Source organism: Oceanirhabdus seepicola (genome assembly GCF_023684385.1).
GTDB classification, from domain to species: domain Bacteria; phylum Bacillota; class Clostridia; order Clostridiales; family Clostridiaceae; genus Oceanirhabdus; species Oceanirhabdus seepicola.
The window spans coordinates 346,029-403,699 of record NZ_JAGSOJ010000004.1; the positions used below are offsets into that span (position 1 = coordinate 346,029).

The 57,671-nt window shown below is 29.8% G+C and carries 58 protein-coding genes and 2 pseudogenes (2 of these 60 cut by a window edge); 7 read left to right on the forward strand and 53 right to left on the reverse strand.

From position 1 onward, the window contains the following. Window positions 1-845 carry the 5' portion of an NAD-dependent epimerase/dehydratase family protein gene (locus KDK92_RS18610; protein WP_250860896.1) on the reverse strand. Its footprint begins 655 nt before the window's first position, so 845 of the gene's 1,500 nt are visible here — the first part of the coding sequence; it begins with the start codon at window positions 843-845; the stop codon falls past the left edge of the window. 286 nt (window positions 846-1,131) lie between these two features. Between KDK92_RS18610 and KDK92_RS18615 the strand changes: the two genes are divergently transcribed. Continuing rightward, window positions 1,132-2,043, forward strand: a complete 912-nt coding sequence (locus KDK92_RS18615; RefSeq protein WP_250860897.1) for a DMT family transporter — start codon at window positions 1,132-1,134, stop codon at window positions 2,041-2,043. A 56-nt stretch (window positions 2,044-2,099) separates the two neighbouring features. On the opposite strand, the gene KDK92_RS18620 is transcribed toward KDK92_RS18615, so the two are convergent. From KDK92_RS18620 to KDK92_RS24930, 7 genes are all read right to left on the reverse strand, one after another. Continuing rightward, window positions 2,100-2,987, reverse strand: a complete 888-nt coding sequence (locus KDK92_RS18620; RefSeq protein ID WP_250860898.1) for a trigger factor — start codon at window positions 2,985-2,987, stop codon at window positions 2,100-2,102. A 32-nt stretch (window positions 2,988-3,019) separates the two neighbouring features. Continuing rightward, window positions 3,020-3,211, reverse strand: coding sequence for a twin-arginine translocase TatA/TatE family subunit (gene tatA, locus KDK92_RS18625; protein ID WP_250860899.1), 192 nt, complete (start codon window positions 3,209-3,211; stop codon window positions 3,020-3,022). Between the two features lie 107 nt (window positions 3,212-3,318). Then, entirely contained in the window at window positions 3,319-4,536 is a 1,218-nt protein-coding gene (locus tag KDK92_RS18630; RefSeq protein ID WP_250860900.1) for an FMN-binding protein, read from the reverse strand. 235 nt (window positions 4,537-4,771) lie between these two features. Further along, on the reverse strand, window positions 4,772-5,128 hold the full coding sequence (locus KDK92_RS18635; RefSeq protein WP_250860901.1) for a hypothetical protein: 357 nt from the start codon (window positions 5,126-5,128) through the stop codon (window positions 4,772-4,774). A gap of 12 nt (window positions 5,129-5,140) precedes the next feature. Further along, window positions 5,141-6,697 (reverse strand): reductive dehalogenase, encoded by a 1,557-nt coding sequence (locus tag KDK92_RS18640; protein WP_250860902.1) that lies wholly within the window; start codon window positions 6,695-6,697, stop codon window positions 5,141-5,143. An 18-nt stretch (window positions 6,698-6,715) separates the two neighbouring features. After that, window positions 6,716-6,901: a twin-arginine translocase TatA/TatE family subunit gene (locus tag KDK92_RS18645; RefSeq protein ID WP_250860903.1), complete on the reverse strand. Its 186-nt coding sequence runs from the start codon at window positions 6,899-6,901 to the stop codon at window positions 6,716-6,718. A 12-nt stretch (window positions 6,902-6,913) separates the two neighbouring features. Then, window positions 6,914-7,015 (reverse strand): 4Fe-4S binding protein, encoded by a 102-nt coding sequence (locus KDK92_RS24930; RefSeq protein WP_420852347.1) that lies wholly within the window; start codon window positions 7,013-7,015, stop codon window positions 6,914-6,916. A 349-nt stretch (window positions 7,016-7,364) separates the two neighbouring features. Here KDK92_RS24930 and KDK92_RS18650 point away from each other — a divergent pair, with 349 nt between their 5' ends. Continuing rightward, complete coding sequence (locus tag KDK92_RS18650) at window positions 7,365-8,264, forward strand: helix-turn-helix domain-containing protein (protein ID WP_250860904.1); 900 nt, start codon at window positions 7,365-7,367, stop codon at window positions 8,262-8,264. Window positions 8,265-8,310: 46 nt separating this feature from the next. Here KDK92_RS18650 and KDK92_RS18655 read toward each other — a convergent pair whose 3' ends face one another. Genes KDK92_RS18655 through KDK92_RS18665 form a run of 3 tightly spaced genes read right to left on the reverse strand, consistent with a single transcriptional unit; the run spans window position 8,311 to window position 10,438 of the window. After that, window positions 8,311-8,649, reverse strand: a complete 339-nt coding sequence (locus KDK92_RS18655; protein ID WP_250860905.1) for a hypothetical protein — start codon at window positions 8,647-8,649, stop codon at window positions 8,311-8,313. 15 nt (window positions 8,650-8,664) lie between these two features. Continuing rightward, window positions 8,665-10,233, reverse strand: coding sequence for a reductive dehalogenase (locus KDK92_RS18660; RefSeq protein WP_250860906.1), 1,569 nt, complete (start codon window positions 10,231-10,233; stop codon window positions 8,665-8,667). Between the two features lie 13 nt (window positions 10,234-10,246). Then, window positions 10,247-10,438: a twin-arginine translocase TatA/TatE family subunit gene (locus tag KDK92_RS18665; protein WP_250860907.1), complete on the reverse strand. Its 192-nt coding sequence runs from the start codon at window positions 10,436-10,438 to the stop codon at window positions 10,247-10,249. 421 nt (window positions 10,439-10,859) lie between these two features. On the opposite strand from KDK92_RS18665, the gene KDK92_RS18670 reads away from it, so the two are divergent. Then, window positions 10,860-11,768, forward strand: coding sequence for a helix-turn-helix domain-containing protein (locus KDK92_RS18670; RefSeq protein ID WP_250860908.1), 909 nt, complete (start codon window positions 10,860-10,862; stop codon window positions 11,766-11,768). Window positions 11,769-11,959: 191 nt separating this feature from the next. Here KDK92_RS18670 and tatC read toward each other — a convergent pair whose 3' ends face one another. The 13 genes from tatC to KDK92_RS18735 all read right to left on the reverse strand — a co-directional run bounded on the left by tatC (window position 11,960) and on the right by KDK92_RS18735 (window position 25,553). Next, a complete protein-coding gene (gene tatC, locus KDK92_RS18675) occupies window positions 11,960-12,694 on the reverse strand; it encodes a twin-arginine translocase subunit TatC (protein ID WP_250860909.1) in 735 nt (244 codons plus the stop codon). A 19-nt stretch (window positions 12,695-12,713) separates the two neighbouring features. Next, entirely contained in the window at window positions 12,714-13,430 is a 717-nt protein-coding gene (locus KDK92_RS18680) for a demethylmenaquinone methyltransferase (protein ID WP_250860910.1), read from the reverse strand. Window positions 13,431-13,434: 4 nt separating this feature from the next. Beyond that, on the reverse strand, window positions 13,435-14,334 hold the full coding sequence (locus KDK92_RS18685; RefSeq protein ID WP_250860911.1) for a prenyltransferase: 900 nt from the start codon (window positions 14,332-14,334) through the stop codon (window positions 13,435-13,437). A 1-nt stretch (window position 14,335) separates the two neighbouring features. Beyond that, window positions 14,336-14,710 carry a PaaI family thioesterase gene (locus tag KDK92_RS18690; RefSeq protein WP_250860912.1) on the reverse strand — a complete coding sequence of 125 codons (375 nt, stop codon included), beginning with the start codon at window positions 14,708-14,710 and terminating at the stop codon, window positions 14,336-14,338. A 1-nt stretch (window position 14,711) separates the two neighbouring features. Next, window positions 14,712-15,821: an o-succinylbenzoate synthase gene (gene menC / locus KDK92_RS18695; RefSeq protein ID WP_250860913.1), complete on the reverse strand. Its 1,110-nt coding sequence runs from the start codon at window positions 15,819-15,821 to the stop codon at window positions 14,712-14,714. A 162-nt stretch (window positions 15,822-15,983) separates the two neighbouring features. Beyond that, window positions 15,984-17,321 (reverse strand): o-succinylbenzoate--CoA ligase, encoded by a 1,338-nt coding sequence (menE, locus tag KDK92_RS18700; RefSeq protein ID WP_250860914.1) that lies wholly within the window; start codon window positions 17,319-17,321, stop codon window positions 15,984-15,986. 31 nt (window positions 17,322-17,352) lie between these two features. Continuing rightward, window positions 17,353-18,195 (reverse strand): 1,4-dihydroxy-2-naphthoyl-CoA synthase, encoded by an 843-nt coding sequence (gene menB / locus KDK92_RS18705; RefSeq protein WP_250860915.1) that lies wholly within the window; start codon window positions 18,193-18,195, stop codon window positions 17,353-17,355. Window positions 18,196-18,238: 43 nt separating this feature from the next. After that, window positions 18,239-19,033, reverse strand: coding sequence for a 2-succinyl-6-hydroxy-2,4-cyclohexadiene-1-carboxylate synthase (menH, locus tag KDK92_RS18710; RefSeq protein ID WP_250860916.1), 795 nt, complete (start codon window positions 19,031-19,033; stop codon window positions 18,239-18,241). A 9-nt stretch (window positions 19,034-19,042) separates the two neighbouring features. Beyond that, window positions 19,043-20,692 carry a 2-succinyl-5-enolpyruvyl-6-hydroxy-3-cyclohexene-1-carboxylic-acid synthase gene (gene menD, locus KDK92_RS18715; protein WP_250860917.1) on the reverse strand — a complete coding sequence of 550 codons (1,650 nt, stop codon included), beginning with the start codon at window positions 20,690-20,692 and terminating at the stop codon, window positions 19,043-19,045. 17 nt (window positions 20,693-20,709) lie between these two features. Then, entirely contained in the window at window positions 20,710-21,855 is a 1,146-nt protein-coding gene (locus KDK92_RS18720; protein WP_250860918.1) for an isochorismate synthase, read from the reverse strand. A 56-nt stretch (window positions 21,856-21,911) separates the two neighbouring features. Beyond that, complete coding sequence (locus KDK92_RS18725; protein WP_250860919.1) at window positions 21,912-22,727, reverse strand: polyprenyl synthetase family protein; 816 nt, start codon at window positions 22,725-22,727, stop codon at window positions 21,912-21,914. A 225-nt stretch (window positions 22,728-22,952) separates the two neighbouring features. Next, on the reverse strand, window positions 22,953-24,575 hold the full coding sequence (locus tag KDK92_RS18730; protein ID WP_250860920.1) for an FAD-dependent oxidoreductase: 1,623 nt from the start codon (window positions 24,573-24,575) through the stop codon (window positions 22,953-22,955). A gap of 258 nt (window positions 24,576-24,833) precedes the next feature. Further along, window positions 24,834-25,553 carry an EcsC family protein gene (locus KDK92_RS18735; protein WP_420852350.1) on the reverse strand — a complete coding sequence of 240 codons (720 nt, stop codon included), beginning with the start codon at window positions 25,551-25,553 and terminating at the stop codon, window positions 24,834-24,836. 141 nt (window positions 25,554-25,694) lie between these two features. Here KDK92_RS18735 and KDK92_RS18740 point away from each other — a divergent pair, with 141 nt between their 5' ends. Beyond that, complete coding sequence (locus tag KDK92_RS18740) at window positions 25,695-25,886, forward strand: hypothetical protein (protein ID WP_250860922.1); 192 nt, start codon at window positions 25,695-25,697, stop codon at window positions 25,884-25,886. A 25-nt stretch (window positions 25,887-25,911) separates the two neighbouring features. Here KDK92_RS18740 and KDK92_RS18745 read toward each other — a convergent pair whose 3' ends face one another. The 23 genes and pseudogenes from KDK92_RS18745 to KDK92_RS18855 all read right to left on the reverse strand — a co-directional run. Continuing rightward, a complete protein-coding gene (locus KDK92_RS18745) occupies window positions 25,912-26,406 on the reverse strand; it encodes a PIN domain-containing protein (protein WP_250860923.1) in 495 nt (164 codons plus the stop codon). A 135-nt stretch (window positions 26,407-26,541) separates the two neighbouring features. Then, window positions 26,542-27,540, reverse strand: coding sequence for a phosphotransferase enzyme family protein (locus KDK92_RS18750; RefSeq protein ID WP_250860924.1), 999 nt, complete (start codon window positions 27,538-27,540; stop codon window positions 26,542-26,544). 142 nt (window positions 27,541-27,682) lie between these two features. After that, window positions 27,683-29,740, reverse strand: coding sequence for a sensor histidine kinase (locus KDK92_RS18755; RefSeq protein ID WP_250860925.1), 2,058 nt, complete (start codon window positions 29,738-29,740; stop codon window positions 27,683-27,685). Window positions 29,741-30,059: 319 nt separating this feature from the next. Next, a complete protein-coding gene (locus KDK92_RS18760; RefSeq protein ID WP_250860926.1) occupies window positions 30,060-30,875 on the reverse strand; it encodes a MerR family transcriptional regulator in 816 nt (271 codons plus the stop codon). 134 nt (window positions 30,876-31,009) lie between these two features. Beyond that, on the reverse strand, window positions 31,010-32,752 hold the full coding sequence (locus KDK92_RS18765) for an amidohydrolase (protein ID WP_250860927.1): 1,743 nt from the start codon (window positions 32,750-32,752) through the stop codon (window positions 31,010-31,012). 216 nt (window positions 32,753-32,968) lie between these two features. Then, the gene (locus KDK92_RS18770) at window positions 32,969-34,162 is read right to left on the reverse strand and encodes a MalY/PatB family protein (RefSeq protein WP_250860928.1); all 1,194 of its coding nucleotides are present in this window, start codon (window positions 34,160-34,162) and stop codon (window positions 32,969-32,971) included. A gap of 48 nt (window positions 34,163-34,210) precedes the next feature. Beyond that, window positions 34,211-34,609 (reverse strand): annotated as a pseudogene (locus KDK92_RS18775) (redoxin domain-containing protein); the annotation flags it as partial. A 12-nt stretch (window positions 34,610-34,621) separates the two neighbouring features. Further along, complete coding sequence (locus KDK92_RS18780) at window positions 34,622-34,870, reverse strand: peroxiredoxin family protein (RefSeq protein ID WP_250860929.1); 249 nt, start codon at window positions 34,868-34,870, stop codon at window positions 34,622-34,624. A 290-nt stretch (window positions 34,871-35,160) separates the two neighbouring features. Beyond that, window positions 35,161-35,790: a flavodoxin family protein gene (locus KDK92_RS18785; protein WP_250860930.1), complete on the reverse strand. Its 630-nt coding sequence runs from the start codon at window positions 35,788-35,790 to the stop codon at window positions 35,161-35,163. Window positions 35,791-35,852: 62 nt separating this feature from the next. Then, on the reverse strand, window positions 35,853-36,143 hold the full coding sequence (locus KDK92_RS18790; protein WP_250860931.1) for a putative quinol monooxygenase: 291 nt from the start codon (window positions 36,141-36,143) through the stop codon (window positions 35,853-35,855). 101 nt (window positions 36,144-36,244) lie between these two features. Then, entirely contained in the window at window positions 36,245-38,170 is a 1,926-nt protein-coding gene (locus KDK92_RS18795; protein WP_250860932.1) for an oxidoreductase, read from the reverse strand. A 91-nt stretch (window positions 38,171-38,261) separates the two neighbouring features. After that, entirely contained in the window at window positions 38,262-38,636 is a 375-nt protein-coding gene (locus KDK92_RS18800; protein WP_338115282.1) for a peroxiredoxin-like family protein, read from the reverse strand. A 12-nt stretch (window positions 38,637-38,648) separates the two neighbouring features. After that, window positions 38,649-38,897 (reverse strand): redoxin domain-containing protein, encoded by a 249-nt coding sequence (locus KDK92_RS18805; RefSeq protein WP_250861178.1) that lies wholly within the window; start codon window positions 38,895-38,897, stop codon window positions 38,649-38,651. Between the two features lie 42 nt (window positions 38,898-38,939). Beyond that, window positions 38,940-39,161 carry a NifU family protein gene (locus KDK92_RS18810; protein WP_250860933.1) on the reverse strand — a complete coding sequence of 74 codons (222 nt, stop codon included), beginning with the start codon at window positions 39,159-39,161 and terminating at the stop codon, window positions 38,940-38,942. A gap of 163 nt (window positions 39,162-39,324) precedes the next feature. After that, window positions 39,325-40,332, reverse strand: coding sequence for an NADH:flavin oxidoreductase (locus KDK92_RS18815; RefSeq protein ID WP_250860934.1), 1,008 nt, complete (start codon window positions 40,330-40,332; stop codon window positions 39,325-39,327). A 318-nt stretch (window positions 40,333-40,650) separates the two neighbouring features. Continuing rightward, window positions 40,651-40,971 (reverse strand): putative quinol monooxygenase, encoded by a 321-nt coding sequence (locus tag KDK92_RS18820; protein WP_250860935.1) that lies wholly within the window; start codon window positions 40,969-40,971, stop codon window positions 40,651-40,653. A gap of 154 nt (window positions 40,972-41,125) precedes the next feature. Continuing rightward, window positions 41,126-42,235, reverse strand: coding sequence for an alpha/beta hydrolase (locus KDK92_RS18825; RefSeq protein ID WP_250860936.1), 1,110 nt, complete (start codon window positions 42,233-42,235; stop codon window positions 41,126-41,128). 81 nt (window positions 42,236-42,316) lie between these two features. Then, window positions 42,317-42,874 (reverse strand): nuclear transport factor 2 family protein, encoded by a 558-nt coding sequence (locus KDK92_RS18830; protein ID WP_250860937.1) that lies wholly within the window; start codon window positions 42,872-42,874, stop codon window positions 42,317-42,319. 178 nt (window positions 42,875-43,052) lie between these two features. Next, the gene (locus tag KDK92_RS18835; RefSeq protein WP_250860938.1) at window positions 43,053-43,619 is read right to left on the reverse strand and encodes a TetR/AcrR family transcriptional regulator; all 567 of its coding nucleotides are present in this window, start codon (window positions 43,617-43,619) and stop codon (window positions 43,053-43,055) included. A 262-nt stretch (window positions 43,620-43,881) separates the two neighbouring features. After that, window positions 43,882-45,072 (reverse strand): winged helix-turn-helix domain-containing protein, encoded by a 1,191-nt coding sequence (locus KDK92_RS18840; RefSeq protein WP_250860939.1) that lies wholly within the window; start codon window positions 45,070-45,072, stop codon window positions 43,882-43,884. A gap of 88 nt (window positions 45,073-45,160) precedes the next feature. Next, the gene (locus KDK92_RS18845; RefSeq protein WP_250860940.1) at window positions 45,161-46,204 is read right to left on the reverse strand and encodes an oxidoreductase; all 1,044 of its coding nucleotides are present in this window, start codon (window positions 46,202-46,204) and stop codon (window positions 45,161-45,163) included. A 106-nt stretch (window positions 46,205-46,310) separates the two neighbouring features. Further along, window positions 46,311-47,300: a flavin reductase family protein gene (locus KDK92_RS18850; RefSeq protein WP_250860941.1), complete on the reverse strand. Its 990-nt coding sequence runs from the start codon at window positions 47,298-47,300 to the stop codon at window positions 46,311-46,313. Between the two features lie 37 nt (window positions 47,301-47,337). Continuing rightward, a pseudogene (locus tag KDK92_RS18855) lies at window positions 47,338-47,901 on the reverse strand (DsbA family oxidoreductase); the annotation flags it as partial. Window positions 47,902-48,299: 398 nt separating this feature from the next. On the opposite strand from KDK92_RS18855, the gene KDK92_RS18860 reads away from it, so the two are divergent. Together KDK92_RS18860 and KDK92_RS18865 are read left to right on the forward strand one after the other, a co-directional pair. Beyond that, entirely contained in the window at window positions 48,300-49,001 is a 702-nt protein-coding gene (locus KDK92_RS18860) for a DUF421 domain-containing protein (protein ID WP_250860942.1), read from the forward strand. A 527-nt stretch (window positions 49,002-49,528) separates the two neighbouring features. Continuing rightward, entirely contained in the window at window positions 49,529-50,164 is a 636-nt protein-coding gene (locus tag KDK92_RS18865) for a hypothetical protein (protein WP_250860943.1), read from the forward strand. A 150-nt stretch (window positions 50,165-50,314) separates the two neighbouring features. Here KDK92_RS18865 and gad read toward each other — a convergent pair whose 3' ends face one another. From gad to KDK92_RS18895, 6 genes are all read right to left on the reverse strand, one after another. Beyond that, window positions 50,315-51,748 (reverse strand): glutamate decarboxylase, encoded by a 1,434-nt coding sequence (gene gad / locus KDK92_RS18870; RefSeq protein ID WP_250860944.1) that lies wholly within the window; start codon window positions 51,746-51,748, stop codon window positions 50,315-50,317. 117 nt (window positions 51,749-51,865) lie between these two features. Beyond that, window positions 51,866-52,738: a collagen-like protein gene (locus KDK92_RS18875; protein ID WP_250860945.1), complete on the reverse strand. Its 873-nt coding sequence runs from the start codon at window positions 52,736-52,738 to the stop codon at window positions 51,866-51,868. Between the two features lie 164 nt (window positions 52,739-52,902). After that, window positions 52,903-53,460, reverse strand: a complete 558-nt coding sequence (locus KDK92_RS18880) for a permease (RefSeq protein ID WP_250860946.1) — start codon at window positions 53,458-53,460, stop codon at window positions 52,903-52,905. Then, complete coding sequence (locus KDK92_RS18885) at window positions 53,461-53,937, reverse strand: permease (protein ID WP_250860947.1); 477 nt, start codon at window positions 53,935-53,937, stop codon at window positions 53,461-53,463. It lies immediately after the preceding gene. Window positions 53,938-53,939: 2 nt separating this feature from the next. Continuing rightward, the gene (locus KDK92_RS18890) at window positions 53,940-54,278 is read right to left on the reverse strand and encodes a PadR family transcriptional regulator (protein ID WP_250860948.1); all 339 of its coding nucleotides are present in this window, start codon (window positions 54,276-54,278) and stop codon (window positions 53,940-53,942) included. Between the two features lie 146 nt (window positions 54,279-54,424). After that, on the reverse strand, window positions 54,425-56,113 hold the full coding sequence (locus KDK92_RS18895) for a methyl-accepting chemotaxis protein (protein ID WP_250860949.1): 1,689 nt from the start codon (window positions 56,111-56,113) through the stop codon (window positions 54,425-54,427). A 305-nt stretch (window positions 56,114-56,418) separates the two neighbouring features. Between KDK92_RS18895 and KDK92_RS18900 the strand changes: the two genes are divergently transcribed. Beyond that, window positions 56,419-57,671: the beginning of an insulinase family protein gene (locus KDK92_RS18900; RefSeq protein WP_250860950.1), read on the forward strand. The gene runs 1,669 nt beyond the window's last position; only the first 1,253 of its 2,922 coding nucleotides appear in the window; the start codon lies at window positions 56,419-56,421; its stop codon lies off the right edge, out of view.

Below are 57,671 nucleotides of genomic sequence, written 5' to 3' on the forward strand. Positions count from 1 at the left end.
AAATATAAACAGTGGAAATTTTTCAGCGCATACCATTTAGGCTCAATAATTTTTTTGAAATCCAAACCCAGTGCACTATACATTTTGCTTAAAAACTCATAACTTGTAAGTCTATATTTTTCTCCGCCTCCAATATTGTATATCTGACACCAAAAATCATCAGGCAAATCCTTTTCATTTTCAATTACTTTACTCATCAACCGCCCTGAATCACGAGCTGTAACCCATTCGACGTGAGTCTTAAGGGGTTGGTGATATGATAATCCCCCTTTATTACCCTTAAGAAGTCCCGTATGAAGTATTCCCGTTTGACGAAATGAAACCCAATATTTTAATCCTGATTCAATAACAGCTCTTTCAGCTTTTGCTTTAGTTACTGCATAATAATCATATATACTAGGCATAATTGGATCTCCAACTCTTCCCCAGTGAATAGGTGGTAATCTATCTCCATACTCAGCTACACTACCTACATATATCAATTTTATTTTTTTATGTTTCTCCTGTTCTTTTACAGCTTCTATCACATTAATGGTACCCTCATAATTTACTTTGTATGTTGATTCTGGATTAAAATCAGCTTGTGGTGGTATGATAGCGGCTAAATGAATAACGTAATCTGCTTCATGTATACATCTTAATACGGACTCATAATCAGTTATGTCTCCAAATACTATCTCAATTTCTTTAACCTTAATATATTCCTTAACAACATCTAAAGTTTTTTCAACTTGTCTTATCAATAAGATAATATGAAATCTTTCTAGTATTTTTATTAATTCTTTCAATACTTCCCTTCCCATGACCCCTGTTGAGCCTGTTAAAACTATCTTTTTCTTTTCCATTTTCACAACTCCATTCACTAATAACTTTTAAATTTTAGTTTATAGTTTTCAATTGTAGAAAATTTATCTAAAAGATATTAATATTATTAGCATTAGGTAAATTGTCTATTAGTTATACGTTAAAACTTAAAGTTTTTATTATTATATTAAGCTTGAGTTAGAAAAATCACGAAAACTATTTTCTATTAAACATAATACTTTCTTTAAATGTATTGCCTTCTCAGTTGTTATAATGTAGAATAATTACGAAATTGTAGAAAAATCCACTTAAGGAGAAATGACAGAAATGAAGATACAAAAGAACGCTCAATCATATTTATTAATAATTTTAGGAGCAACGCTATGGGGTATAATAAGTATTTTTGTTAAAGGCCTATATAACCTTGGTTTCGGTACACTTGAAGTTGTGTTTATAAGAGTATTCAGTGCATCATTAATTTTAATTGTGTATATTCTTTTCACAGATAAAAATCTACTTAAAATTAATTTGAAAGATATCTACTACTTTATTGGAACTGGTGTCTTCAGCATAGTTTTTTTCAATTGGTGTTATTTCAGTGCGATGAAATTAATTCCTTTATCTGTTGCTTCAATACTTCTTTATACTGCACCAGCTTTTGTAACAATTCTATCTCGTATAGTTTTTAAAGAAAGTATTACTAGAAGAAAAGTATTTTCATTATTATTAACTTTTATAGGTTGTATATTTGTCACAGGGTATTTCCCTAATACTGGAGGCAAAATAACGTTATTAGGTCTTATGTTTGGTATAGGATCTGGTTTTGGATATGCTTTATACAGCATCTTTGGAAAAGCAGCTATGAAAAAGTATGATTCAATAACCATTACAGTTTATTCTTTTATAGTTGCAAGTATTAGTCTAATTCCTATGATTGATTTAAAAAATATGGTTTCTTTATTTAATAACGGACAAGCTTATGGGTATGCTATTGCTTTAGGTCTCTTCCCTACTGTATTAGCTTTTATTTCATACACTAAGGGATTAGAAAATATTGAGTCAAGTAAAGCTTCTATTATAGCAACCATTGAACCTGTAGTTGCCTCCATTGTTGGTGTGGTTGTTTTCAAACAAGTACTGACCTTATATCAAATAGTGGGAATCTTAATCGTCATTATGGCAATTTTTATTGTTAGTGAGAAAAAAAGAGTCATTATTAAAGATAAGAAAACAACATGAAAACAATATATTAAAAACTAGCTAAATATAGCTAGTTTTTTTAATACACTATTCCTTTATATAGTATTTTCCTTTAAAAGAAAAAGAACAACTTTTTGATACAATTTCTGATTTAACTCTTCCTGATCATAATTTGAGTATCTTTCTTTTTCCTCATTACTAAATGTAATATTCTCTTCTTCAGCTATCTTTTCTATAATAGCTTTTTCTGTTAAATAAGTTTCCGCTTCTAATTTACATTGTTCAAGTAATTCTTCTTCAGTCTTTTTTGTGTAAGATAAATATATTTGTAAATTTGTATTTCTCTTTTCAAGTTGCTTTTTAAAGTCTTCAAATATTTCATCTTTAAGAGAATTTACTTCCTCATCTTTTAACTGGACTTGTGAATTCCCCATTATTTTTCTCATTATTTCATTAATAGTGTTCGCACTTTGATTCATCATTTTTTGATAATATATATTATCTTTAGCATATTCTTTTAATTCCTTTATTGTGTTTATTTCTTCAATTTTAAAGCTTTTAACCACAGCATCTGTTAATGTAGGAATTACACGTTCCATAACTGATAATATTTTTATTTCAAAATGAACTTTCTCACCTCGAAGATACTTTATTGAAGTTTTATCTGGTAATATAACGTCAATTTCAATTAAATCACTTTTTTTCTTACCCAATATACTATCTTCAAATTCTTTTATTAAGAACCCTTCCCCAATTTTGGAATGATGATTTTTTGCACTTACCTCAGGAATCTTTTCCCCATCATGATATGCATTATAATCTATAACAATATAGTCACCCTTTTCAACCGTACCTTCTTTTTCAACATCTATTTTATAGCGTTCTCTAATTTTGAGACAAAAACCATTGATTTCATCATCACTAACAATTACATTAGGGCGCTTAAAATCAAATTTTTTATATTGACCAAGTTTAGTTTTCATTTTACCACCTTTCCCACTCTATATTTTTCTAATTAATTCTCATTAGCATTTTTACTTTCTTCTTTTTTCACAAATTCTTTTACATCATCTTTTGATGATTTTTTAAACTCACGTATTGTATCTCCAAAAGTTTTTCCAATCTCAGGTAACTTTTTAGAACCGAAGATTAAAAATCCAACAACTAATATAATAAATAATTCTGTTCCACCTAATCTACCAAACATGATCTCATCTCCTTAATATTGTAATATCCCTGCATTTTGAAGTATTAAAATAATCTGAAATACCATTACTAATAAGATAATAAAACTTAATACTAACTCTTTAGCTGTTATTTTTTTATCCTTTTCCATAATTTAACCCCTTTATTTCTTAATTTTGTTATTAGTTTAAAAGATAAACCTATTGGACAAAAATACGTACAATAAAAACGACTTTGGAATAAACTTATAAAAATTAGTATTGGTAAGCTCATCCACATAATTGGTAGAGCTGTTAAATTAAAAATTGCTCCAAATGGATCATACGCTAATGTTTGAATTTCATTAGTATAAAATACAATCATTAAAGCCATATATGCTAATGTAGGAGGTATTAATGTAAATATTTTTACTAACTTAGAATTTAATTTAATGGGTTTTAGTCCACCAAATTTAAAAATAGATTCTTGTGCCGCTCCAAATGGACATATCCATGAGCAATATAAATTTTTGCCTGTGATTAAAATAAGAGTAATTGTTCCAATGATTAGCAAATACCAAGATATATTGTTAAATGCTGGCCAGTTCCCACCTAATAGTGAAAAAATCATTCCAAAAGTGACGAACTTATTTAGATAAAACCCAAGTACAATTGCTGAGTATAATAATATCCACTTTCGATATTTGTTAATTGACTTTATATAAACACTTAAAGTTGCAATGATAAAAATTAATATAAGAGCTAATTCATTCAATCCGATTGAGAATTTATAAAATGGGTTTATAACATTTTTATTAAAATAATCATTTGAAATAACTGATGTTGCATCATTTACAGCTTTTGTTATAGCAGCAGATGAAATTGTTGCACCCCCAACAGCATCTACTTTATTATTTGTCTTGATTCCTTCACTACTTCCAGCATATCCTTTGGCATTATCTATATAAACAGGTTCGAAAATAGATATTCCCTTAAATCGGTTTCCGAATTTAACTGATTCTAATTTTTCATAAAAAGCAGGTGTTTCCCCTTGTTTAATTATTTCAACTTGTTCAATATTGCCTTCTTTATTAATCATAGTCATAACTTCAATAGTTGACTGGTATCCAACTGATTCTGTAAAAGCTACAAAATAAAATTCATTGGGATCATTTTCTGCATATGCTTTATAAATAAGAGGTGAATTACTTAATTGTTCAGTTTTAAGAATATTAGAATTCACTTCGTAAATTTTTGATGCATAGTCCTCAGATTCACCACTGAAAAACATAGAATAAGCACCAAATATGAATAATGAAACCGCTAAAAATGCTAAATATAATTCTCGAATAGTCCATTTTCTTTTCATAACTACCTCCACTAAATACAGTAAATATATTTGTTAAAAATTTAATTAATTACACTTTTAATTTTAATTATTAAAAACTTTTTTACAATCATTTTTGACTATTGTCACCCCGTGACTATAGTCATCAAAGGAAAGAACAAAATATATATATATGTTAAATAATAAGTTTATGGATTAACACTTCGTCATATTTACAAGCTCAGATTGAATAAAATAAAAACTAGCTAAAATATAGCTAGTTTTTATCGCCTTTTCTATTTTTTTCAGTTGCAGCCTTACTCACATTCTTTTTAGGCGCTAGACGATGTGCAATTATAGCAAAAACTACTGCTAATCCACCAAAAACTAGTAATCCCATATTAGCTGCTCTAACTTCATTTTCTATATATGAATCATATGTCCATAATGTTGTAAATGCAAATGTTAAAGCTGATAATACAACAAATGTATAACTTCCTTTGCTAAATCTACCAACCTCTTTTAATTTTTTATAAAAATATGTTATTGCAGAGAATGATACTGCCCCAGCAACAAACCATACTAATTGATGTAAACCTAATAACCATTTAAATAAGCTAACTATTATATGCATATATCTGCCCCCCTAAAGTTTATCCCAGAAATCATTAACAGCGTCTTTTAAATATTTTGATTCTAATCTTACTTCTGGTTCTACTGGTCCACCGTATCCGAACCATTCATCAAATGAACGTAACAGTGGTTTAAATGGTGTTAATGTCATTAATTTTGATAGATCATGATGCCATTCATCTATTTTATTGTATGGACATACTGCAACACATGTAGTACAACCACCGTCATTGTAGTTCCAGAATGATAAACATCTCTCGCCATTTACAAACCATTTCTCAACACCTGAAATATTTGATTTACCTACTTTCCCTGTGTCAAACTCCATTCCTTCTTTAACTACTGTTATTGGCTCTTTAGAAATACTCTTACCAGGACACGCATCAGCACATTTCATACAAACATCACAGAATTCTTTAACCCCAAATGTTTTTGGTTTATCTGGATGAATTTCTAAATTTGTATATACTTTAGCTAAACGGACGCTTGGCCCAAATTGTTCTGTTACTACCATTCCCATTCTACTACCTTCACCTAAACCAGCTTCAATTGCTAGTGGGACAGATACAGCTGTGTCATTACCACATTGAGCTGCTTTGTAACCCATTTCTTTTAAAAATTTAGCTACTTTATACGCGGTTTCTGCCATTTGTGAATATGCCATACTAGTGGCACCTCTTGATACTGCTGTTGGTGCTGTTTTCATGGCATCATAGTCTTGTTTAAAAGCCATAACTATTATTGATTTAGGTTCAAAGCCAGCTTCACGCATGAAATCTGATTCTCTTGTTGTTACACCGTAAGTTTCAAATTCACCTTTTTTCAATTTAATTGGGTTTACTGGTGAAAATGTCTTTGACCCATCAGGCATATTAAATTCTTTAACATTTGGATTTGTCCACTCTGTATACGTCCATCTTTTTGTTCTTTCATTATAAGGTGCGATACCAACTAAATCCGCTCCCATAAATTTAGCAGCCTTCTTAACATATTTTGCTGCATCTTTAGCATCTTTAAATTTATATGGTTCTACACCTTGTTTCACTCTCATATCTACTGATGAATTATCCCATGTAAACAAACCTTGAGTTAAAACAGGCATATCCTTCATCGCTTCACCTGTCTTAGGATTAATTGGATATGTTTGAAGAGTTGGATTAGCACAAGTAAATTTACTCATTCCTCCGAAATCCATATTTACAGAGTCTGCAGCAGTTGATAATGCAACATCAACAGGTCTAAATCCTTCTTTATTTGGATCATGGGCTGTTAATGGTACATATCCTTTCATTCCTGCATAAAAGTGTATTCCAGTTTCAATTGGAGTATGGTAATCATATGTGCTATTAATATACTCATCTTTATATCTCTTCTTATCCCAGAACATACGCATAAACATTACATTTTTACTGCTAAATCCTTTAAAATCCTTTGTAACTTCATATGGATAATCATCTTGATGCTTACCTAGTTCCACCGAAGCCATAACCTTCTTAGGATTTACTGCAAGAGCAGCCCCAGTTGCTGCTGTTGTAACTCCAGCAACTTTTAAAAATTCACGACGATTCATATATAATCCTCCTTAGTTTTATTTACTTTCTTCTATTCCCTCAGCTTCTTTTACATCTTCTTTTGAATCTTTTGCTGATTTTTTAAACTCACGTATTGTGTCTCCAAAGGCTTTCCCAATCTCAGGTAACTTTTTAGGACCAAATATTAAAAATCCAACAACTAATATAACTAATATTTCTGTACCACCTAATCTTCCAAACATACTCACACCTCCTTAATATTCTAATATTCCTGAATTTTGTAGTATTAAAATAGCTTCTTGTGCTGCTCCAAATGGACATATCCATGAGCAGTATAAATTTCCCCTGTTATTCAAATACCAGTACTTGCTCTAATTATATAAATTGATTTTTCTACATAATGATTTAAAAATAAGAGTAGAATTGTTTAATTGTTCAGTTTTATAAATATTTAAATTTGTTAAAAAATTAGTAAACTCCCCTTTTAATTTTAGTTTGTAATAATTTTTTTACAATTGACTTTGACTATTGTCACTCCAAGTGACTATAGTCACTAAGATAAACATATACTATAATGTAATTAAGGTATTATTAAAAAATAATTATTAAAGAACCCATTTCTTGAGTTTTATTTGTAAATTCATGCATTTAATTGTAGCTAATTGTAGTAATGATTTTTCTATACTAAGGAATAAGGAGGTTATTATGAAAGAAATAAATTATTATTTTGAAATTGGACCATACCTAAAAAATCTTAGAGAAAAGAAAAATATAACTAGATCTGAACTTGCTGAGGGTATCTGTTCTGTTTCATACATCACACGAATAGAAAATGGAGATCGATGTCCCACTTCAGTTATTTTAAGACAAATAACCCATAAGTTAGGTATCACTTCTGAAGATATGTTTAGAGCAATAGAGTCGCCAAACTCCTTATATGTAAAGGAAATCATAAATAAAATATTTCGTTATGTTGAACGTTATGATTATAGAAGCATGTATGAATTAATTACTAAGGAAGAACAAAATCTTGATGTTCTTTCAATTCATGATAATCAAATAATACAAATAGTAAAACATTGCAGTAAGGCTATCTTAGATAAGAATTATCAATATGGAATTAATGAAACAAAAAAAATATTGAAACTTACTTATATTAAAGAAAGTACTCCTACAGATATAGAATTCATACTGATGAGTCTTCATGGCCTTTTTCTTTTATTAAACAACCAATCAGAAGATGCATATAATCACTTACTTAATATAGAAAAATATATAGATAATATTAGATTTGTTCATTCTTATGTTGCATTCTCAAGATTTTATGTATATTTGATATTAGCATGTCTTGATATGTCTAAATTAAATAAAGCTCATTCGTATATTGATTATGCCATTAATTACTGCAAAAATTATAATACTCATATTATTTTAAGAGAATTTTATTTCCTAAAAGCTGAATTATATTATCGATTAGGAAAAGAAAAAGAGTTTGAAATATGGTACAATAAATCAATTACTCTTCATGAGTTAATTAAAAGTTGTGATGATGACTATTTCATTACATTTATGAATTTCAGATTAAAAAAACTAAAAACTAGCTAAAAATAAATTTAGCTAGCTTTTATATATTGTTTATTTATAACATTATCTATTTATGTTCAGTTGTAACCTTACTCACCTTCTTTTTAGGTGCTAAACGATGTGCAATTATTGCAAAAACTACTGCTAATCCGCCAAAAATCAATATTCCCATGTTGGCTGCTCTAACTTCATTCTCTAAATATGAATCATATGTCCATAATATTGTAAAGGCAACTGTTAAAGATGATAATACAACAAATGTATAACTTCCTTTGTTAAATCTACCAACCTCTTTTAATTTCTTATAAAAATATGTTATAGCAGCGAATGATACTGCTCCAGCAACAAACCATGCTAATTGATGTAAACCTAATACCCATTTAAATAAGCTAACTATTGTATGCATATATGCCCCTCCTCTTTAAATCTTGTTCCAGAAATCATTAACGGCATCTATTAAGTATTTAGATTCTATACGTTCCTCTGGGTCTACAGGACCACCATATCCAAACCATTCATCAAGAGAACGTAATAATGATTTAAATGGAGTTAATGTCATTAATTTTGATAAATCATGATGCCACTCATCAATCTTATTGTATGGACAAACTGCAATACATGTGGAACATCCAGCTTCATTGTAATTCCAGTATGAGAAACATCTTTCACCATTACAGTACCATTTTTCAACCTCAGTAATATTTGATATAGATACTTTACCTGTATCAAATTCCATTCCTTCTTTAAGAACTTTTGATGGTTCACAAGAAATAGCTCTTCCAGGACAAGCATCCGCACATTTCATACAAACATTACAGAACTCTCTTACTCCAAATGTCTTTGGTTTATCTGGATGTATTTCTAAATCTGTATATATTTTAGCTAAACGTACACGAGGTCCATACTTTTCTGTAACTATCATTCCCATTCTACTACCTTCACCAAGACCTGCTTCAATTGCTAATGGAACTGATAAAGCTGTATCATTTCCACATGGAAGAGCTTTATAACCTAACTCTCTTAAGAAAGTAGCCACTTTGTGTGTTACTTCTGCCATCGTGGAATAACTCATTTGTACTGTTGTATTTGCAACATATGATGGTGCAGCTTTAAAGGCATCATAATCCATTTCAAATGCCATAACTATTATGGATTTTGGTTCAAATCCTGCTTTTTTCACGATATCTGACTTCTCTACGTTTGCACCAAATGTTTCGTACTCACCCTTTTGTAATTTTATTGGATCAAAATATAAATATTCTTTTCTACCATCTGGCATAGTAAAAAGTTTGGTTTTTGGAGTTGCCCACTCAGTATATGTCCATCTTTTTGTTCTTTCATTATATGGTACAATCCCTACCAAATCAGCTCCTAAAAATTTAGTAGCTTTCTTAACATACTTAGCAGCATCTTTTGCATCTTTGAATTTATACTGTTGTTTACCCTGCTTTAACATTTTATCAACCTTTGAATTATCCCAAGAATACAAACCTTGAACAAAAACAGGCGTATCACTCATTCTTTCTTTAGTCATAGGATTAATTGAGTATGTTTGCATAGGAGAATCAGTAGCTCCTAACTTACCTCCTCCCCCAAAGTGTTTATCAACACTAGCACATGCTATTGATAAGGCAATCTCCACTTGCCTATACCCAATTTTGTTCGGATCATGTGTTCTTCCCTTTAAGACTCCAGATTGTATTCCAAAATAATTTATAAGCGCAGCAGGAATAGTGTTAAACTCTTTTGCATATGTTTTTTGGATATATTCATCCTCAAAAGGTTCATTATCCCAAAACCCACGTATAAACATACAATTTTGGAAACTAAATCCTTTGAAGTCTTTTGTAACTTCAGCAGGGAAATCATCTTGTTCTTTTGCAATATCCAATGCCATAACTTTCTTAGGGTTTGATGCAATAGCCGCTCCTGCTACTGCAGTTGAAACTCCAGCTACTCCAGTAGCTTTTAAAAATTCACGTCTATTCATATATTAGCCTCCTTTAGTTTTCCTTAATGCTTTCCATTTCAACAGCTTCTTTTATTTCATCTTCTGTTGCTTTTGCTGATTTTTTAAACTCACGTATTGTATCTCCAAAAGATTTTCCAATCTCAGGTAACTTCTTAGGCCCAAATATTAAAAAACCAACAACTAATATAACAATTAATTCTGTTCCACCTAATCTTCCAAACATACTCTCACCTCCCCTAATCTTCTAGTATCCCTATATTTTCAAGTATTTAAATAGCCAATTGCTTATATAAAAATTACGAAATAAAATTGATTATGATTATTTTCTTCATATGCTTAAAAATCAGAAGTGAATTATTTATTTAGCTTAAATATATTTGTTAAAAAATTAGTAAAGTACTCTTTTAATTTTAGTTATTAATTATTTTTTTACAATTGATTGTGACCATAGTCCCTCTAGAGGGACTATTGTCCCACCATGTGACTATAGTCTCTTAGCTGTGGATATACTATAATGTAATAAAGGTCTTACCCCTAAAAATCCTTAAGGAACCTATTTTTGCGTTTACATTTGTGAACTTATATATTGAATTATTGATAATTATAGAAATCTATTTTCTAGACTATGGAATAAGGAGAATATTATGAAAGAAATAAATTATTATTTTGAAATTGGGCCATACCTAAAAACACTTAGAGAAAAGAAAAATATGACTAGATCTCAACTTGCTGAGGGTATATGTTCTGTTTCATACATCGCTCGAATTGAAAATGGAAACCGCTGTCCGAGTTCAGTTATTTTGAGACAAATAACACAAAAGTTAGGCATTACTCCAGAGCATCTGTTTAGAGCAATTGAATCTCCTAAAGCCTTACATGTACAAGAAGTTTTAAATCAAATATTTCTTTATGCTGAACGATATGATTTTTTTAATATTTATAAATTAATAGATGCAGAAGAAAAAAATCTTGATATTCTCTCCATTCATGATTTACAAATAATACAGACGGTGAAATATTCTAGCAAGGCTATCATGAATAATAATTATGACTACGGGATTAATGAAATAAAAAAAATATTGAACCTTACTTATATTGAAGAAAGTAACCCTACTGATATTGAATTCATACTGATGAGTCTTCATGGATTTTTTCTTTTATTAAATAACCAAAAAGAAGAAGCATATAATCATTTAAGTACTATAAAAAAATATATAGACGATATTAAATTTCTTCATACCCCTGTTATGATACCAAGATTTTATGTGTTTTTTATTTCAACATGCATTGACACCTCAAATTTATATGAAGCCCTTTCACATATTGATTATGCAATTGATTTCTGTAAAAAATATAATACTCATATTATTTTAAGAGAATTATATTTTTTAAAGGGTGAATTATACTATCATCTTAATAATGAAGATGAATTCAAAATTTGGTATGATAAATCACTAATAATGCATGAGTTATGTAAAATTTCTGACACCGATTATTTTATTACATTTATGGAAAGTAGATTAAAAAAATTAAAAGGAGCTGCCTCAAAATAGAAGTTCTATTTTGAGACAGCCCCATACTATTTTAAAAAGCCCATTCTCGGCGTCATTAAGGCTCTCTTCGATGCTCGAGCACTACTTGTACACTCTGCTACTCATTCACCTTGTTCCTTGCTCTTGGGCTTTTTCAACGTTTGAAACTCTGAAGATAAAAAACAGAGTAAAACAATATATTGTGAGTGTATTTAATTATTTAACTGTGCTTTTTTCTTCTTTTTTTCATTTACTTTACATAAGAGTATACTGAATTCATAAAGTAGTGCTAAAGGAATTAATGCAATCCCCATAGATACCGGTTCAGGAGGGGTTAAAAATGCACAAACAATTAACAGTGCAAAATAAGCATATTTTCGAATAACAACTAGTAATTGAGAACTTAAAATACCAATATAAGAAAGTATAAAAACTAACATTGGCATCTGGAATATGAGTCCAAAATATAACATCATTTTACTTAAAAAATCAATATAAGTATTAGCCCCCATAACAATTGTCAAATTAGAGTTTCCTGCAAGTTGCTGAGAAAACCTAACATAATATGGAACAAGTACAAAATAAGAAAATGATATTCCTAAAATAAATAGAATAAATATCATTGGAATGTATTTATATACAAATCTTCTTTCTTTTTTTGTTAAAGCTGGTCTCATAAATAGCCATAGTTCTATAATAATATATGGAAACGCTACAATGAAAGCTGCAATTGATGCAACTTTAAGAGATAATAATAGAGGGTCTGTAATATTAAATACATTTAAATCTACATCTACCACTTTAGATGTTAAGGTTATAAAATCAAGAATTTGTGGAACGAACATAAAAGCAGCCGCTAATACAATAATAAAAACTATTAGTACTCTTATAAATCGTTTTCGCAACTCTTTTAAATGATCCATAAATTTTTCATCATGCTGTTTCATATTGTTCACCTACTTTTGATTATTGTGGCTTTACCCCTATGTGTAAAGCTGCAGCGCCTCCTGCATAAGATTTTACTTTCACATGGGCAAACCCTACTTTTTTAAATAAGCTTTTTAATTCTCCTTTACTTAAGAATTTTTCAGTAGAATCATTTAGCCATTGATATTCTTTTTTATGTTTTGAAAATAATTGCCCCATTGTTGGCATAATATATTTGAAATATAACCAGTATAGCTGTTTATAAACTGGTATTGTAGGATGAGATGTATCTAAACATACAACTTTCCCTCCTGGCTTTACAACACGCATCATTTCACTAATAACCTGTTCATAATCTGGAGTATTTCTTAATCCAAATCCTATGGTTACATTGTTAAATGTATTAGCTTCAAAAGGTAACTCCATAGCATTTCCATGTACAAATTCAACATTATCTAACATACGTATTTCCTTTTTATATTCTGCTACAGATAACATATTCTCTGAAAAATCCAACCCAATAACTGATATTCTTGCATTAGGTTCCTTTGATAACATAATGCTAAAATCACCTGTGCCACAACACACATCCAATATCTTAGAGTCATCTCCTATGTTAAGGTATTTTATTGTATTTTTCTTCCATATCTTGTGCATGTTAAAACTAATAATATTATTTAATTTATCATAATCATTTGATATAGTCTGAAATACCTCGTATACTTTTCCTTCTTTATTAAACTGTTTCTTCGTCATATTATTATATACCTACCTTAAAAATGATTGATATTAATAAACCAATAATTACAGCTAAGTGATACTTTAATCCTACCTTACCTATAAGCCCCATAGTTCTACCTTTTGTATGAACACTCTTCTCATATGATAAAAAAATAGTTATAGAATTATAAGGAAATATTAAAAGAACAGTAGCACAAACAAGTATTGGATAAATACCTATCAACAATAATACAACTGTTAAAATAAGTATCAGTATCACACTAAAAATCCACAGTTTCTCAGCATTTCTTCTTCCTATTAGTATAGGTAATGTTTTTCTACCTGCCTCTCTGTCCCCTTCTAAATCACTCAAATTATTAGAAAGTAAAATAGTTCCTATATATAAAGTAGTAGGAATCGCCACTAACACTGTACTTAAATCGAAAATGCCTGATTGAATATAAATTACCGTTGTTGTAATACCAATACCCATGGTTACTCCAGATACAATTTCGCCTATTGGAGTATAAGAAATAGGTAATGGTCCAGATGCATATAAAATCGCTATAATTCCTCCGGTAATACCTACTAGTAAAATATAATAGCTTGTTTGGCTTCCAACAAAAATCCCAATCATTAAAGCTATAAATTCAAATAAGATTATAATAAATAAAACCTGTTTTGGTGTAATCTCGCCACTTACAAGTGCTTTTTCATCAACTTTATCTTCACCATCTGCGCCACGCTTAAAATCAAAATAATCATTTGTCATATTAGTACCACTTTGAATCAGTATCATGGCAATCATTAATAATACAAGATAAACAACATTACACTGTCCATAGGCATACCATGAATAAATTGACCCTAATAATACTGGAATAACTCCTGCAACAAGAGTTTTTATATCCATAAGTTTGATTATAGACCTAATACTCATGTTATCTCACTCCCTTTATAATTGCATTTGAAACAGTCACATATGATATCAATACATTGTTTTCATCAATCATTTCAATATTCCAAACATGTGACATCCTTCCCTTATGCATAAGCTTTCCTCTTGCTATAATATTTCCTTCGATTTTTTTTGGTTTCATATGATTTGCTGTAACACTTTGACCTACTGCTAATTCATCATCGTTTATTATTTGAATTGAAGCATATCCTGCAATAGTTTCTCCAAAAGCTATTGTTGCTCCTCCATTTAAGTAACCATAGGTGTTGTCGTGAAATTTTGTTAATTTCATTTTAGCTTCAAGCTGATTATTATTTACCTTAATATATTCAATATTTAAGCTTTCAATTAAGTTCATTCTATTCACCACCTATTATCTTATAATCAATTGTATAATCCTTTATTGTATCCTCATCAATTTCTACACCTAACCCATACCCTTCTGGTACAATAATAATTCCATTTTCAGCGGTAATTTCTGGTGTTATAAGATCTTTTTCAAAGTAACGCTTTGATGGTGATAAATCTCCAGGTATATAAGTATCTTTGAGGCTTGCTAAATGAACATGTAGCATTTTTGATATACCACTTTCAAGCATACTTCCAATCCAATATTCAATATTGTTTTTTCTACATAGTTTTATCATTTCCCTTGCATAATACAAGCCACCAACACGTCCGACTTTTATGTTTACTACTTTTAAAACCTTTAACTTAATTGCTGTATTTAAATCCTCAATAGTTTGTATACTCTCATCCAAACATATAGGAGTTTTCATTTCTTCTTGAAGTTTCTTATATGCTTGAAAATCTCCTGAATATAAAGGTTCTTCTATACAAAGTAAATTGAGTTCATCAATTTTTTTCAACATTGGTATTTGACCATTCTTAAAACTTCTATTGGCATCTGCTAATAGTTGAATATGAGGGAATTTTTCTCTGATAGCCCTTAACTTATTTAATCCATCTTCCGGTTTAATCTTTATTTTAAAACGTTTATAACCATGTTTTATATAAAGATTGATTTGTTCGATAAGGCTTTCAACATCCAAATCTCCTAATGCAATTCCACCATATATGCTATCATTAGTCTCTTCATTAAAAACAACATCCATAATTGATTTTTTTTGTCTTCTAGCATATAAATCCACAAGAGCATTTTCTAAACCTGCAAGTGCCATAGGATAAATGGGATCGCTCCAAAGATGTATGTGAAATGGATGTTCCATATCCTTATTAATTACATTTGGAATATAAACATTTTTTAATATATCTTTAGAATACGTCAGTGTTTCATCTGTATAAAATGGTTCATTAAATGCAACTACTTCACCATATCCTATATTACCTAGTTCATCAATTGCTTTTATAATAATTGTCTCTCGATGCTTTAAAGTAGTTTGTGATGATTTGAAGGTAAACTTCAAGGGCATTTTAATATGAAAAAGTTCTATTTTTTCAATTCTCATTTAATATACCTCTATTACGGCAAGTTCAAATAAATAACAATTCAGTATACTCGTCTATTTTGCAAACTACTTCATCCTCGGAACCCACTGAGAGAACCACTATCAGTCCAACTCGACCTATTTTCCAAAATATACTTCGCATCTTTGACTTGTTATTTATTTTCACATGCCTAGATTTTTTTTTAATATTTTGCCTGATGTATTCTTTGGAAGACTCTCTAGATAAATAATTTTTTTCGGAAGTTTATATTTTGCTAATTTATCTGAGAGATATTTTATTATTTCTTCTTCATTTAAAGAAGAAACAACATAAAGCACAGGAACTTGTCCCCACTTATCATCTTTCTTTCCAACAACTGCACATTCATTTATTTTGGGATGAGCATATAAAATATTCTCAATCTCTTTTGGATAAATATTTTCCCCACCAGATATAATTATGTTCTTGCGGCGGTCTAGTATATATAAAAATCCCTCTTCATCAAGATACCCTACATCCTGAGTATTAAAACAACCTACTATTTTCTCTTTTCCAATATAGCTATCCATCAACATTGGACTTTTAATTAAAACTTCACCTATACCATTTTCATCTGCCTCTTTAATTAGAATATCTACTCCATGAAGTGGCAACCCTACTGACTCAATTTTATTTGGATAATTCAATACTGAAAAAGTTGTTGACTGACTGGTTGTCTCTGTCATTCCATAAGTTTTATATATAGGAATATCTTTTTCTATACTTTTTTTAACCAAAGGTTTGGGAATAAATTCACCACCCACTAATACAACACGTAAATTATGATTCTCAATTCTATTAACAATTCTATTTAACATTGTTGGTACAACTGATATCATATTGATTTTACAGCTTTCTAGTAGTTTTAGTACTTCTTCTTCATGGAATTTTTCTACTATTGTAATCTGTGTTCCATTGTATAAACTTCTTATTAGTATAGCTAATCCACCAATATGAAACATAGGTAACACAACAAGCCAATTATCTTCATCTGTTACACCCAAACTTTTTTGAGATGCTTTAACATGAGAGTGAAATTGTTTCCATCTAATAGGTACAGATTTAAATTCCCCTGTTGTAGCACTTGTGTTCATAATAACCGCCACTTTTTCTTCATTGAACTCTTCCTCTAGATTTACATGTGTCCCTTCACTCTCATACACTTCACTGAAAGATATAAATTTATTATCATAAGAAAATACACAATTAATTTTTAATGCTATTAATTGCTTTCTTATCTCCTCATCTGATAGTCGTATATTCAACATTAGCACTTCTTTTCCTAAAGCTTGAAGTGCTAAAAAGAACAATGCCATATGAACAGAGTTGTTTGAATAAATAGCAACCCTGGTCTCATTCTTTACATATGAAGAAAGTTTTCTAGCTAATTCTATTACACGCTGATAAACTTCTCTAAAAGTCATATCATTAATAAATTTTTTATTAGGCCTTTCAAATTTATGTTTTCTAAGCCACTCCATACAATCACCTTTTAATATAAAACATTATTTTTTATGGATATTTAGGGAACTTCCCAAAGTTAGGTTTTCTTTTTTCTTTAAATGCATCTCTTCCTTCTTTTGCTTCCTCAGTTGTATAATATAATAATGTTGCATCTCCAGCTAATTGCTGTAATCCAGCTAATCCATCTGTATCTGCATTAAATGAAGCTTTTAAGAAACGAAGTGCCGTAGGTGAATGCTGTAAAATTTCTTGAGCCCATTTCACTGTTTCTTCTTCTAATTTTTCAAATGGTACCACTGTATTTACTAATCCCATATCAAGGGCTTCTTTTGCAGTATATTGACGACACAAATACCAAATTTCACGTGCTTTCTTATGACCAATAATACGTGCTAAATATCCTGCACCATATCCAGCATCAAAAGAACCTACCTTTGGTCCTGTTTGTCCAAATATTGCATTTTCAGAAGCGATTGTTAAATCACATACTATGTGAAGTACATGTCCTCCCCCAATTGCAAATCCATTAACCATTGCTATAACTGGTTTAGGAGTAACACGAATTAAACGCTGTAAATCTAATACATTTAAACGTGGAATCTGGTCTTCACCTACATACCCTCCATGTCCACGTACCTTCTGATCTCCACCTGAACAAAATGCTTCTTTATCTTGACCTTGTCCATGATTTGCACCTGTTAAAACAATTACTCCTACTCTTTCATCTTCACGAGCTATTGTGAAAGCATCTATTAATTCCATTACTGTTCTCGGACGGAATGCATTACGCACTTCCGGTCGATTAATTGTAATCTTTCCAATTCCATCATATGTTTCATATGTTATATCTTCATAATTACGATCTAGCTTTTCCCAAGAAAACTTACTCATATTTAACACTCCTTTTATTCTATAAGATTTTATAATACCTACTTTATAATAAGAATTCACTTAACATTTTATTAAACTTATCAGGATTTTCTATATGTGTGTTATGTCCTACACCACATATTGTTTTATGTTTTACATTAAAATTTAACTTTTGAAACTCATTGCCCATCTCTTTGTATTTTTTATCATATTCTCCACTGATAAATAATACTGGCATAGTTAAATTTACTATTTCGTCTTTTAAACAAGGAAAACTTCCTTGCCCTGTATATAACAGTGTATTTGAAAGTGCATGTGTTTCATTGGATAGCCTTCTTTTACTTATATCATTCTTAATATTTTCAGGTAAATTTTTTTGTGATTCAAAAATACTTAAATTGGACCAAAAGTCATTAAACCACTCTATTCCTTTTTCTCTTATACTCTTGGCTAATTCAAAATCTTTATTTCTCCGCTTTAATCGATTTCTGAAATCACATTCACCATATGATGAACTTTCTAAAATCAGTTGAGTAATTTCATTTTGGTAAGATAATGCATAGGCTAATGCTATCCGCCCACCCATGGAATAGCCTACCATTGAATATTTTTCAAAGCCTAATTCTTGAATAAGCTTATTAAAATGCTTTATCATTACTTTCAAATCATAATATTCACTGGAATACGGCTTATCACTATTCCCATGCCCAATAAGGTCTATCAAAATCAGTTTATATCCTTTTAATTCAAGTAACTTCCATGTATTTAGATTTTCAGAAAACCCATGGAGACAAATAATTGGCTTTCCTTCTCCTTTTATATGAATATGATATTTAATATTTTCAATTTCTATAAACATAATGACATCCTATAATTTTGTATATTTATCATGTAACTCTTTGCTTAACTGTGAATCAGTTTTTACTTCAATTAGCTTTATTCCTTTTAAATTTAATGCTTCATTAAAAACATTTTCAAATGACTCATAATCCTGAACTTCATAGTACTTTAAGTCATACAAGGTTTTTATCCCTTGAAAATTTATGCCATGCGGGGTTAAGAATAAATATTCAAAGTGTTTTTCCCTACTTTGTGGTAAATTCCTGAAGATTCCTCCCCCATCATTGTTTAATAACAGTATAATTAAATTTAAATTATGTGTTTTTCCAACTAACAATCCGTTTAAATCATGGTAAAATGATAAATCACCAGTTACCAAAACTGTTGGCTTATTAGATGATGCCACCCCTAATGCTGTTGAAACTATACCCTCAATTCCATTTGCTCCTCTGTTACATAACAACTTGATATTTTGATTTCGTGCTTCAAAAAAGTAATCCACATAACGAATTGACATACTATTTGATACAACTACACGACTTTCTCCTGGCAGCATGTTCTGTACCTTCTGAATCAATTTGCCTTCGAACAAGTTCTTCTCATCTTTAACTTCATTTAATTGTTTACGCATTTTCTTTTGATAATGTACCCACTTATTCAAATATTCTGTGTTAGTATTTTGTATAAAAATAGACTTTGCAAACCATTTTGGAGATGAAATTATAAATTTTTTCGTGGATATTGCAGAATTTCTATATTCAAATATTTCATCTACTTGTATATATAAAACATCTTTATGCATTGACAAAAACTGCTGTATTCTCTTTGATAAAGGAACTTGTCCAAAGTGAATAATAAATTCGGGCTTTAACTCTTTCTTAATGTCATTATTTTTTAGAAATGCATCATAACTATCAATAATTATATCCCTTGAATAATTTCTTAGATTTGAAATTGGATCAGCTAATACTGGTACTTTTAACCGTTCTCCCAACTCCAATACTTCTTCGTAATAGTTTGAGTAAGCATCTCCACCACAAATTATGATCCCTTTTTTATCTTTAAATATTGAACTGTCAACCGTGGACTGTACATTGCCATTTATAAATTCAAATTTATCTTTTTCAAGACCTACAATAAAATCTAATTGCTCCAAATCTGGTATTAATGGTTCTCTAATTGGTACATTAATATGAACCACACCATAAGGTTTTAACATAGAACTACAATACGCTTTTTGCATGACACTACGCACATATCTATACATATTATCTCTTTCTTCTGGTAGCGCTAACTCTTCATAATATTTTGTATAGTCATGAAATATTTTATTTTGATCGATTGTCTGTGGTGCTCCAATACTCCGAAGTTCATGAGGTCGGTCTGCACTTAAAATAATTAATGGTACTCTTGAATATTTAGCTTCAACAATTGCAGGAAAATAATTTGTAACTGCAGAGCCTGAAGTGCAAAGTAATACAACAGCCCTTTCATTTTCTTTTGCAATACCAAGTGCGAAGAAACCCGCTGATCTCTCATCAATATTTATATAAGTTTTAAAATCATGTTCACAAAATAACAAAGCCAGAGGTGTTGAACGGGAACCTGGGCTAATTACAACTTCACGAACACCTAATTGATATAATTCATCAACTAAAGCAGTAAAATAGTTTGTCATTGATTTTTTCCTCTTATCTATAGACTTTCTACAATTGTTTTTAATTTATTTTTAGTTTCAATATATTCATCTTTACAATCTGATTTATCTACCACACCACAACCTGTATAAGCAAAAACTTCATTTCCATCAATAAGTGCAGATCGTATACCCACTACAAATATCCCATATCCATTTCCATCTACAATCCCAATTGGAGAAGCATATAGTCCTCTCTCATGTTTTTCATATTTCTTAATCAATTCTAAAGCAGTATTAGCAGGATATCCTCCTAATGCAGGGGTTGGATGTAGTCGTTTCACCCATTCCAATAATGTACTTTTTTTATCCTTTGCATAAATATTTGTGTGTAGATGATGTAGATTTTTAAGTGTTAAAATTCCTGTCTTATCTACCATAATTTCATTTGTATATTCCTTCATAGTATTAACTATTGAATCAATAACTATTTTATGTTCATGAACATTTTTTGAATCATTCAACAGTATTTCTTTTCGTAATTCATCATCTTTCTCACTACGAGAAATTGTACCTGCTAGAGCATAACTTAAAATATTATTTTTCTCTTTTTGAAGCAATACTTCAGGTGTTGCACCTAAAAAAGTCTTTCCATTCTTATAATAGGCAAATATAAAACTATTAGGATTTTTCTCCATAAGATTTTGAAGTACACTTTCTACATTTACACAAGTATCACATTGTATTTTAACTTCTCTAGAAATAACAACTTTATTTACTTTTTTTGTTGATATTCCTTTATCTACAGCAGAAAATAATTGTTTCCAATCTTCATAGTCATCATTTGAGTATTTATAAGAATGTTTGGAAATTTTAATCTGTATATTTTCAATTTCAACTGAATCTTTAAAGTAATATAGTGTTTGCTCTCCATCCTTTTCAACAAAATAATATTCAAATGCAATAGTTTCATTACCAAGTCCCGACCATTTTTTATCTTTGATTAAATTAAAAAATGTCCTAGATGAAAAGGCATATAAACATTTCTTTAACTCTTCTTTACTTGAGATAGTTTTTAAGTGTTTAGCCCCCATAATGAACTCTTTTTTTAATGGGTTATAAAATAAAAAACGTTCTTCATTTTTAAAATGATTCCAGAATGAAAGTGGATTATCTAATTTAATTTGTTTCTTTCCATATTCCAAATTTACCAACCTCCAATCTAAAGAACAAATGACCAAATAAATTATTAGGTCATTTGTTAAACATTCATTATATAATCCATTAGTTCATATAGATTTTGCTTATATTCAGAATCCTGAAGTCCGCTAATTGCTTCCTTTGCCTTTGAAGAAAACTCACGAGCATCATCCATAGTAACATGCTTTAGTGTTTCAGGATCATCATCTTCAAAATCATCCTTTATTTGATATGCCATTCCAAAATTCAAACCAAAGCTTTCCATATTCTGTACATCATTTTCTGAAGCCCCTGCTAATATTGCTCCCAATTTACAACATATACTCATAAATAAAGCAGTTTTACCCTCAATAATTCTGAAATATTTTTCACGGTCAATATTTCCCTTAGCTTGCTCAATCTCAGCCACACACATTTTGTAACTAAGTGATGCAATGTCTTGTGAGTATTTTACTGGAAACAAATTAGAAACTATAGAATATGCATAAGCAAATAAAGTATCTCCTGCTAATACCGCTAATTTATTACCAAATGTATTATTTAGTGTTTTCTGTCCTCGTCTAGTCATATCTTCATCTATTATGTCATCATGTACTAAACTTGCACTGTGTAATAGTTCAAATGCCAATGCTAACTGTATTACATCATTCTCTTCCATATCTACTTGTCCATTTTTAACTGCTCCAGCAGATAAAAATGTTAATGCTGGGCGAAGATGTTTCCCAGAATTTTTAAAGAAATATTCGAATAATTCACTAACATCAGGAACCCCAGCATTAATTGCAAGATTATTTAGTTCATATTTGAGCTTCGTTATTTTTGGGTCGATTGGTTTATAAATATCATTCAATTTCAATCTACTATCCCACACTTTCATATTTTTTTAGTTGATTTTTTATCTTAATAATGTATTTGTTATTTATTTGTCATTTAAATTTTATCTATTATACTGCTTATTATCAATGTTTCTTGACTATTGTCACATCGAGTCGACCATTGTAATAATAGGTAGTTATAAAAATAATGCCCTGTTAAATAAAAATCTAACAGAGGCATTAAAATTTATATTATCTAAAATGTGGTTTGTGGTTTTAATTATTAATTAATCAATATCTAAGTAATTCTTCTTCACGAAACCGATATTATTCCATGTTTTCTTTAGACTAGGTAATACATAATAATCTAATCCTAAACTCTTTCCTGCTCCACCCATTAAAGCTACAGCACCAATTACATACCATAATATCTCTGAAGAGAATCCCCCTGAAATACAAAGCATTATTGCCATAACAATAGATGTAACCGCTGAAAGGCTAGTAAATAATCCTGTAATTAACAATAAACCAATAACTACTTCTCCTGTTGCAATACCAGCTGGATTATTAAGCCCATGTTGTAACCATTGGTGCCCTATAAATATTCTTAAAGGTACTAACCAAAACTTTTGATAAGACTTAGTTAAGTGCCCACCAATTAAACTTCTGTTATCCTTTACATGGAATATTTCATGTGATATATATGAACAACACTTACTAATTCCTGCTACCTGTAAAAAGTATACTAAGTTAATAAAATGCTTTATAAACATAGCCATGAATCCTGTAACTCCGACCATTTTTCCAGGGAACCCAACAGTAGCAACTCCGTATTGTCCACCTATACATACCATACATCCGTGGAATGTTGGTTTATAAGATTTCTTTTCCTTACCTTTTATATCAGCATAAATATTATTAGCAACAAGTGGTGCAGAATGCTCTGCGTTCTCAACCATTTGGGGTACTGGTCTTTCTTGTCCCTCTACGATATAGAATATATTATCTCCTACAACATAAACATTTTCGTGATCCACTGATTGAAGCTTGTCATTAGTTACTATTCTTTTTCTTCCATTTTGTTGAACATCCACATTACCCATCAGTTCAGAACCTTCAACTCCAGCAGCCCAAACTATTGTGTTTGATTCAATAGTTCCTTTATCTCCTAATGTAACAGATTCCTTTGAAACCTCAGTGATTTTTGCTCCTGTAATGATTTCAACTTCCAATTTTTCAAGTCGCTTTTCAGCCTTCTTAATTAAATTATCAGATAAAATTGGTAGAATCTTAGGCATTGCATCTACAACATATAGCTTAACTTCTTCCTTGTCTATGCAGAATTTCTTACAAAGTCTCTCTTTGTATTCTCCTAATTCACCAACCAATTCAATACCAGTAAATCCACCACCTACAACAACAAATGTAAGCATTTTCCTTCTCTTCTCTTTGTCTGTTTCCTTTATTGCTTCTCTAAACATATGAAGGATATGTGCTTTCAAATTAACAGCATCATCATATTCCCATAATTTCTTAGTGTATTCCTCTACCCCTGGAATTCCAAAGAACGTAGGTCTTGATCCTGTACCAACTACTAAGTAATCATAATCATATTTCTTATTTTCTGATTTTAATACTTTCTTATCAAAATCGATGTTCTTTATGTGATCTAATACAACATTTACTTTTCTGCCTGCAAATATTTTCTTTAGATCAATTCTGATAGACTCCTCTGAAACTCTTTCAGCCACAACCTCATGAAGTTCTGTACGCATAGTGTGGTATGGATTTTTATCAATAAGAGTAATTTCTACATTACTATCATTTTTGAATTTATTAGCTAGCTTTTTAGCTGTTAATAAACCACCATATCCACCACCAAGGAGCACAATTTTCTTCTTCTTATTCATCTACTCACTCCTCAACATAAAATCTTTTAAAACAAACCAATTTCAAAATAATTGAACATATTATACTTTACTCTAGCTGTAATCTTATCAGAAGAAAATTACCTTTCAAAGGTTTCTTGACTATTGTCACAACGAACTACCTATTGTCATTACATACAGTTTTGAGTTTATATACAAAAAAGAAGATTTTCTTTTAGTAAGAAAATCTTCTTTCTTTATAATAAACGATATTTTAATAGTTTATCATGCAACTTAAATTTATTCTTCTATCAATCTCATACGATAAGCCCCTATAGCCGTTTCACTAAGCTTTTCTATAAGCTTAGAATTAACATATGCTCCTACAAGAGCACCTATCCCGGGAAGCATTTGTAAAAGTTTAGCCAAATCAATATAATCTCTATACTCTAATTGAAATTTTCTCCAGTCAAAAGAATCAATATCCTCGGGTAATGTTTTTAAATACGCTTCCCAATTTTCCATTTTAGCAAATACCTTATTAACATTTCTCTTACTAGAAAAAGCAAGTTGAAATATATTTAATACATAAATTCTTTCTTTATAATCATTAACATCAAATCCATATATAGCAGCAATATCATAAAGAAATTTAATTTTAATACTCATAAGTAAAGGTAAATCTGTAAGCCCTAATATTATTCCACCAAAACCTGTTCCTGCACCTTCTACCATAGCTGTAGTTTTATATATTTTAGTTTTTTGTTGTACTAATTCTTCTCTTTCTTGAAGGGTCTTATATTTATACGGTGACTTAGTAATATATTTTGAGCCAAATAAAACTGCTTTAGTCATGTTTTTTACAGCCGCAGTTACAATTTCATGATATTTTTCAGGTAAGATACCATTAAATTTATTTTGAATATCCTTTGAAACATTTTCACCTATTGAAGGTTTTTTTCTCATTTTTTTCTTCCATTTATTTAATTCATATTGCGCCAATTCATTATACCAATGAATAGAAATCACCTCCTATAACTTATATTTATTATATGCTTAAAATACAATTTACTCTAATAAAAAAAACTACTATCACATAATTAAATTATTAAATTACTTGTATAAGGATAAAATAACATTGAAAATAAGGAGGTGTTACTAATGAATATGGATACTAGAGATATCCTTATAAAAAAACTTAATGATGCTGAAGAAAATGTACGTGATTATCAAGCTTATTCTGAGAATGTAGATAATGGTGAAGTTGGTAGTGTATTTGGAAAATTTGCTGAAGAATCAGCTATACAAGCTGCAAAATTACAAGAACTATTAGACAAATATGATAACAGATAGAAATCTAAAACATAACAGAGAATTCTTATAAAGAATTCTCTGTTATAATATTAAACATCTTTAAATCACTCAGAAATTCATTAAAACACAATACCCTTGAAGCAGATAATATTATCTTGGCACTATTAAACATCTTTTTATCTTCAGTAACCAATATATATTGTTTATTATTTTCGCAAATACAAATAAGATTATAATCATTTCTAGAAAGTTTATTACCATTTATATAATAAATAAGTTTATTATCATCATGCTTTATAGAAATATTAGGTTTATAAATCTCTGTTGTGCCAACTGCCTCTTCATTGATTATATGACCTAATAATTTTAAAAATTTATCTGAAAGTACTGGCACTCCATTGACTTTTCTAAATTCTTTTATAGATAATTCTGCAGCAATATGATGATAAATCCCAAAATCAACTTCCTGATTTTTTTCTATATCCTCAAACAATTGAGGATATTCATTCCATATTTTTATTACTATATTTGTATCCAATAAGTATTCTTTATTAATCACTGCATTCACCTCTTTATCATAAATAAATTGCTTGTTTAACTAATTATATTGTTAGCAATAATATTTATTAACATTCTTCACTTAAAATTTATTACAACACGGAAAAAAGAGCAGATCATATTAAAAATGACCTGCCTACTTTATTTCTAAAAAATCTAAATCAATCAATGGAATATTTTTTTCAAGTCTTCTTTTAAAATCAGATTTATATTGACTAGCCCATTCAGGTAAATTATTTGCATCAAAACTTCTATGAATAACTATATATATAGTAAATTCTCTTAGTTTTATAAAGTTCTTTAGCTCTTTAAGCCAAAATTTATCTAGTTTATTCTCTACATTATAGCCTTTCATAAAACTACTTAAAAATTCTTTTACAAATGAATTTCTTTTATCTGAATCCATTCCAAAAGCCGTCAAATAGAATATAGCTATGGCAATATCACTGATAAACCATTTATAACTACAGTCATCAAAATCAAATATTGTAATCTTATTATGGTTCACAAAGAAATTCCCAAAATGTATATCTGTATGGATTAAACCATATGAATCAACATCTATTGGTAACGCTTTAAGATATTTTATTAATTCATTATACTTCTCCCAAATATATTTATCTTCTTTTGGTAAAAAGCTTGTACCATCTTGAAATAATATATCCTCATGCCATTCGTATCTTTTAGGAATACCTTCGGTAACTTTATATTTTTTTGTTAAATTATGAAGTTTTCCTATTGCACGACCATATTCAAAACAAAAATCATCACCAATATTTTCTTTAGTTGGTCTGCCTCCCTTGGCTTTTTCATAAGTTGTTACAGTAAAATATGATCCATCACCTACTTTTACGATTTCAACTAACTTCCCTTTAATTGATTTAATGGGCGTTGAAACATCAGCTTTATTCTCTGCTAAAAAATTCACCCAATCTAGTTCAGCTGTAATCATATCATACTCCCGATGATCACTATGTCCTATCCTTAGAATATACTCTTTTTCATTCCGCTTGAATCCATAAACAAAGTTTTCAAACCCACCAATATATGTTACCTCATCTAATTTCAATCCGAAAGCTAATGCACATTTTTCCAATATTTTGTCAGTAAATAACTCTTTAATATGCTTTTCCACTTTTGATTCCCCCATTTCATTCCCTAGTATAAATTTACTTATATAGCTTATTGTACCATTAATAATATCCTATTTACGAGTATATACACTTGAATAAAAACCAACTTTCACAAATTTATAAAAGTTGGCTTAAAATTATTTTTTATTCATATATATCTGAAAACTCAATATTTATTCTTTCTACATAGTCTTGCTTCTGATTATTATCTATTTTCTTCATAGTAACTTCATCTAAAATTTTAACTGGTAATGTTATTATAAACTCTGTTCCTTTTCCATATTCACTTTCAACCTCAATACTTCCCTCATGCATCTCTACAAGTGATTTAACTAAAGCTAATCCTATCCCACTTCCTTCATGATTTCTTGTGGTTGACTTGTCTACTTGTCCAAATCTATTAAATATTACACCTATCTTATTTTCCGGTATACCAATTCCTGTATCCTTTACAGAAATCATAATACTGTTTCCTTTATCATAGATATTTACAGTTATACTACCGCCTGACTCTGTAAATTTTATTGAATTTGATATTAAATTCAAAACAATTCTTTCAATTTTATCTGGGTCACAAGCCATGATTTTTTCTTCAACATCAGTATCAAAGATGATTTCAATGTTTTTATTCTCTATGTATTGTGCTACTGATAATATTATATCTTCAACAGTACTTACTATATTGCAATTTTGCAATTCTATATTGAAATAGTTTGAGTCAATTTTAGTAATATCAATTAAGTTATTTATTAATCTTAACAATCTATATCCATTTTGATTTAAAATTTTAAGATACTGATTAAACTTATCTTCATTCTCTCCTTTTGTTATATCTTTTACCTTTAATAATTGAACTATAGAAAAAATTAAATTTAATGGAGTTTTAAATTCATGAGATAAATTTGTGAAAAACTCATTTCTTAATCTCTCATATTCTATTGCTTCTTTTAAACGTCTTTCTTCCTCTTTTATTCTCTTTTGTAATTCTTCTGCTCTTTTGCGCTCTGAAATATCTCTTATAATAGAAAGTATTGCTAATTCTCCCTCGACCTCATAATTGGTATCACACACTTCCACCTCTATACTTCTTCCATCAACTGTAATTAACTTTACTTCAATAATTCTTGGACTATTTCCCTTTTTCATAAAATCAGTATGTTCTCTAACTTTTTCATGATAATCTTTATGCATTAGCTCAAATACACTTTTTCCTATAAATTCTTCTGGACATTTTGCCCCCATAAGCTTTGTTAATGCATGATTCACAAATGTAATTTTCCCATTTATATGAGTACAAATACTATCAGGTGAAGATTCAACAAGATGTCTATATCTTTCCTCACTTTTTGCTAACTTTTCATCTGATTTCTTTAAGTCAGTTATATCACGCCCTAAATATACTAGTCCTTTCTTATCTCCATTATCATGAAAAATTGGAATCTTAATTAAGTCATATACTTTATAGTTTCCATCCTTTTGTGGAACTATTTCTTCTTCTCGGAACATTTCTCCTCTTTCCCATGTATAATCATCTGATTCTTTATAAGTTAAAAAGTATTCTTTATAAAGAGGATTTACATTTCCTATTTCTACGTCTGTCTTTCCTTTATAATCAATTTCCTCTAAGTTAAAAGCCTCAATAGTAGCTTGGTTAACTTCAAGATACCGTCCTTCACCATCTTTAAATCCCATAATATCCGGACCAGCATTTATAAGAATTCTAAGCCTCTGTTCACTTTCTCTTAAAGACTTTTCAGCTTTCCTTCGTTTAGAAATATTTATATGAAGCATAATATTATTTATTATAAGAATTACAATTATTAAAAATAATCCAAATTTAAAATTATCTTTTGATATAGAAAATTTATCATCTGGCTTATTAATAACAGTGCTATCTTTAGGCAAATTATAAGTTTTAAAACCAAAAGCCTTCATTTCATTATAATCAAACATATATGCATTAGTACTTTGTGTTAAAATTGGTATCAATTCAATATTTTCACCATTTAAAACACGTAAAGCTAATTCAGTTGCATACTTACCTTGATTAAATCCACAGGTTAACTTTCCCCCTACAGTTCCATGGTCTAATTTTGCTCCAACCTCAAGGGAATATACAGTCGTACTTAGGAACATGACAATAAAAAAATTAAAAATTAATAAGAATATATATTTAAAGTAATTGTTTTTAAAATTCTTCACTATTGAGCACCCCATTATATTGAATTTTAATATATTATTTCAAAAAAAAAGGACCTCTACCCCTGTCCCCCATTGTCTTATTTAAATCTCATCAACTATGACTTTTTCCACTAAAATACTACAATGAATTTATAAAAACTCATTCATATAATATACTTCAACAAAATTTCATTTCTTCCTTTGGAGAAATAAGTCGAATCCATTAAAATCATTTTACACAATTCGACTCGCAAAGTTCAATAATATCTTTTAAATAAATACTTCAGATATTTTAACAACTTAATTAAAAAATTATTTTCTTATTGGATTGCTTACAATGTTAAGATTTTTTCACCTTTATAGGTATCCAGATTTCAATTATATATTCATTTTCATCTTCCTTATCAGAAAGACTTATAATTGATTTTTCCATAGCATCATCTTCTATCAAATATCCATTCTTATCAATCCAGTCTATCATCTTTGAATATGTATCAGTAATATCTCCATAGTTTCCTCTATATACAGAAAATGCATAAAGTCTGTTTGGTATAACCTGTACTTTACAGCTTTTGAATTCACCTTTGTATTCGGATATCATTCCACACTTAACATATTTAACCTTGTGTTGCAGAAGTTCTTTTTTCCTTGAGAAAAATACAAAGTCTGATATAGATGCCCATTTACTATCAATTTTATTATTTAGTTCTATTATATTTTTTAAATTGAATTTATCTTCATCACTTTCTATTGGCATAGTTATAGCCCACATTTTAGGACTTTTCTTAATATAAATCTCATTAATATCTCTATCTAAATTATCTATTCTATATTTTAATTTATTTATACTTTCCTTCATCATTATTAAGTCATTAATCTGATTTTCTATATCTATTTGTTGTTTTCCTAAATAATCAGAGAACTTTTTTAAATTTTTATCATATAAGATAACTTTTATATCATTTAAAGACATATCCACTAATCTTAAGGATTGTATCATATATAATAAATCAAATTGCTTTACACCGTAATATCTATAAATTTTATTTTTCAACTTTATAGGTTTAAGTAGTCCTATTTTATCATAATGTCTAAGTGTATCCGCAGATATATCAAAAATTTTTGCTACCTCTCCGATTAAATAGTATTCCTTCATTTTATTCCTCCACTGTTTACAAAATTATATTAAATTCCACACAAAAATCACTTCTATGGCCATCATATCACTTGCGATATGATGTTCAACAAATATATTATATCAATAAAATAAAAAACCTAAAAAACTTAGGCTTAGTTTTCTAGGTAGTTAGAATCAATATACACAATCTTCCCTTCAAGAAAAGTCATCATTACTTTAGTTTCACTAATCTTGTTGCTAGGTATATCAAATATATTTTCACTTAAAACAACTAGATCTGCTTTTTTTCCTACTTCAATGGATCCTGTGATATCTTCTTGTCTCATAAGATAAGCTCCATTAATTGTATATGCATCAATTACTTCTTCTAATGCGATACTCTCATTTTCATTTAAAGCATAATCTAAGTTTGAAGCTCCAACTTCTTTTCTTGTCACTGCTACTTCAATTGCCTTTAACGGTTCGTAAGTTGTAACAGGCCAGTCACTTCCCATAGTAATCAATGCACCATTTTCTTTTAAAGTCTTAAAGGGAAAGAATTTTTCAATTCTTTCTTTACCAAGTGATTCCTCGTATCCATACATAAATGGTTGGGCCCAAAAAGCCTGATAATTGGCAATAACATTCAATTTATTAAATCTCTCTATATCATTATCATCTACAAGATATAGATGACATAAAATATGTCTAGTATCATCAATTTGATTAAATTTCTTTGCATATTCCAATGCATCCAATCCATGTCTTGTTGCCTTATCACCAGCAGCATGCATATGAATACTAAAACCTAAGGCTTCAAGCTCAGTACAATATTCATTCAATCTCTCCTGATTAAATGTTAGCATTCCAGTATTATTATCACTTTTATAATAAGGCTCAATCAACGCTGCCGTCTGCATTTCCAAAGTTCCATCCAAAAGTAACTTAACTTGATTTGCCTTAACCCTAGGTGAAAGCTGCCCTTGTCTACTCTTTAATTTTTTCAACTGAGAATCTCCTTTTGCAGGATCAACCCAAAGAGCTAGATTCACTCTTGCATTCAGTTCACCCTTTTTATCAACATAAGTATACAATTTATCGGTTTCTTTATTATTTACTTGTGCTTCTACAAATGATGTAACCCCTGCCTGATTCAATATCTCTACTGCTTTTTTAAGTCCCTTTTCCATTTCTTCAGTTGAAAGTTCAAAAGCTTGGTAGGTTACTAAGTTCATTGCATCATCTTCCAAAAATAATCCTGTAGGTTCTCCATTCTCATCTTTAACAATTACTCCGTATTCTGCAATAGTCTCCTTATGGATTCCAGCTACTTCTAGCATTTTACTATTCGCCCAAGCTGCATGACCAGCATTATCAATAAAAACAGCTGGCTTATCAGGAATTATTTCGTCTAAATCATATTTGGTTGGATACTCTTCACCAAAGTTTTCAAGATTGAATCCCATACCAATAACATATTCTCTATCCTTTTGTGATTCTGATGCTTTATAAATTGCCTCTAGATATTCATCCTTACTCTTAAGAGAAAACATATTACATGTACTTAAGGCAGTACCCATCATAACAAATGGATGTACATGAGTATCATGAAATCCTGGTAGTAATGACTTACCCTTTAAATCTATTATTTCAGTATTATCATCAATATATTTTTCAGCCTCAACATTACTACCTACAAAAGTAATAATACCTTCCTTTATCACAACAGCTTCAGCCCATTCCATATCTTTATTAGCTGTATATACTGCACCATTTATAAATACCCTATTAACCCCTACTTTTCTATCTCTCTTACTTCTCTCTCTTTCATTAGTTTCTTTACTCTTATTACCATCACAACCTAAGAAAGCAAAAGTAATACAAGTAATAAGTACAATTAAAATGATTTTTTTCATAAACCCTTCAGCTCCAATCTATTCTCCTACAACTAGTTTTTTATTAATTAAATTGTATACCTTGGAATCGTTCTAAGGTCAAGAATTATTTATATTATTATCTAATTTCCTTAAAACAAATAAGTAATGCCTCAACATTAAAGTTGAGACATTACTTATTTATTTTATTAAATTCCCAACAAAACAACCAAAATTAATATTAGTTTCATCTTCATATTATTTGAAAAGTGCTTTTTTTATCCTAATTAGCCCCTCTTCTAAAATAGCTCTCGGGCAAGCATAATTAATTCTAATAAATCCTTCTCCCTCAGAACCAAACATTGCTCCTCCGTCTAATACCACTTTTGCATCTTCGCTTATCTTTCTTTCTAGTTCTTTATAATCACTTTCAACCTCTCTGAAATCTAACCAAGCTAAATAAGTTCCCTCAGGTTTTGTATATCTAACATTTGGCATTTTTTCTTTAACAAAAACATCAATAAAATCTGCATTTCCATCTAAATATGTAAGCAACTGTTCAAGCCATTCTTCCCCTTCTTTTGAATATACTGAATGAACAGCATCTATTGCAAATATATTCGGTAATGGAGCCATCATAAATGATTTTATATATTGCTTTTCAATTTTATCTCTTATTTCTTTATTTGGAATGATAATATTAGAAATCTGTAACGCTGCCAGGTTAAAAGTCTTACTTGGTGCTGTACAAATAACAGATTTGTTTTCAAATTCTTTTCCCAACACTCCATAAGTAGTATGTTTATTACCTGATAATATTAGATCACTGTGAATTTCATCAGCTACCACTATTACATTATACTTATTACATATATCTCCTAGTTTTTTCAATTCTTCTTTTTCCCATACTCTACCTACTGGATTATGAGGGCTACATAAAATTATCAATTTACACTTTGGATCCCTTGCCTTCTCTTCTAAATCCTCGTAATCCATCACATATTTCCCTTCTTTACTAATAAGAGAATTGTTAACTACCACTCTATCATTATTCTCAATTGAACTTTTGAATGGATAGTATACAGGCTGTTGAATGATTACTTTATCTCCTGGATCTGTTAATGCTCTTATTATGAAATTTAGAGCAGGAACAATCCCTGGTGAATTAATAACCCATTCAGATTTAATTTCCCAATCATATCTTTTTTGATACCAATAATTCATAGCTGAATAATACTCATCAAGGGGCATACTGTATCCAAAAATACCATGTTCTGCTCTCTTTTTAATAGCATCTATTACTCCCTGAGGACATCTAAAGTCCATATCTGCAACCCACATAGGTAATAAATCTTCTCCTTTTACATCCATATGCTTTTCAATTAATTTCGGATCCCATTTTAAGGAATTTGTTCCTCTTCTATCTATTATCTCATCAAAATTATATTTCATTGTTAAAATTCACTCCCTTCTTTTTATCTATATTACAATTTATATATTTTAATATCCTAAATGCTCAATTCTTTCAAGGGCTTCTATTGCCTCCTGTGGCTCCATTCTCTTAGTATAATCAGTATTTACATAAGATAGAATTATATTTCCCTTAATATCAACTACATATGTCGCTGGGACAGGTAGTTCATAATTATCATTTCCTTGTGATTTCACTAAATCGATTCCTAAATTTTTATAAGCTTGTTGCAATTCATCTTCAACGAGATAACTTAAACCAAATTCATTTGCAACTTTATTCTCAATATCACTTAAAATTTGGTATTTTAAAGAGTATTTGTCTACCAAAGACAAAGAATTATCTGGTAACTCTGGGGAAATAGCTATAAATTCAGCACCTAAACCTTTTATTTCTGGAAGTCTTTCTTGGTAACTACCAAGTTCTAAATTGCAATACGGTCACCATCCACCGCGATAAAAACTTATGACTAATGGACCATTTTCCAATAAATCATATGAATCTATTTTTTCTCCAACAGCATTTTTAAGTATAAAGTGAGGTATTTGATCTCCTACTTTTAAAGCTTTTTTTTCTATTTCTTTTTCTGCAACTTTTTGTGCTTGTCTCTTTAGCAGTTCTATAATATCTTGCGGAGCTTTCTTAATAAAATCTTCATCTACTTTTTTTAAATCTAGTTTTAAATTCATATTTTAACCTCCATTTTCTATGTAATAGTTTTTATAATTTTATCACTCTTATTTCTTAATAATTTACATTACTTTTTTCGTGAATTGTGCAATACTTTTCTTAAAATAGATTATAAATGAATGTTCATTTATTGTCAATATCCATTTAAATATAATAGCTTCACTAATAGAATTAATTATTTCAGAATCTTCATTTACTGAATCAATTATTAAATTACTTTTTATATAAAGTAACTCCTTAAAAGATCACATTGGCTCTTAAGGAGTTTGTATTGATATTTTTTTAATTTTTAAGCTTTTAAACTAATCACTTCTGCTATTTTCTTACCCAACATAGTAGCTCTTTCTACTGCTTCTTTGTCTTTATCAAAAACATAGAAAACATCTTTAGTTATTTTAGCATCATCACCAAATTTTGCACGGAAAGCACTATTCCCACATGTTTCACCCTTACCACATTTATAACATGAAGCATTTCCACCTATTGATAACGCTCCAACTTCTTTCATTTTATATGCTTGAAAAACAGATGATAATTCTTCTTTTACTGTTTGTTGATCAAATAGGCCACCAGCTACTGATGCAACTAATTTTCCTTTTAATATATTGTTATGGAATAGTGGAAACATTCTTTCAATAAATACCTTAGTTAATCCATTTAGTTTACCAAATCTAGCTAATCCACCTATCAGTATACCATCTGCATCTTCAATTTTACCTAATAGCTCATTGATGTCATCTTTTAAAACACAACGATTAGTGTGTGCACATCCTACACAGCCAGTACAATATTTCATATTAAGATTGCTTAATATGATTAATTCCCATTCTTGTCCTGTAGACTTCAATATCTGTTCCATTGCCTTTTCAACAACACCTGATTTCACTGTACTTCCGCTAAAGCCAATAATTTTCGCCATTTTGTACTCCCCTAAACTTATTTATATTTTTTTCAACATATATATTAATTAATATTGTATTATTAACTAACTATCTTATAACAAAGATTAAATTCTGATTCTTTCGTCATGAATTCTGTCATTTTTGGAGCTATTCTTCCCAAATGTTCTGATTTCATATGATTATCAAAGTCTTCTTTAGTTTCCCATTGTTCAAGAACTATAAGAAGTGCTGGATTCTCTTCATCCTGATACATTTCATATTGTATGTAACCTTTTTCTTTTTTTGTTGGTTCAATCATTCCTTTGAATACTTCTACAAATTCATCTATTTGGTCTTCTTTAACATATATTTTTGATACTGTCTGCACCATTTTCTCTACACTCCTCTTATAAACAATTTATTAATATATTAGAAATTAGAGATATCTCACAGTTATTTCAAACCGAAACAACTGTGGTCCTATCTTAATTTTTATATTTCAAATCCTACTCTAAATCCTTCATCTATAGCTTCAAATCCTTTTCTAACCTTTACTGCATCTCCAATAGTTATAACTTTTTCAACTTTACCTTCTAGCTTTGCAGCTAATTCATTTACAGTTCTAGAACCAATTGCCATAACAACTGTATCTATATTTTCTAATTTAGACTGTTTTCCTTCTTTATCAGCAATTACAACTTCATTATTTAAAATTTCTTTTACTGAAGTATTAGTTAATATTTGTACTTTGTTTTTCTCTAAATCTTTAAATAAGAAATGATTTACTGCTGGTTCTCCACCTTTAGCTATTTCAGGCATCATTTCAACTATTGTAACCTTTTTGTTGTGATTAGCAAGATGAGCTGCTGTTTCTGCTCCAACTGCTCCACCACCTATTACAACTACATTTGCTCCAACATCTTTTAAACCGGCTAAAACATCATTAGCTATTACAACATTCTCTTGATCTTTTCCTGGTATATTAGGTACAAATGGTTTTGCTCCAGTAGCTACTATAACTGTATCTGGCTTCATATCTTCAACTATTTCCTCAGTTAGACCAGTGTTTAAATATACATTTACCCCTAATTTTTCTATTTGATTTTTTTGCCATACTGTAAATGTATTTAGTTCTTCTTTTGATGGTGGAACTGCTGCTAAAATCCATTGTCCGCCCAATTTATTATTTTTCTCATACAAATGAACTTCATGCCCACGTTTAGCAGCAACTATAGCAACTTCCATTCCCGCTATACCGCCTCCAGCGATAAGTACTTTCTTTTTATCTTCAGCTTCTTCAAACTTAAACTCACTTTCGTTACCTGTCATTGGATTTACAAGACATTGTACAGGTAATTGTAAAACATTTCTTCCAGCACATCCTTGTAAACATCCTATGCAACGAGTTATCTCATCAAGTCTGCCTTCTTTTGCTTTGTTTGGTAAATATGGATCTGCAAGAGATGCTCTTCCCATAGATACTAAATCCGCTTTTCCAGCAACAAGAATAGATTCAGCTATTAAAGGATCATTTACCCTTCCAACTGTAATTACAGGTATAGAAACCACTTTCTTTATCTCAGCTGAAATATCAGAACTCCAACCATGTTTTACTGCAGCTGGTGGTATGATGTATTGAGCACTTGCATAAACCCCATTTGTTGCATGGATTGCATGTACACCTGATTCTTCTAACATCATAGCAATAACTTTACTCTCTTCTGTTGTTAATCCACCTTCAACAAGTTCATTTACTGACATTCTATATATTAGTGGAAAATCTTCTCCAATTTTCTTTTTCATATTTTCAATTACTTCTAATGCAAATCTTGCTCTGTTTTGAATATTTCCTCCATATTCATCTGTTCTTTTATTAGAAAATGGTGACATAAACTGATTTATAAGATATCCATGAGAACCATGAACCTCTATACCATCAAACCCAGCCTTTTTACCTCTTAAAGCTGCATCTCCAAATTTTTCTACAATTTCATGTATTTCTTCAACAGATAATTCCTTAGGAGTTTCTCCTATAGTAGGGTCTGGTATAGGTGAAGGTGCTACTGGTTGTACACCAGTTATTGCACTAGCGGTTTGTCTTCCAGCATGATTAATTTGAACAACTATCTTTGCCCCATGTTTATGTGCTTTGTCTGTTAACTCTTTATGGCTTTCAATTTGATCATCATTCCATAGCCCTGGAAGTTTTAAAAATCCTTTAGCTTCTGGATCCATAGTATAGTTTTCTGGAATTATAAGTCCCCATCCACCTTTTGCCTTCTCTTCTATATAAGCAATAAATCTCTCATTAGCTGTACCATCTTCATTTGCAAAGTTAACTACCATTGGCGGTACAACCAATCTATTTTTTACTTCCATAGTTCCAATTTTTATTGGTTCAAATACTTTATTTAACATATAAAATTATCTCCTTCTTCATAATGTTTACTAAACACTCTGTACTAACACTCTTCAAAGTCCCAACTCCAAAGAGTCAGGACTTTGATTTTTAAAGAACTTCTAATACTTCTTCCGGTTCTAATCTTCTTGTATAATCAATATCTATATGAGCTAATATTACTGTTCCATCCCCATCAACTACATATGTTGCCGGTACTGGTAGTTCAAAATTTTCATTACCTTGTGTTTTAGGTAAATCTACTCCAAATTTTTCATAAAGAGGTTTTAATTCATCTGTAAGTTCAAATACAATACCAAATTTTCTTGCTATATCATTATTAAGGTCACTTAATATTTCAAAATCTAATTCAAGTTTTTCAGAAAGACTCAAAGAGTTATCTGGCAATTCTGGTGAGATTGCTACAAGTTGTGCTCCTTTTGAGTGGATTTCAGGAAGTATCTCTTGGTACCCGCCAAGTTCTATATTACAGTATGGTCACCAAGCTCCTCTATAAAAGTTCATAACTAAAGGTCCTTTAGCTAATAACTCACTAGATTTTATTACTTTTCCTAAAGCATTTTTTAGTTCAAAGGAAGGCATCTTATCCCCCACCTTTAATGCTTTTTCTTCAACTTTTTCTTCTGCAAGCTGTTGAGATGCTCTTTCAAAAGTATCCAGTACTTCTTGTGGTGCACTTTTAGCAAACTCTTCATATATTTTTTTAAGCTGCTCACTTAAATTCATAATATTACCTCCATTTAAATATTGATTATTTATTATTAAAAATTAAACTCCAATAACTTCTTTAACTTCTGGTATTTCTTCTTTTAATACTCTTTCAATTCCAGCTTTCAATGTCATTTGCGCTCCTGGACATCCTGCACATGCTCCTTGAAGCTCAACTTTAACAACTCCATCTTCGCTAACACTTACAAACTTCACATCTCCACCATCTCTTTGGAGCATTGGACGTACTTTTTCTAAAACTTCAATTACTCTTTTTTCCATAGTTATCTCTCCTTTTAATCAATTTATAATATATATTTCATTTATTTATCATAGATTATTTTCTTTTTATTAACGAACGTTCATTCATTAATAGAATTATAAGTGAATGTTCATTCATTGTCAATGGGTTTTATATATATATTTATTTAATAATTCTGCTTACCTATTTATTGAATATACATGACGCTCCTTCTGGATTGAAACATCTATTACAAGATATACATTTTGCTTTTTCTGTATTTCCTTCTACCCATCTTTTTATAAGTTTAGGTTCTCTTATAAGCGGTCTTGATAAAGAAATGGCTTCAATATTTGTTTCTTCTAGTATATCTTCTGCAACCTCTATGCTTCTTATACCACCTACTAAAATTACTGGAATAGAAACTTCTTGTGCTATTTCTGCTGCATAATCCTTATGATATGCTTCTTGTTCTTTTAAATGAATTTTAGATCTTGCTGGACCATATTCTCCACCAGCTGCTCCTCCACTTATTTCAATAGCATCAAATCCTGCATCTGCAAAAATTTTAGCAGCTTCCTTACATTCTTCAAAAGTAAAACCATTACCATTCTCAAAGAAGTCAGAAGAATTTATTTTAATAAATACTGGAAAATCTGTTCCGCATTTTGTTTTTATACTATCCAATACCTCAAGCATAATTCTTGTTCTATTTTCTAAACTTCCTCCATACTCATCAGTTCTTCTGTTGTGATAAGGACTTAAAAATTTACTGAATAAAAATCCATGAGCAGCATGTACTTGTACTCCATCAAATCCTGCTTTCTTACTTCTTAATGCTGCTTCTCCAAATTGTTCAACAAAACTTTGAATCTCAGCTTTTGTCATTTGAAGGGTTCCCCCATGTCCTAATTGCGGAATAATTTTACTGTGATTTTTGTGTGCTACATCCACTAGCTTTTTTAAACCTTCTAAGTATGAATCATCATGTATTCTTAACAGCTTGGAATTATCAGCACCTTCAATTATTCCCATAGTTCCTGTAATAATTAATCCTACTTGACCTTCTGATAACTCTCTATACATATCTAAAAGATCTTCAGTCACATATCCATCTATAGTAGCTTTTTGTACTACAGTTGCAGACCTTATAAATCGATTATTTACTTCAATTCCACCAAGATTGATTTTTTCAAAAACTTTTTTATTCATTCACATCCAACCTACCTTATAGTATTGATATTTTAGTTACCATTCCTAAATCTTATTGTACCTTTAATGAATATTCATTCATTAATAAATTATAAGTGAATGTTCATTCATTGTCAATACATGTTTTAATATTCAATAGTATTCCAAACCACTTCAAACATTTAATCAATTTGATCTTCTGAAAAACTACCTTCACACCCTAATGAATTTTCTACAATTTGTTGTATGTGATCTAATAACAATTAAACAAAATACTGAAAATTAAAAGGAAAGCCAAGCTTATTTAAAAAGCCTGGCTTTTACATACCATAAATATCTTTACTTATGCCATTCTTTAACTGGTTCTAGAACAGTGATTATTCTATCACTTTCAAGCATCTCAGGAATATTTTCTTCATATTCTTTTCTGTATTCCTTTACCTTTAACTGGTTCTCGAAAAATGCATCCATACTTGGTTCATTCCAAATTTCATATACAGTAAATTTTGTTGAATCATCAGGATGTGTATGGAAGTAACATGATACAAATGTATCTTCAACTGCCATACTATCGAGAACATATAAAAGAGATTCTTTAAACTTCTCAACATAATCAGGTTTTACTGTGAATTGTACTGTGAAAGCTATACTTTTAGACATTATTAGTCCTCCCTAAGTTTTTTCTTTTGATATTTTAAATATATTTAATATATTTATTATCTTTAGTTTTTCAATTATATATTTTTTTATCACATATAGAATTAATTATAAACAGTTATTACTTGTAAATTCATCTTTCTTATAGTACTGTTTATTATTTTACATTTAAAGCTTCTTTTATTGCCCTAAAATAATTACCTGACATCTTTTGGCTAATATCAGCAGTTGGTACAAATACTTCTCCACTATGATACATTCCAGGATACACTGCTAATTCAGTTGGTACACCAACCGCCATTAAACGTTGTGCATAATCAATTACTTCGTCTCTAAAAAGATCAACTGCACCTACTGTAATAAAAGTCTTTGGTAATCCAGTAAGATCTTTTGCTCTCGCTGGTGATGCATAAGGCGATGCCTCAAGTCCAGGTGTTCCATTAAGATACATTTCCCAAGCATTAAAAGATGTTTTTCTACTCCAAACCGGATAATCTTCAACAGAACCTGATGGAGTATCGTGTAAGTTATCCAACATAGGATAAAGTAATAATTCTAAAGCTATTTCAGGTCCATTTTTATCACGATTATGAATAGCAATACCTGCTGCCATTCCTGCTCCAGCACTATCTCCACCTATTGCGATACGACTTGAATCTACACCTAATTCTTTAGCATTTTCTACCATCCATAAAAATGCATTGTAGCTGTCATTATGTCCAGCTGGGAAAGGATGCTCTGGAGCTAACCTATAGTCTACAGATACTACTACTGCATCTAACTCCTTAGCAAGCATACCTGCAAAATCTGTTTCTCCACTTCCTAAAATATAGCCACCACCATGAGTCCAAAGTACTCCAGGTTTATCTGTACTTGCACTATCTTCTTTTTCGTAAATATAAACTGTTACTTTTCCATCTTTTGTATCTATTTCTTTTTTATCTACTTTAACACCTTCTACACCCTTTGCCTTAAGCATTGGCTCCATCATTGCTCTTATATCATTTAAAGATTCTCTAGTAATTTCCGCTAATTCAGGCGGAAGCATATCTAATGGAGCTGTTATTTCAGGATCAATAAAATCTCTAACATTCTTAGCTATTTTAACTCCATTATTATCTTTTTTAGTAGAATCTTTTTCTTTTTGAGTCGAATTCATTTCTTTCTTAGTAGAATTTACTTCTTTTGAAGAACATCCAAAAGTGAAAGTTGTTACAAATAATACTAATAATACACCTAACACTGCTTTTCTTTTAAGTTTATACATATTGATTTCTCCTTTAATATTATTACTTACGAATACAATTCTTTATTTAATATATAATTTTAATTCATTCGGAAATTTTTATTATTTCTTTTTATGCTTTTCAATGTAATCATAACTAGCTTCAGTATAATCCCTCTTTCCTATATATTTATCTGAAACTTTATCACTCCAAATTGCAGTAGCATCTTGATTTTGATTCCAATCGAAAATAGTCAATCTGTAGTTCATTCTCCATTCATCATTTCTCTTCTCTAACTCGAAGTAGTGTCTTCCTCCAAGGATTCCTTCTTTTTCAACACCATTCTCTTCTCCAACATGGTATGCCCATACATAAGTTTCAGCAGTAGCTTTGTCTCCATCTAATTCAATTAAAATATTGCTAATACGATGTTGTGTAGCCTTTAATGCTGTAAACCCTTTCATGGCTTCCGGTACAAATTCCCACGCATTATCTTTCCAAGAAAATAATTCTGGATAAATAGGATCTTGATGTTCTTCTATTGCATCTTCCCAATAGCATGATTTCATCAAATCTCCGTCCATTCTGTCCAATGAACGAGCATGTTTGTACATCAATTGCTCAATCTCTTGTCTGTCCCACACTTCTTGTATCTTCTGTTCCATAGTTTTTTTACTCATTATAATCTCTCCTTTTATTTCTTAAATATTTTATATAAAACATTCATTAATGAATGTTCATTTACTATATTTTAAAAAAATATCTGAATTTTATTATTCTTATCATATAGCCTTTTCTAAAATGAATATTCATTTACCTAATCTCCTTAAAAAATTGTCTTATTAAAAAGACAATTTTTTAATATTCAATGGAATTCCAAACCAATTCAAACATTTTATCAATTTCTTCTTCGGAAAAATTAACTCCCCCAACAAAGAAATCTTCTGCAATACTTTCTATTGGTGAAAATAATATTGAATCAATTATTTTATTACTTAAGTCCTTTATCTCCTTGTTTTCTTTAAACTTATTTAACAAGCCATCTAACTTTACGCTATATTGCTGTGCTTGAATCTCATCATACAAACAAGGGCAACTAGAAAATTGTTTTATAAAATAAAATTCATCTTCGTGGTTGATAATATAGTTGTAATAAGATTTATATATAGTTCTCAAAGATTCTTTAGCGTTCATCTCAGAGTTTATATTTAAGTGTATAAAATTATGTCTTTCCATTCTTAATTCATGATAAATCTCATGTATCATAATACTTTTATTTTCATAATAAATATAAATAGTAGCTGGCGAAACCCCTGCTTCTTTAGCAATCTTTGCCATAGATATACCATGAAATCCATAATCACGAATTAATTTAATAACGGTCTTCTTTATAGCTTCAATTTTTTTATCATCTTTTTTTCTCAACGTTATGACTTCCTTTCTAAACTTATTATAAATGAACGTTCATTCAGTGTCAATATATTTTAAAATATTTTTTGTTTTTTAATACTACTCCTTTATTTTAACTTATTTTTTCAAGTTTTGCTAAAACAATATTAACCACACTCTCATTAAATATATCATAATCAACAATAATATCAATAAATAGAAGCTTTACTTTAATAAAACATCTACCAATACTTCGTAAAAATGATAGTAATCCTTTCTCCTTGTTTAAAACTATGTTTTAAAATATTATTTTTTCCTTGCAATTAAGTATAATGTCTTTATCGCTTAGATAACGTAGAAACTTTTTAAAGCAATCGGAAATAGCTTTCTTCATTTCTTCAGTAACAACAATATCAGGCTCCCACCACCAATTAATAATTTCAAGAATACCAGTTTTTTTGTTATATTTTGGTTCAAATCGTGCTATGAATTTATCACCATATAAAACAGGTAATACATAGTAACCATGTTTTCGTTGTGAAGCAGGTGTGTACACTTCCCATTTATATTCAAATCCAAATAACTCTTTAATTAATTTTCGATCCCATATTAAATTATCCAAAGCTGCAATAAATGATGCCTGTGGTACATATTTAACACCCTTTATTATCTTATTTAATAAAGTCTCTTCCTCTTTACGAATATAAAATGAATATTTTATATCTTCTACTTCAAGCGGTATTAGTTCCCCTTTTTCAACAAGCCTAGATATAGCTTCATTTCTATCTTTACTTTTCATCCAGTGTATTCCAAGCCATGCATCACCTGAACGATTCCATAAAAGCCCAATAGCGCCTATTCTTCTTTTTACATACCACTCAAAATACTGCTCTATGGTAGTATTAGGGTCTGGCGTAGACAATAATTCAGATGGTAGTTGTTTTTCTGAAAAATCATAAACCTTTCTTGTACCAACCTTATGATGAATAATCAATTCACCCCAAAAATACATGCTTTCAAGAGCTGCACGTGCTACTCTTGTTGATGACCATCCCCATTTAACTTTGGCATCAATTTTTATGTCAATAGATGATAGAGGTCCTTCTTCTATTAGAGCTTCTCTTACCTTCGGTAACACCTTATCAATTGAAGCTTTTTCTTTTTCATATTGATGATATTGATCTGCTCTATATCTAGCAAAGTATGGCCAATCCTCCACTGGATAAATAGACATACATTTATCCCAACCATCTAATAATTTTCTGTCAGTATATAAAAGTTCTCGAAGATTTTCTGCTTTAAATTCTTCGACTCGAGACTGCAGAACAAGGTATGGATTGTATCCAACCATATCAAGGGGATCATACTGTATACATCCAACCTTCCTTATATATTCATATATACCTTCCTTACCGCAAATCTTTCTTGGTTCTAAAAGGCTTTGATATGCAAGTAAAAATTCACGTGCTTGTTTTTTAGTTAATCGCATTCATTATTTCTCCTTATATAATCAGTATTACCTAAAAAAGCAGCTAATAGGCTGCTTTTGGGGAGTTGATGAATAATATTAGATTCTATTATTTATTATACCAAGGGCACTTTCTGCCATCTATATGATACTTACATCCTGTTCTGCAATGATAACATTTATTAATATCTTCACCTTTAATAGCTTTGTTTGTCCAATCAGGGTCAGCAAGCAATCCTCTACCAACAGCAACCATATCTATCAAGTTATTTTCTAGTAAATATTCAGCTTCTTTTGCTTCTCTAATACCAAATACACAAGCTACAGGAATATTAACTTCTTGATGTATAACTGTACCCATGTATGTTATTGCTGATAACTTAAATTCTTCAGGTACAACGATACTATCTGCACCAATACCAACTGATACATTTAAAATATCTACTCCTGCTTCTTCAAGTTTCTTTGCAAAGTATTTATCTTCTTCCATAGTTGGATCATTAGCTCCAAGTCTATAGCATATTATAAAGTCCTCTCCAACTGCTTGCCTAATCTCATGCACTATTTCCAAAGATAATCTAAGTCTATTATCTAATGATCCTCCATAACTGTCAGTTCTTTTATTAACCTCTTTTGATGTCAATTGGCTTAAAAGATAACCGTGAGCACCGTGGATTTCAATCCCATCTAAGCCCGCTTTTTTAGCTCTTAAAGCAGCCGCAACATGGTCTTTTTTAACTTTTTCTATCATTTGAATGGGCATTTCTAAACATTCTTTATTTTCAATTTCAACTGGAGAAGAAGAGTATACAGTTTTTCCTAAGGCTTTCTTACCAGCATTCATTAATTGAACAATTACTACTGCTCCTTCATCATGACAACTCTTTGCTATTCTTTCAAACTGAGGAATATGCTCATCCTTCCATATCCCAAGCTCTGTATCACATATACGAACATCTTTTGATATAGAAGATGATTCAATTATGATCATTCCAGTTCCACCCTTTGCTCTTTTCCCATAATGGTCTGCACGATCAATAATTTCAAATCCATCATTATCTGTCCAGTTAAAACATACTACAGGAGGCATAATTATTCTGTTTTTAACTTTATGTTTATTTACTTTAATAGACCTATTTATTGTATTACTCATGTGATTACTCCCTTTTATTTGAATTTTCCTATCTATATAGTACATTTAATACACTACAAATAGTTTTCTTATTTAAACTCCATATATCTCACTTTTTTATTTATCCTTAATTCAAAATAACATTATATTTTTTCATCTTCAATGTATTAGCAGTCTTATCCTTTATAAAAATACATTCAACTTTTACCTTAGTATGGACCCTTTTGCTTTTAGCCTGACCTTTTTCCCATGTTTTAGCTCTATGGTAAACATCCATTCTAGCTATAAATTCTTTTTCGTTCAATTTATCCACTTCAAATTTTTCAATAATATGTTTGCCATCAAAACAAGTATTGTTATTATCTTTATACCAGTCGCTGTATTTTTCAAAACTATCGATTAAAATCGGTCCAAGAATAATGTCAACATCATTCCAATAAAAAAACTCTTTCAATTCTTCAATTGGTTCATGATTATCGATTTTATTATAATAATCCAATATTAATTCTAAAATTTCTTTTTCATAATCAGACATAGTATTATCATTTAATAATGACGTTTGCCACATACGATTAGCTCTACCTAAATACTCACCAGTTCCAAAGTATTCTCGATCACCATGCATATATGAAATAGGATCTATCTTTAATATATCTGGCATTCCATTTTCTTTTAAACAATCTTTATCAATTTTAACATCTATAACCTCACCTATGAACATAGTATGCAGTCCCAGATCATCATATTTAACCAATTTACATTCCAAAACTACTGGGAATTCTGATACATATGGTGCATCTACAACCTCACTTTTCACTGAAGTTAAGCCTGTTTTCTCAAATTTATTTTCTATTCTTCCTGAAACTGTACCTACATAGTCCATCTCTAATACATGTTTTTTAGATGGAATGCAAATTGTAAATGCTTGTTTGTCAATAATATTGCTGTAACTATAGGTTGCTTTTCTTAATGATACTGATATCATAGTTGGACTAGAGTTTACAATACCAGTCCATGCTGCTGTCATCATATTTGCATTATTATCATTGTCATAAGTTCCAACAACAACAGATGGTAATGGTAAAATCATTGTGTTTGCTCCTACTGATTTTTTCATTTAAATCATTCCCTTCCTATATGAATAATTTCACTCTTTATAATAAACCTTTGTTTTTTAATCTAGAATCAAATAAGTTTCTAAATGTTTCAATAGATTGGGCCCCTACAACTTTATACTCATCATTGATAATAAATGTTGGGGTGCTATTAATACCCATGTTTTTAGCATGTTGTGCATCTTCTTTTATTTTTTCTGCAAATCTTCTTTCTTTCACAGATCTAGCTAGTTCTTCTCCATTTATACCTACTTTCATACCTACTTCACTTAGAACTTCAATATTCCCAATATCTTTTACTGAAGTAAAAGATGCATACATTAATGCATCATGATATTCTTTATATTTACCAATAGATTTTGCATATTCAGCTGCTTCTAAAGAATTATATGAGTTATACATGATCTTTAAATCACCAAACTTTAATCCAAAAGGTTCTGCCATATTATTAAAATTATCAATCATCATATTAAGTCTATTTTCACCCATCATTTCAATAAAACTAACTCCCTCACTTGGAGTCTCAGGATGGATTTCGTACCCTATCCATTCTTCTTCAATATCATATTCCTTTTTTAACTGGTCGACAACGCCCTTGCCAACATAACAGAATCCTCATATATAGTCAGAAAAAATTTTAATATTAATAGTCATGTAACTCATCTCCTATTTTTTTAATTCATACTTGACTTTATATCTAAGTGAATATTCATTTAACTTATTCCTAAAAAAAATTATTCAATAAATAATTTTTTAATTCTAAATAAAATTTTCACCATTCAAACCTATTTTAAATGAATGTTCATTCACTGTCAATATTCTTTTTGAAGTTAATCAATTTTATTATGCGCTCTTATAACATTTTCTATTAGTGCTTATAAAACAACATTCACTATATCTCCACTACAGTTATATAGTTATTAATAAAATTATGAAATTATTTTACGTTAATTTGGGAAAAATACTTAAGATTATTATTAAATTCAAAAGGAGAGAATTAAATGAATATATATATAATAATTGCTTTTAGAGTGACTACTATTATGCTTGTTTTATTATTATCAACATTACTTATTTCAGGCAAACGCCCTATTGGAGAGCTTCCAGTGTTTGATTTTCTAACTATTATTGTTATTGGTGCTGTTACTGGTGCCGATATTGCAGAACCTAAGGTTCCTCATCTTCATATAATTTTTGCCATTATAGTAATGTGTTTATTCCAAAAAATAATTAATTCAATCTACTTAAAATCAAATTTTTTCAGAAAGCTAATAACCTTTCCCCCTACAATAATAGTTCAGGATGGAAAAATGATATATAAGAATATAAAAAAAGTAAAGTATTCTGCAGATGAAATATTAATGCTCTTACGAGAGAACGACATCTTTGATATAAGTGAAGTTAAATATGGAATATTAGAAGCAAGTGGAGATGTTTCTATTTTACGAAAAAGCTATGCAGAAGCTATAACTAAAAAAGATTTAAACATCAAATCAATGGATACTGAACTTAAACATACAATAATTTTTGATGGAAAGTTTCAAAACGAAAATTTAAATCTACTTAATTTCTCTAAAGAAGAAATAATAGAAATTATTAGAGAACATGGTTACAATGACATCTCTCAGATTTTCTTTGCTTCTATGGATAAAAGTAAAAATATATGTATATCTGACTATGATGTTAAGTGTGATGATATTTAATATAAATTTTTTATATCATAAATATTTTCTTTATTATTGGTTAAAATATTATTGAGTAAGTAATAGTCTAGTTAAGATTTACATTATATCTTTAAGATTATGTAAATTGATCTAAGATATTATATAGGTGGCGACACTTATATAATGTTTATGATATGATTTTTTATGATACATAATCATATCATAAACAATTGAACTACCACTAAGTAATATACTTCTTGTATATTACTTAGTGAAACGAATCGTTATTATAGGTAACATAAGCTTTGTATAATAGCGTTAGTAAGATTATTACTTGCTCCATAAACCCCTATATTAGTTTTCTAATATAGGGGTTTAGTTTGTTAACAAAGTTTCAATATATTGTTTTCTGTTTTTAAGATTTTATATACAAGTAGACCCATAAGATAACGCAGTAGCACTATGTTATTTCCAAAATTCAGTAAAATCAATCTTTTTATAAATGAGATTGAAAGTTATGATATTGTGACATAATAATATATATCAATGTTGAGAGGAGTCATATAATGTATATTAACTGGTTAGAATGGTTAGGTTATTTAGCTTCACTTATTGTTCTAATATCACTATTAATGAGTTCTATACTAAAACTGAGATGGATCAATTTGGCAGGTTCTTGTATGTTTTCTCTTTATGGATTCTTAATAGGTGCACTACCTGTAGGATTTATGAATCTCGGTATTGCCGCAATAAACATATATTATCTTATAAAAATATATGGCACTAAGGAGTTTTTTAAGATTCTTCCTACTGAAGGTAACTCTCAGTATTTTAATTACTTTTTAGACTTTTACAAAACTGAGATTGAGAAATACTCTGATAAATATCAGATTAACATTAGCACTTCTGATGTAGGTTTTTATATTTTAAGAAATATGATACCAGCAGGACTATTTATAGGTTCACGTTATAATGAAGATACTCTTAATGTAGAGCTTGATTTTGTTATACCAGAATATAGAGATTTTAAAATTGGAACATATGTATTTGAACATAATAAACAATATTTCATTGATAAAGGTTATTCTAAATTTATAAGTTTTTCATCAAAAGATGAGCATATAAACTACTTAAAGAAAATGGGCTTTAAAGAAAGTGTACAAAATAATCGTAAATGTTTTATAAAGTCAATAAATGTATAATTTTATTCAAACAACAATATTAAGTTTTAGGTTCTTGTCTTACAATTCATTAAACACATTCTTTATAAAGGTTATAACTAATTTCATCCTTAACAATACAATTAGTTATAACCTTATTTTTTGTATGTCTCCATGCAATACTTATTCCAATTATACACACGTAGAACCACAAGATAATGCAGCAGTACTATCCGATTGATCATTTATCAAAGAAAAAATAGAACTTTCCATATCCTCAAATAATTTATCTGCCATCCCATAATTAAATCCAACCTTTAAAACCATTCTTAAAATAATTTTATTTTCAAATGGTGTTGGGAGTGGATATGCGGGTATACTCCAACCATATTCTTTTATTTTCTGTGCTAATTTCCCCGGCTCAATACCCATTTCTTCTGCTTCTTTTGTAAGACTCAATATAACAACAGGTATACCTGGAAATTTATTTTCTATTTTAAATATCTTAGTACCAAAAATTTTAAGACTATTAAACTTTTTAGTTAGACGATGTTGAATATCATACATATAGTTTATTATTTCTTCGTACCCTTCCTGTCCTTGTCTAGTTAAATTATAGTACTGAGCTATTACATTGTTGGCATTCTTAGTGAAATTTAATGAAAAATCATCCTGAACACCACCTAAATAGTCAATTTGAAAAATCAACTCATCATCTATTTCGTGTCTATTTCGCCAAATAGCCCATCCAATTCCAGCATATACAAGCCCATATTTATGACCTGAAATATTTATAGATTTCACCCATTTCAGTCTAAAATCCCAAGATATATCCTTATACATATTATAAAATGGTGCTATAAATCCACCGCATGCTGCATCAACATGGATAGAAATCTTCCATTGATGATTTTTATTATATTTATCAATAACTTTATTTAGGGCTTTAATATCATCAAATTCCCCACTAAAAGTATTCCCTAAAATCCCAACAACACATATTGTTTTATCACTAAGTTTTTTAGCTACCTCATTAACATCAATTTTATTATCAGATCCTATAGGAATTATAATAGGTTTTACTTCAAAATATTTTGCAAACTTCTTCCAGCATACTTGAACATTTGAACCAAATATTATTTCAGGTTTTACTGTGTCACTCTCTTTACCATACTTTTCTCTATGTTTTTTCCAAAGAAACTTATAGTTCATTCCAGCTAACAATGACGCTTCTGTTGAACCTACTGTACTAGTTCCTGTGGGGTTATCTTCTTCTGAAGCATTATATAAGTTTGCTAATATTGAAACACACCGTTTTTCAAGTTCAATTGTTTGGGGATATATTAGCTTATCAATATAATTTATATCAAGAGATTCCTTCATAAGTCTTATTGCTGTTGGTTCCATCCACGTGGTAACAAAGGTTGCCATATTTAATTGAGGGTTAGAATCAAAATTACTTTCAGAGTTCACTATTTCATATGCTTCTGATGCATTTATTCTTCTATCATTTATAGTATCTAATGGTGGCGCAGAAGGTGTGAATATATTCCCATTACATGATGTAGAATTTTGAGAATGGGAACTCTTTTCTGAGCGTTTCTTGTATATTGATTTTACTAGCATCACAAACTCCTTAAATTTAATATCTTTAATATTAATTTATGACGCAATGAGTTTAAAAATTACTATATGAATTATTCAGTAAAAAAGCAGCCTTAGAAGGCTGCATATCATATAAAACTAACAACAACACTTAATTACATTAATCGCACAAGTGGATATAGCTATATCATCATTTAATATCAGCACTCCAACCTGTATACATGTAATTTCACCACAAATAACAGTTCCGCAACATAACTCAACTTCCACGCAATTTCCTATACCTATATGAGCAAGTTTATACCTTATTGATGCTTCACAAATAACTTCACAAGTTACCAGTGGTGGTTCTGGTAAACATAGTGGCTTTACAGGTGGTTTAAATCTACTAAATTTATCTCCACAACACATAAGTTCTACAGATATTATTTTACATATACTTATACATTCATATTTTGAACACTCTTCAATAGTTACTAATCCACCTAAGCAATCTACTGAGACTACTGTTCCTTTTTTTACACAACAATCACACAATCTTAATCTTACACAAACATCACCAATTATAGCTAATTGTTGTAAAATATTTCGTATCTGTTCTATACACTTGCATTTAATCATGAAACACTTTCCAGGTGGTCCTTGTGGACCTCTATCCCCTTGTGCTCCTTGTACTCCTTGCACACCTTGTACGCCTTGATCTCCTGTTGGTCCTTGAATTCCTTGTGGACCTCTTGCCCCTTGCACACCTTGCTTTCCTGGTCGGCCTTTTGGTCCTTCTATTCCTTGTACTCCTCTTTCTCCTTTATCTCCTTTTGGTCCTCTACACCCTCTTGGTCCTCGTTCCCCTGGGCAACCTTTTGGTCCTCTTGGTCCCGGAGGTCCAGGTGGTCCTGGACAACAGCAATCACAATCACAATTACAATTACAATTACAATCGCAATCGCAATCGCAATCGCAATCGTATTCATCATAACATCTTTTGTTCATTAGATAATCATTATCTTTCATCAATTTCCATCTCCAGAATTGTTATATTATGGACATAGCGTCCTTGTTATATAATATGTATGGAAATATTAAAAGGTGTGTATTTGTCTAATCGAATCAAATTCCACACCTATTTACTCAGCATTTTATGTTATATTATTCCATTATATTTTTAAAATAACTAATTAAGCTTCAGCCATCTCACTTGCAGATGAATAGACCTTCTTTAGAGTTTCTTTACTAATCATCTTTTCTATTATGAAAGACCCAACTAAGAAAATAGTTAAGTTTGAAATAACATGAATAGTAGTAAATCCTCCCCCAAATGAAGTATATTCGTACATTAACAATGGCAATTTAGAACTTGACCAAACCCCTAAAAAGAACAAAACATATGCAAATCTAGCCTGTTTTTTTATTAAAATCGCGGCAATAGGAAATGCCACATACAGAGGTCCTGCTGCTAAAGACCCTAATACTAATGCAATTAGTATTCCTTTTAAACCTGAATCTGGTCCCATATACTTTATCATAGTCTCCTTTGGTATCCAAATATCCAATAAACCAATTAATACCAATATTGGAGGCAACACACCAAGCATTGATTTAAAATTAGATAGTGTTTTATTTGAGGCATTTACTCCTACTTCATTATTTATGAAATAAAGTATAGTTATTAACGCTATCATAATAATTGTCCATTTATATCTGTGTATAATTGACTTTTTATTTTTATTACTCATTTACATCACGCTCCATATAATTAATGCGAAAACTACAGAAGCTATCAATCCCAAAATATTTCTTAATATTGCAGATTTTTTACCAAAATATTTTATTTCTAGCCCTATAGTAGTAAAACCAACAGCCATTAAACTTGAAATAAATGCTGCTATTTGCGGATACCCTGCTCCATGCTCCAATAGATTAGCCCCCAAAGGAAATGCAACAAAACCAGGCATAAAAGTTATGGATCCAACAAATAAACCTAGTAGTACTCCTAAGACACCAGATTGATCACCTAATATGGTGCTTATTGTGCTTGGACTTAAAACTGATAGAATGATTCCAATAAAAATCAACATAGGTACAATTGATGGCACAAGCTTTTTAAAAGAATTATATCCTATCTTTAATGCCTTCTTAGTTTTACCAATATCAAAGATAGCAGAAATCATCAAAAGTACTGTAACTCCCCCATACAATATATAACTTGTCATCTCTATTCTCCTTTACCTATTACTTCATATTTATCAAGAAAAAATCCTAAATTCTTATATCTTAACTCAATATCTTCTTTGAATTCATCTAGCTCTTTATAGCCATTATCTGTTATAGCATAATATTTTTTAGCTGCCCCTGATTGAGATGTGTCCCATTTTGATTCAACAGATCCATTCTCCTCTAATTTTTTTAATGCTCTATAAATTGCTGCGCTATCAATTATATTAATAGGTAAATTTGTTTCAAAATCCTTCAATAATTCAAATCCATAAGATGGCTTTTCAGCTAAAAACAATAGTATAAATGCTGCAACATGTCTACCTGGTTTACATTTCATTTCATCACTCTCCCTAAACATATATATGTTAATAACATATTACTGTATATAACATTGTATGTCAATAGAGGCAAATTAACTTATATTCCTTAAACGAAATAAGCTAATCTGCCTCTTCTTTTTATTATAAACATTAAATTTAAATTTTAAACTTTAAACTTGTATACTCCATCCTTTAATTTTTCTGACATATCTTTTATACTTTGTGAAAGTTCAATAAAATGATGTATACTTTCTTTTTGTTCCTCAACAGAAGCTGAAATTTCACGTTCCGATTCTGTAATTTCATTAGAAACACTTGCAACAGAATTAATATCACTCATAATTGAATCTTTATTTCTTGATATCTCATTTAGAGAATTAGAAAGCAAATCAATTTCATTGATTGTTTTATCTACTTCTACTCGAATATTATTAAATGAATTCACAGTCTCTTGAATATTTGATTTCTGAAAAGCTACCTTACTAGATATTTGATAACTATCTTTTGTTACTGTATAAACATTCTTCTTTACTGCTTCGATTAATCCATTAATACTTTTAGAGGATTCAATAACCTGCTCTGCAAGTTTTTTTATTTCCTCTGCAACTACAGAAAAACCTCTTCCTGCTTCCCCCGCTCTTGAAGCTTCTATAGCAGCATTTAGTGCCAATAAATTAGTTTGCTGAGCAACCCCGTTTATCACTTCTGTAACTTCATTAATTTTACCAACATTTTCATTTAATGATGAAATCTCATTTGTAGCTGTTTCAAAAGATTCAGTTACATCATTAATTGATTCTATCAGCTCTTCTAATTTATTATTTCCTAGATCTGAGGTTTTCTTAATTTCATAGTTACTATTAGATACATCCTTTGCTTTAACTAACATTCCATCTAAGGTAATAGTAAATTCATCAAAAGTATCAATCATATTAGATGTGATTTTATTCTGGTCAAATATCACTTCTGAAATATTATTTATCTTATCTGCAGCATTTTCTGTGGAAGCTGAAACCTCTTCACTGTATGATGATACCGTTGAAGAAATCTCATCCAGTTCAATAACCACACTTTTTGTATTTCCAATAGTATTTCTTAATGTACCAATACAAAGATTAAATTTATCTATCAGTTTTCCAAATTGGTCATTCCTCTTACTCTTAAATTGTACTGTGAAATCTCCTTCAGATAATAAATCAATATTTTCCATAATACTATTTAAAGATTTTGTTAATGATTTTGATATAAAATATCCTATTAAACTAGCTGCACAAACAATAAAAAATCCCATTGCCAAAATATATAATAATGCTGTTGTTATTTGATTATACATAGCCTTTAATGATAAACCTATATTTAATGTTCCAATTACTTCAGATTCATATGTCAATGATGTGGATATGTTATATACCTTCTCGCCTGTTGAAGTCTGTAACATCTGACCCGATGTTTTCTCTTCATTAATAATCTTAGAAACATCTTCGCTTTTCTGTGTTGCTGAAGATATCTCATCTACATCCTCTGAATTTTCTTTACTTTTCTTTTCAACCCCTTTATCTGATACTAATATTTGCGAGTTATTATCAGATAATGATATATATGAAATATTACCTTCACTCTGCTCTTTGGTTTTATTAAAAATTATTTGTAACTCATTTAAATCATCAATATTATACCTTGAAATTTCTCGTTTTAATGTATTAATGAGGGTTGTCCCATCATTTTTCATTTGATTAGTAACAGTTTTTCTAATGACAAAATATGAAAAGGCCATAAAAAACATCATACAAACTGTGGTTAACAGTATAATTATTCTCAGGACTTTTGATGTGAATGATTTAGTCTTATGCATAGTTACTTCCCCCTCGCATCCTTTTTAAATCCAAGCATTTTGACTAAATTATATCATTACATCAAAAAAAATACAATTTTTGTACATTTAGTTCACAAAGATATATTTCTTAATATTCCTCTTTTTTCTCCAATATTATTAACTTCTGGTGTTAATTCTTACCCCTATTATTCTGATTTTCTTGCGATTTTTAATAATTCAACTTGTTTATATAGGATGCTTCTATATTACACATTGAATTTCAAGTAGAAAAATGGTATGTTTTATATATATTTACATTAAAATGAATTCAAGGGGGATTGATTATGCAATTTGAAATCAATAAATCATATCATGGTTTTAAGCTTATTGATGAATATCCAATCAATGAGATTAACTCTATGGCGAAAGTATTTGAACATGAAAAAAGTGGTGCTAGATTACTTCATTTAGGTAATGATGATGATAATAAAGTGTTCTCAGTATCTTTCAGAACACCACCATCTGATAGCACAGGGGTACCTCACATCATTGAGCACTGTGTTCTATCTGGATCTAGAAAATACTTAACAAAAGAACCATTTATGGATATGGTTAAAGGTTCACTTAATACTTTTATCAATGCAATGACATTCGATGATAAAACAATGTATCCAATTGCCAGCCGTAACGAAAAAGATTTTTATAACTTAATGGATGTATACTTAGATGCTGTATTTTATCCAAAAATCTATGATATCCCTGAGATTTTCATGCAAGAGGGATGGCATTATGACCTCCATAATAAGGATGAAAAAATCACTTGTAAAGGGGTAGTTTACAATGAGATGCGTGGAGCTTACTCTTCACCAAGTACAATCTTAGAGGAAGAAGTAAGCCAATCTTTATTCCCTGATACATGCTATAAATATTCTTCTGGCGGTGATCCAGATGTAATACCTGACTTAACTGTAGAAGATTTTAAAGATTTCCATAGAAAATTTTATCATCCATCAAATAGTTATATATATCTATATGGTAATGGAGACATAGAAAAACAACTTCAATTCATAAATGATGAGTATTTATCAAATTTTGAAAGAAAGTTTATAGACTCTGCTCTTACTCTTCAGGCTCCATTTAAAGAGAAAAAAGAATGTACAACTTATTATGCTATCTCTGAAGATGAACCTTCTGAGAACCGCACATATTTAAGTGCTAATTTCGTATTTGGTGAATTTGCTGATGCTAAAACTTATTTAATGGTTAATATATTAAAAAATCTACTTATTGAATCTTCAGCAGCTCCTCTAAAAAATGCATTGATTGATAAAGGAATTGGAGAAGATATTCTCTTCATGAATAGCGAAGGAATACAACCATCTATTTCTTTTGTTGCAAAACACACAAGTGACGATAAGAAAGCTGAGTTTGAAAATATAGTTTTTTCAACTCTAAAAAAATTAGTAGCTGAAGGTATAGATAAGAAGTTAATAGAGTCATGTATCAATATTGTTGAATATAATCTACGTGAAGCTGAGAAATTCCCTACTAAGGGTCTTATATATAACATCATATCATTAGATAGCTGGTTATATGA

Excerpts from the sequence above, each read along its gene's own strand:
- KDK92_RS18740 (WP_250860922.1), top strand. The coding sequence starts at position 25,695 with ATGAATATGGATACTAGAGATATCCTTATAAAAAAACTTAATGATGCT.
- KDK92_RS18830 (WP_250860937.1), bottom strand. The coding sequence starts at position 42,874 with ATGAGTAAAAAAACTATGGAACAGAAGATACAAGAAGTGTGGGACAGA.
- KDK92_RS18860 (WP_250860942.1), top strand. The coding sequence starts at position 48,300 with ATGAATATATATATAATAATTGCTTTTAGAGTGACTACTATTATGCTT.
- KDK92_RS18850 (WP_250860941.1), bottom strand. The coding sequence starts at position 47,300 with ATGAAAAAATCAGTAGGAGCAAACACAATGATTTTACCATTACCATCT.
- KDK92_RS18780 (WP_250860929.1), bottom strand. The coding sequence starts at position 34,870 with ATGAATTTAAAACTAGATTTAAAAAAAGTAGATGAAGATTTTATTAAG.
- KDK92_RS18840 (WP_250860939.1), bottom strand. The coding sequence starts at position 45,072 with ATGCGATTAACTAAAAAACAAGCACGTGAATTTTTACTTGCATATCAA.
- menB (WP_250860915.1), bottom strand. The coding sequence starts at position 18,195 with ATGAGTAAGTTTTCTTGGGAAAAGCTAGATCGTAATTATGAAGATATA.
- tatA (WP_250860899.1), bottom strand. The coding sequence starts at position 3,211 with ATGTTTGGTAGATTAGGTGGAACAGAATTATTTATTATATTAGTTGTT.
- KDK92_RS18770 (WP_250860928.1), bottom strand. The coding sequence starts at position 34,162 with ATGAAATATAATTTTGATGAGATAATAGATAGAAGAGGAACAAATTCC.
- KDK92_RS18655 (WP_250860905.1), bottom strand. The coding sequence starts at position 8,649 with ATGCATACAATAGTTAGCTTATTTAAATGGGTATTAGGTTTACATCAA.
- KDK92_RS18730 (WP_250860920.1), bottom strand. The coding sequence starts at position 24,575 with ATGAATAAGAAGAAGAAAATTGTGCTCCTTGGTGGTGGATATGGTGGT.
- KDK92_RS18865 (WP_250860943.1), top strand. The coding sequence starts at position 49,529 with ATGTATATTAACTGGTTAGAATGGTTAGGTTATTTAGCTTCACTTATT.
- KDK92_RS18825 (WP_250860936.1), bottom strand. The coding sequence starts at position 42,235 with ATGTATAAACTTAAAAGAAAAGCAGTGTTAGGTGTATTATTAGTATTA.
- menC (WP_250860913.1), bottom strand. The coding sequence starts at position 15,821 with ATGAGAATTGAAAAAATAGAACTTTTTCATATTAAAATGCCCTTGAAG.
- KDK92_RS18725 (WP_250860919.1), bottom strand. The coding sequence starts at position 22,727 with ATGAAAGTGTGGGATAGTAGATTGAAATTGAATGATATTTATAAACCA.
- gad (WP_250860944.1), bottom strand. The coding sequence starts at position 51,748 with ATGCTAGTAAAATCAATATACAAGAAACGCTCAGAAAAGAGTTCCCAT.
- KDK92_RS18640 (WP_250860902.1), bottom strand. The coding sequence starts at position 6,697 with ATGAATCGTCGTGAATTTTTAAAAGTTGCTGGAGTTACAACAGCAGCA.
- KDK92_RS18845 (WP_250860940.1), bottom strand. The coding sequence starts at position 46,204 with ATGAGTAATACAATAAATAGGTCTATTAAAGTAAATAAACATAAAGTT.
- KDK92_RS18895 (WP_250860949.1), bottom strand. The coding sequence starts at position 56,113 with ATGCATAAGACTAAATCATTCACATCAAAAGTCCTGAGAATAATTATA.
- tatC (WP_250860909.1), bottom strand. The coding sequence starts at position 12,694 with ATGAAACAGCATGATGAAAAATTTATGGATCATTTAAAAGAGTTGCGA.
- KDK92_RS18795 (WP_250860932.1), bottom strand. The coding sequence starts at position 38,170 with ATGTTAAATAAAGTATTTGAACCAATAAAAATTGGAACTATGGAAGTA.
- KDK92_RS18665 (WP_250860907.1), bottom strand. The coding sequence starts at position 10,438 with ATGTTTGGAAGATTAGGTGGAACAGAATTAATTGTTATATTAGTTGTT.
- KDK92_RS18805 (WP_250861178.1), bottom strand. The coding sequence starts at position 38,897 with ATGAATTTAAGTGAGCAGCTTAAAAAAATATATGAAGAGTTTGCTAAA.
- KDK92_RS18650 (WP_250860904.1), top strand. The coding sequence starts at position 7,365 with ATGAAAGAAATAAATTATTATTTTGAAATTGGACCATACCTAAAAAAT.
- KDK92_RS18680 (WP_250860910.1), bottom strand. The coding sequence starts at position 13,430 with ATGACGAAGAAACAGTTTAATAAAGAAGGAAAAGTATACGAGGTATTT.
- KDK92_RS18690 (WP_250860912.1), bottom strand. The coding sequence starts at position 14,710 with ATGAACTTAATTGAAAGCTTAAATATTGAATATATTAAGGTAAATAAT.
- KDK92_RS18885 (WP_250860947.1), bottom strand. The coding sequence starts at position 53,937 with ATGACAAGTTATATATTGTATGGGGGAGTTACAGTACTTTTGATGATT.
- menD (WP_250860917.1), bottom strand. The coding sequence starts at position 20,692 with ATGACAAACTATTTTACTGCTTTAGTTGATGAATTATATCAATTAGGT.
- KDK92_RS18765 (WP_250860927.1), bottom strand. The coding sequence starts at position 32,752 with ATGAAAAAAATCATTTTAATTGTACTTATTACTTGTATTACTTTTGCT.
- KDK92_RS18810 (WP_250860933.1), bottom strand. The coding sequence starts at position 39,161 with ATGGAAAAAAGAGTAATTGAAGTTTTAGAAAAAGTACGTCCAATGCTC.
- KDK92_RS18785 (WP_250860930.1), bottom strand. The coding sequence starts at position 35,790 with ATGGCGAAAATTATTGGCTTTAGCGGAAGTACAGTGAAATCAGGTGTT.
- KDK92_RS18880 (WP_250860946.1), bottom strand. The coding sequence starts at position 53,460 with ATGAGTAATAAAAATAAAAAGTCAATTATACACAGATATAAATGGACA.
- menH (WP_250860916.1), bottom strand. The coding sequence starts at position 19,033 with ATGTTTATAGAAATTGAAAATATTAAATATCATATTCATATAAAAGGA.
- KDK92_RS18635 (WP_250860901.1), bottom strand. The coding sequence starts at position 5,128 with ATGCATATAATAGTTAGCTTATTTAAATGGTTATTAGGTTTACATCAA.
- KDK92_RS18615 (WP_250860897.1), top strand. The coding sequence starts at position 1,132 with ATGAAGATACAAAAGAACGCTCAATCATATTTATTAATAATTTTAGGA.
- KDK92_RS18815 (WP_250860934.1), bottom strand. The coding sequence starts at position 40,332 with ATGAATAAAAAAGTTTTTGAAAAAATCAATCTTGGTGGAATTGAAGTA.
- KDK92_RS18760 (WP_250860926.1), bottom strand. The coding sequence starts at position 30,875 with ATGAAGGAATACTATTTAATCGGAGAGGTAGCAAAAATTTTTGATATA.
- KDK92_RS18890 (WP_250860948.1), bottom strand. The coding sequence starts at position 54,278 with ATGAAATGTAAACCAGGTAGACATGTTGCAGCATTTATACTATTGTTT.
- KDK92_RS18790 (WP_250860931.1), bottom strand. The coding sequence starts at position 36,143 with ATGGTGCAGACAGTATCAAAAATATATGTTAAAGAAGACCAAATAGAT.
- KDK92_RS18685 (WP_250860911.1), bottom strand. The coding sequence starts at position 14,334 with ATGAGTATTAGGTCTATAATCAAACTTATGGATATAAAAACTCTTGTT.
- KDK92_RS18820 (WP_250860935.1), bottom strand. The coding sequence starts at position 40,971 with ATGTCTAAAAGTATAGCTTTCACAGTACAATTCACAGTAAAACCTGAT.
- KDK92_RS18660 (WP_250860906.1), bottom strand. The coding sequence starts at position 10,233 with ATGAATAGACGTGAATTTTTAAAAGCTACTGGAGTAGCTGGAGTTTCA.
- menE (WP_250860914.1), bottom strand. The coding sequence starts at position 17,321 with ATGGAGTGGCTTAGAAAACATAAATTTGAAAGGCCTAATAAAAAATTT.
- KDK92_RS18645 (WP_250860903.1), bottom strand. The coding sequence starts at position 6,901 with ATGTTTGGAAGATTAGGTGGTACAGAAATATTAGTTATATTAGTTGTT.
- KDK92_RS18630 (WP_250860900.1), bottom strand. The coding sequence starts at position 4,536 with ATGAAAAGAAAATGGACTATTCGAGAATTATATTTAGCATTTTTAGCG.
- KDK92_RS18875 (WP_250860945.1), bottom strand. The coding sequence starts at position 52,738 with ATGAAAGATAATGATTATCTAATGAACAAAAGATGTTATGATGAATAC.
- KDK92_RS18670 (WP_250860908.1), top strand. The coding sequence starts at position 10,860 with ATGAAAGAAATAAATTATTATTTTGAAATTGGGCCATACCTAAAAACA.
- KDK92_RS18620 (WP_250860898.1), bottom strand. The coding sequence starts at position 2,987 with ATGAAAACTAAACTTGGTCAATATAAAAAATTTGATTTTAAGCGCCCT.